General features: G+C 63.6%; 33 protein-coding genes (1 of these 33 only partly in view). 24 read left to right on the top strand and 9 right to left on the bottom strand.

Annotated features, from left to right (window positions below):
* Positions 1–97 precede the first annotated feature (97 nt).
* From I7S92_RS04715 to I7S92_RS04705, 3 genes are all read left to right on the top strand, one after another.
* Positions 98–2368 carry an adenosylcobalamin-dependent ribonucleoside-diphosphate reductase gene (locus tag I7S92_RS04715; protein WP_197642333.1) on the top strand — a complete coding sequence of 757 codons (2271 nt, stop codon included), beginning with the start codon at positions 98–100 and terminating at the stop codon, positions 2366–2368.
* 203 nt (positions 2369–2571) lie between these two features.
* The gene (locus I7S92_RS04710; RefSeq protein ID WP_197642332.1) at positions 2572–3543 is read left to right on the top strand and encodes a hypothetical protein; all 972 of its coding nucleotides are present in this window, start codon (positions 2572–2574) and stop codon (positions 3541–3543) included.
* An 84-nt stretch (positions 3544–3627) separates the two neighbouring features.
* Positions 3628–4143: a hypothetical protein gene (locus I7S92_RS04705; protein WP_197642331.1), complete on the top strand. Its 516-nt coding sequence runs from the start codon at positions 3628–3630 to the stop codon at positions 4141–4143.
* A gap of 48 nt (positions 4144–4191) precedes the next feature.
* On the opposite strand, the gene I7S92_RS04700 is transcribed toward I7S92_RS04705, so the two are convergent.
* Complete coding sequence (locus tag I7S92_RS04700) at positions 4192–6042, bottom strand: TniQ family protein (RefSeq protein ID WP_197642330.1); 1851 nt, start codon at positions 6040–6042, stop codon at positions 4192–4194.
* Positions 6043–6380: 338 nt separating this feature from the next.
* Here I7S92_RS04700 and I7S92_RS04695 point away from each other — a divergent pair, with 338 nt between their 5' ends.
* From I7S92_RS04695 to I7S92_RS04675, 5 genes are read left to right on the top strand one after another with little or no spacing between them, the layout of a single operon-like run.
* Positions 6381–9332: a DEAD/DEAH box helicase gene (locus I7S92_RS04695; protein WP_197642329.1), complete on the top strand. Its 2952-nt coding sequence runs from the start codon at positions 6381–6383 to the stop codon at positions 9330–9332.
* 4 nt (positions 9333–9336) lie between these two features.
* The gene (locus I7S92_RS04690) at positions 9337–14283 is read left to right on the top strand and encodes an Eco57I restriction-modification methylase domain-containing protein (protein ID WP_197642328.1); all 4947 of its coding nucleotides are present in this window, start codon (positions 9337–9339) and stop codon (positions 14281–14283) included.
* A gap of 1 nt (position 14284) precedes the next feature.
* Entirely contained in the window at positions 14285–20698 is a 6414-nt protein-coding gene (locus tag I7S92_RS04685) for a DEAD/DEAH box helicase (RefSeq protein WP_197642327.1), read from the top strand.
* Positions 20699–20706: 8 nt separating this feature from the next.
* Positions 20707–22884, top strand: coding sequence for a UvrD-helicase domain-containing protein (locus I7S92_RS04680; protein WP_197642326.1), 2178 nt, complete (start codon positions 20707–20709; stop codon positions 22882–22884).
* A gap of 6 nt (positions 22885–22890) precedes the next feature.
* Positions 22891–23445 (top strand): transposase, encoded by a 555-nt coding sequence (locus I7S92_RS04675; RefSeq protein ID WP_197642325.1) that lies wholly within the window; start codon positions 22891–22893, stop codon positions 23443–23445.
* Between the two features lie 68 nt (positions 23446–23513).
* Here the strand turns inward: I7S92_RS04675 and I7S92_RS04670 are convergent, their stop codons facing one another.
* From I7S92_RS04670 to I7S92_RS23120, 3 genes are all read right to left on the bottom strand, one after another.
* Positions 23514–24776 (bottom strand): hypothetical protein, encoded by a 1263-nt coding sequence (locus tag I7S92_RS04670; protein WP_197642324.1) that lies wholly within the window; start codon positions 24774–24776, stop codon positions 23514–23516.
* Between the two features lie 491 nt (positions 24777–25267).
* Positions 25268–25456, bottom strand: a complete 189-nt coding sequence (locus tag I7S92_RS04665) for a type II toxin-antitoxin system CcdA family antitoxin (protein ID WP_119134708.1) — start codon at positions 25454–25456, stop codon at positions 25268–25270.
* Between the two features lie 72 nt (positions 25457–25528).
* On the bottom strand, positions 25529–27556 hold the full coding sequence (locus tag I7S92_RS23120; protein WP_197642323.1) for an AAA family ATPase: 2028 nt from the start codon (positions 27554–27556) through the stop codon (positions 25529–25531).
* Between the two features lie 271 nt (positions 27557–27827).
* Between I7S92_RS23120 and I7S92_RS04655 the strand changes: the two genes are divergently transcribed.
* On the top strand, positions 27828–28034 hold the full coding sequence (locus tag I7S92_RS04655) for a hypothetical protein (RefSeq protein ID WP_197642322.1): 207 nt from the start codon (positions 27828–27830) through the stop codon (positions 28032–28034).
* 436 nt (positions 28035–28470) lie between these two features.
* On the opposite strand, the gene I7S92_RS04650 is transcribed toward I7S92_RS04655, so the two are convergent.
* The gene (locus I7S92_RS04650; RefSeq protein WP_197642321.1) at positions 28471–29145 is read right to left on the bottom strand and encodes a hypothetical protein; all 675 of its coding nucleotides are present in this window, start codon (positions 29143–29145) and stop codon (positions 28471–28473) included.
* A gap of 574 nt (positions 29146–29719) precedes the next feature.
* Between I7S92_RS04650 and I7S92_RS04645 the strand changes: the two genes are divergently transcribed.
* The 3 genes from I7S92_RS04645 to I7S92_RS04635 are packed head-to-tail and all read left to right on the top strand — an operon-like array spanning position 29720 to position 33575.
* The gene (locus I7S92_RS04645; RefSeq protein ID WP_242070073.1) at positions 29720–30457 is read left to right on the top strand and encodes a hypothetical protein; all 738 of its coding nucleotides are present in this window, start codon (positions 29720–29722) and stop codon (positions 30455–30457) included.
* Complete coding sequence (locus tag I7S92_RS04640; protein WP_197642320.1) at positions 30454–32616, top strand: TnsB C-terminal domain-containing protein; 2163 nt, start codon at positions 30454–30456, stop codon at positions 32614–32616. Before I7S92_RS04645 ends, I7S92_RS04640 begins: the two co-directional genes overlap by 4 nt.
* On the top strand, positions 32613–33575 hold the full coding sequence (locus tag I7S92_RS04635; protein WP_197642319.1) for an AAA family ATPase: 963 nt from the start codon (positions 32613–32615) through the stop codon (positions 33573–33575). The genes I7S92_RS04640 and I7S92_RS04635 overlap by 4 nt, the downstream gene beginning before the upstream one ends.
* Positions 33576–33924: 349 nt before the next feature.
* Here the strand turns inward: I7S92_RS04635 and I7S92_RS04630 are convergent, their stop codons facing one another.
* From I7S92_RS04630 to I7S92_RS04615, 4 genes are all read right to left on the bottom strand, one after another.
* Positions 33925–36708 carry a TniQ family protein gene (locus I7S92_RS04630; RefSeq protein ID WP_197642318.1) on the bottom strand — a complete coding sequence of 928 codons (2784 nt, stop codon included), beginning with the start codon at positions 36706–36708 and terminating at the stop codon, positions 33925–33927.
* 41 nt (positions 36709–36749) lie between these two features.
* Positions 36750–38081: an aspartate aminotransferase family protein gene (locus I7S92_RS04625; RefSeq protein ID WP_197642317.1), complete on the bottom strand. Its 1332-nt coding sequence runs from the start codon at positions 38079–38081 to the stop codon at positions 36750–36752.
* Entirely contained in the window at positions 38078–39598 is a 1521-nt protein-coding gene (locus I7S92_RS04620) for a trimethylamine methyltransferase family protein (protein WP_197642316.1), read from the bottom strand. Before I7S92_RS04620 ends, I7S92_RS04625 begins: the two co-directional genes overlap by 4 nt.
* 99 nt (positions 39599–39697) lie before the next feature.
* Complete coding sequence (locus I7S92_RS04615; RefSeq protein WP_197642315.1) at positions 39698–40696, bottom strand: LysR family transcriptional regulator; 999 nt, start codon at positions 40694–40696, stop codon at positions 39698–39700.
* A 367-nt stretch (positions 40697–41063) separates the two neighbouring features.
* Here I7S92_RS04615 and I7S92_RS04610 point away from each other — a divergent pair, with 367 nt between their 5' ends.
* The 12 genes from I7S92_RS04610 to I7S92_RS04555 all read left to right on the top strand — a co-directional run.
* The gene (locus I7S92_RS04610) at positions 41064–43457 is read left to right on the top strand and encodes a GcvT family protein (protein WP_197642314.1); all 2394 of its coding nucleotides are present in this window, start codon (positions 41064–41066) and stop codon (positions 43455–43457) included.
* Positions 43454–45856, top strand: a complete 2403-nt coding sequence (locus I7S92_RS04605; protein WP_197642313.1) for a GcvT family protein — start codon at positions 43454–43456, stop codon at positions 45854–45856. The genes I7S92_RS04610 and I7S92_RS04605 overlap by 4 nt, the downstream gene beginning before the upstream one ends.
* A complete protein-coding gene (locus I7S92_RS04600) occupies positions 45853–46644 on the top strand; it encodes an SDR family NAD(P)-dependent oxidoreductase (protein WP_197642312.1) in 792 nt (263 codons plus the stop codon). Before I7S92_RS04605 ends, I7S92_RS04600 begins: the two co-directional genes overlap by 4 nt.
* Before the next feature lie 42 nt (positions 46645–46686).
* Positions 46687–47622, top strand: coding sequence for an ABC transporter substrate-binding protein (locus I7S92_RS04595; RefSeq protein WP_197642311.1), 936 nt, complete (start codon positions 46687–46689; stop codon positions 47620–47622).
* 33 nt (positions 47623–47655) lie between these two features.
* Positions 47656–48723 (top strand): ATP-binding cassette domain-containing protein, encoded by a 1068-nt coding sequence (locus tag I7S92_RS04590; RefSeq protein ID WP_197642310.1) that lies wholly within the window; start codon positions 47656–47658, stop codon positions 48721–48723.
* The gene (locus tag I7S92_RS04585) at positions 48720–50750 is read left to right on the top strand and encodes an ABC transporter permease (protein ID WP_197642309.1); all 2031 of its coding nucleotides are present in this window, start codon (positions 48720–48722) and stop codon (positions 50748–50750) included. The genes I7S92_RS04590 and I7S92_RS04585 overlap by 4 nt, the downstream gene beginning before the upstream one ends.
* A complete protein-coding gene (locus tag I7S92_RS04580) occupies positions 50747–52453 on the top strand; it encodes a bifunctional sulfate adenylyltransferase/adenylylsulfate kinase (protein WP_197642308.1) in 1707 nt (568 codons plus the stop codon). The genes I7S92_RS04585 and I7S92_RS04580 overlap by 4 nt, the downstream gene beginning before the upstream one ends.
* 12 nt (positions 52454–52465) lie before the next feature.
* Complete coding sequence (locus tag I7S92_RS04575) at positions 52466–53218, top strand: sulfotransferase-like domain-containing protein (RefSeq protein WP_197642307.1); 753 nt, start codon at positions 52466–52468, stop codon at positions 53216–53218.
* 33 nt (positions 53219–53251) lie between these two features.
* Positions 53252–54019: a glucose 1-dehydrogenase gene (locus I7S92_RS04570; RefSeq protein ID WP_197642306.1), complete on the top strand. Its 768-nt coding sequence runs from the start codon at positions 53252–53254 to the stop codon at positions 54017–54019.
* A 159-nt stretch (positions 54020–54178) separates the two neighbouring features.
* Positions 54179–55138 carry an ABC transporter substrate-binding protein gene (locus I7S92_RS04565; protein ID WP_197642305.1) on the top strand — a complete coding sequence of 320 codons (960 nt, stop codon included), beginning with the start codon at positions 54179–54181 and terminating at the stop codon, positions 55136–55138.
* A gap of 58 nt (positions 55139–55196) precedes the next feature.
* Positions 55197–56255: a quaternary amine ABC transporter ATP-binding protein gene (locus I7S92_RS04560; RefSeq protein ID WP_197642304.1), complete on the top strand. Its 1059-nt coding sequence runs from the start codon at positions 55197–55199 to the stop codon at positions 56253–56255.
* A protein-coding gene (locus I7S92_RS04555; RefSeq protein WP_197642303.1) for an ABC transporter permease crosses the window boundary here: on the top strand, positions 56252–57671 show its 5' portion. Its footprint extends 86 nt past the window's final position; the window shows 1420 of its 1506 coding nt (coding positions 1–1420); its start codon is at positions 56252–56254; its stop codon lies off the right edge, out of view. The genes I7S92_RS04560 and I7S92_RS04555 overlap by 4 nt, the downstream gene beginning before the upstream one ends.

Genomic DNA, 57671 nt, shown 5'->3' with positions numbered 1-57671 from the left:
CCGCTGGCGGGCCGGGTGCAAGTTGACCCGCCGGGGGGAGAGGCGTATCTTGTGGGTTCGCCCCGACTTATCCACAAGTTCAAGGACCCGTCGCCGCATGTCGCGATTCCAAGCCCCCATCGCCGAAGCCATCTGGGACATGAAGTACCGCTTCAAGGAGGCGGACGGCACGCCCATCGACGGTTCGGTCGAGGATACCTGGCGGCGGATCGCGCGGGCGCTGGCAGAGGTGGAGACGGACCCGGCGAAGTGGGAGGAGGAATTCTACACGGCGCTGGAGGGGTTCCGCTTCCTGCCGGCCGGGCGGATCACGGCGGGGGCGGGGACGGGGCGGGCGGTCACGCTGTTCAACTGCTTCGTCATGGGCACGATCCCGGACACGATGGCGGGGATCTTCGACAGCCTGAAGGAAGCCGCGCTGACCATGCAGCAGGGCGGTGGGATCGGCTATGATTTCAGCACCATCCGCCCGCGCGGGGCGCCGGTGGCCGGGGTGGCGGCGGATGCCTCGGGGCCCCTGTCGTTCATGGACGTCTGGGATGCGATGTGCCGGACGATCATGTCGGCGGGTAGCCGTCGCGGCGCGATGATGGCGACGATGCGCTGCGATCACCCCGACATCGAGGCCTTCATCGAGGCGAAACAGGACCCGGCGCGGCTGCGCATGTTCAACCTGTCGGTGCTGGTCACGGATGCCTTCATGGCGGCGGTCAAGGCCGACGGTCCGTGGGAACTGGTCTTCGCGGGCCGGGTCTACAAGACCGTCGAGGCGCGAGACCTGTGGAACCGGATCATGCGCTCCACCTTCGATTTCGCCGAGCCGGGGGTGATCTTCATCGACCGCATCAACGCGATGAACAACCTCAACTATGTCGAGACGATCGCGGCCACCAACCCCTGCGGCGAGCAGCCCCTGCCGCCCTATGGCGCCTGCCTCCTGGGCTCGATCAACCTGCCGACGCTGGTGAAGGATGCTTTCGACGCCCATGCCGCGATGGACATGAAGGCGCTGGACCATCTGGTGCGGGTCGCGGTGCGGGCGATGGATAACGTGGTGGACGCCAGCCGCTTCCCGCTGCCGGAGCAGGCGGCCGAGGCGCAGGCCAAGCGGCGGATCGGGCTGGGGGTCACGGGGCTGGCCGATGCCCTCCTGATGGTCGGGCTGCGCTATGGGTCGGAAGAGGCCGCGAAGGCCACCGGGATCTGGATGCACGCCATCGCGCGGGCGGCCTACCTCGCAAGCGTTGATCTGGCGAGGGAGAAGGGGGCCTTCCCCTTGTTCGATGCCGAGGGATTCCTTGCTTCGGGCAATATGCAGCAGATGGACAAGGATGTCCGCGAGGCCGTCTCCAGGCATGGCATCCGCAACGCGCTTTTGACCTCGGTGGCACCTACCGGGACGATCTCGCTTTATGCGGGCAACGTCAGTTCCGGGATCGAGCCGGTCTTCGCCTATGCCTATACCCGCAAGGTGCTGCAGAAGGACGGCAGCCGGACCGAGGAGGAGGTCGTCGACTACGCCGTCCGCCTCTGGCGGGAGAAGCACGGCGATGCGCCGCTGCCGGAGCATTTCGTGAACGCCCAGACCCTGCCGCCGCTCGACCATGTGCGGATGCAGGCGGCGGCGCAGAAATGGGTGGATTCGTCGATCTCCAAGACGATCAACTGCCCGGCGGACATCAGCTTCGACGATTTCAAGGAGGTCTACATGGCCGCCTGGGACCAGGGCTGCAAAGGCTGTACGACCTATCGGCCCAATGACGTCACCGGCTCGGTGCTGACCGTGTCGGAGAAGGAGACCGCCCCGGTCGCCGCCCAGCCGGTGACGGGCGGCGAGGTGGTGTATCTCTCGGAACCCCTGGACCGCCCGGCGGCGCTGGAGGGGCAGACCTACAAGGTGAAATGGCCGGGCTCGGAACACGCGCTCTACATTACCATCAACGACATCGTGATCGCGGGCCACCGGCGGCCTTTCGAGGTGTTCATCAACTCGAAGAACATGGAGCATTTCGCCTGGACCGTGGCCCTGACCCGGATGATCAGCGCGGTGTTCCGGCGGGGCGGGGATATCTCTTTCGTCGTGGAGGAGCTGAAGGCCGTCTTCGACCCACGCGGCGGGGCCTGGATGGAGGGGCGCTACATCCCGTCCATCCTTGCCGCCATCGGCGGGGTGATCGAGCGCCACCTGATCGACATCGGCTTCATCGAGGGCGAGGGGCTGGGGCTGAAATCCGACCCCAAGGCCGAGGTGCTGCGGGTGGGCGAGGCCCCGCGCGGCAAGTCCTGCCCGGCCTGTGGCTCGCATGACCTGCGGATGGTGGAGGGCTGCCTCACCTGCGGGTCCTGTGGCCATTCGAAGTGCGGGTGAGGGTGAGCCGCGGTCACCGAGAAAAACCATAACCGTGCGCAGGCGAAACCATAAGCCTACGCAAAGCTTGTCAAGAGGTTTCGATCGTCACGCAGCGTGAAAATCGGCATAGTACAACCGAGACTGACCTGATCGCTTGTAGGTGGATAAACCTGCATTGTAGTACAATTCAAGACTTGGCGAATTGAATTGAGGAAGGGTTGATGAAGAATAACGAGCGTCATATCTATTTCTACGACCTTCGAATAAAGAAGGCCGCCAAGCATGCGCACATACCACATTTGAGAGATCTACTCTCGGTGTGGAATGGCGCTTTCGCAGTTGGGCAGGCGAAGCACACCCTCGAGAAAGGCAGCGTGGTTTATCGTATTGGCGACGTAAAGTACGATGCTGCCGATGAAACTGTAGAGTTGTTAATTCGTCGATCAGACCTGTCGGCAGCTGAAGCTGCGTATGGAAATATTGATACGGGAAACCTAAGGATCGCTAAAAAAACGCCTGATGAAGGTGGAGATGTCGCAGCTCATGTTGTGATGTCCCTTAAGCAGGAAAAAGGTAAACCTGATACCTACCTTACACTTGTTGAGGGCGTACCTCGAATAGGGCATCTTGTTATTCAGTCAACGTTAAATAGAGTTATTCGAGAAAAGTGTCGGACTGACAAAACTGTGTTCCAATACGCCGATCCTGGAGGCGCTCGGAAAGACGGAAGCCCGAAAATGAACTCATTTGTTCCAACTGTTGAACTGCAAGGACACCTGTCTGAAGATTTTGTTAGTGATTTGGAGAATGGTGTTGTGGGCGGGATCGAACTTTTAAAACACAAGACGAAGACTCCACTGGGGGGGTCGGCATACATACGTGAGGAAGCTCAAATACTCAAGCTGAGCGTTGATAAGTCCTTACCCGCAGGTGGCCGATGGTCAAATATCCTCAAACCTCTCCAGCGCATGAAGATCGACTATCCGACTGCAAAAATCCGCTTTATCGACCCTGATAAAAAGGCCCGAACAGTCGAGATCGACGTTGATACAGGTACACCTACACAACAGCTCTACGTGAAGTGTTATCGAGTGACGGGCATCAATCCGCCCTTGGCTCAGTCCTCTGCAAGCCTCGTTCGTCACTTAGCGGACATGATGAACACGAAACTAAAGTCAGTAAGGGATGTTTAAGTTGCGATGTTCTGGTATCAAATAACACGTGGGTTCGCGTTTGGGTCGATCACGCACCCCACGCTGAGCCTCATCAATAGGCGGATGCCAGCAGCGCTGGCAGCATTGGCGGTGATCGGTTACTTTTTATTGCCGGTTAGTCCGCCTTTGACAGGCGAAACCGGACTGTCTGATTATGTGTTCAGAATTACTAGCCTACTCCCGGGTTTCTTCATCGCAGCGCTTGCAGCGGTCGCCACATTTCAACGCGCTGAGCTTGATGAAACCATGCCTAGTCCCTCCCCGACGCTGAAGGTCAGAACGGGCGACGATACGTCTCTAGTTTCACTTTCTCATCGTGTATTCTTATGTCACTTATTCTCCTACCTGACGGTCACCTCTCTTCTTTTGATTCTTTTGAGCGTGAGTGGTGAAATTATCGCGCCCAACGTAAACTATATCATTAGAGCGATTGACCGACCTGCGTCGGGCTTTTTGATTACTCTATCCCTAAAGTCCCTATATACTTTTGTTCTGAGTTTTTTGTTTTTTCGGTTAATTTTGGTTACGCTTTTCGGCCTGTATTTCCTAGTGGAGAGAATTCACAGAGTGAACAGTTGATACAGAGCCGCGTGAGTTGATAGGCGAGCCGTGTACAATCGCGCCAGCTTATGTTCCCATTTCAGTTACGCTCTTAATATATCGTTCGACGTCGGTACGGAGAAATATTCGTCCATAGTCGCGTTCGCCGCTCCTGAACGGCATAATCCCGTGCCGCTCCAGTTCCACCCGCAGGCTCTGCCAGCTCCTGCGATAGGCGTTCGCCATGGTGCGGGGCGTGAGAAACTTCGCGTGAAACGCTTCTGCGTCAGCGGGCGTGATGTAGAACTGTTCGGATTTCGTCCGGGGGTTGATAGCCCGGGTCGCGGGCGTGTGCCCATCCAAGATCAGTCGACGCAGGCCGATCGGCGGACCGGAACCTACAGACTTCGCGAAGGTCTCGATGCTATGCCCCGGGGGCGCTTCACTTCCGAACAGCCGGGCGGCTTCGTCGTGATCGACGAAGACGGCTGCATAACCGGTCCGGCCCTCAAGGTTTCCGATCCGGTGCAGCCGCCCGTCCATGATCGCCTGGATGATGACGCCGGGGCCGATCTTGAGCCGCTGCGCGGATTTCGAGATGTGTTCCCAGCTGTGCTGGGGCTGACGGAGCTGAACAGCGCCCCGCAACAGTCCGGTCAGGAACGCGGTCCCGGTCCGGGGATCCCATACGGATTTCGTCTCCGACGTTTCAAGCGCCGGGACGAGGACCCCGTCTGCAACCAGTAGGTCGAATTGGGACCGGGACGCGCCGATGATGTCCCGGAACTCCTTGGCCGGAACCAGGACCGTCAGGTCGCGCAGCACGGGTTCAGCCTCCGCCGCGTCGAATACCGCCCAGGAGTCCGGTAGCGCGCAGTCCTCGGCCAGAAGGCCTGAGGCGACCAGAAGCTTCCGCAGCCGCCGGGGATCGACGCCGGTTTCTTGGGCCGCTGTCGTCACAGAGTGCAGGCGTCGCTCGTGAACCGGTTCCCCCAGCAGTTCGTCACCTGGCCCGAGGGGCCAGCTGGACGCCATGTGATCCCGAAGGATGCGCCGGAACGCCGCGTAGTCCGGGTTGTCCGCGTAATCATGCGACAGCCGGTCATAGAGGGCGGGGAAGATCTTTTTCGGGCCGTCCTGTGGGGTTTCGACCAGGTTTTGAAGGCGAACGAGTGCACGCCGGACAGCCTCCTCGCCCCCCTGGGCGACTTCAAACCCCTGAGCATACAGGGCGTGTCGGGACTCCACGGCGATATGGTCCAGCCTGAGACCGTCCAACCGCAGGAGGGCGATCCCCAGAAGCCGACAAAAGACCGATGCGGCGTGCAGCGGATGGCCCGATAGCCAGTCTGACCCCGGACCGTCTGACAGCCTGTCTTCCAGCCAGTCCTCGAAGGAGGTTGGATGTTCCCGAGGCCTATCCAGGTTCCCGTTCAAGATCGCGGTGCTCAGCGACGCCAAGTGCTGTGCGTTGTCGTATCGCGCGGTCGCATGGGGATCACGGTATAGGAAAACCAGGGGGTGGTCGTGCCGCACGCAGGTCGCGACATGCGGCACACTCCAGTGTCCACGCAGGCCCATCGACTGTTCCGGTGGAAGCCCAGAATTCTGGGCATCCTCACGCAAGCACACCGGGCAGCCTCGGGTCTCCGGGTTGCGGAGTGTTTTCCCGAGAAAGATATGCCCCCGGAGGTTCAGGCGCCGCTCACCGACAGATGCCGGGGACCAGGCGGCGAGTTCATCCTGATCAACACCGCCGAGGTCTGCGATCACGCGTAGCGTAAGAGGATCTCTATCAACGACCCCCCGAAAGGTAATACCGAAATCCTGACAAAAGTCCGGGGCCGACAACCCGTTCCGGGCCGCCAAGCGCGACGTAAAGGACGTCGCGGTCTCCCGCCAGAGAAGTGGAACGGTCAATGGAAGCGGGTTGATCATCAGGTTATCCGTTTCGGCGCGTAAATCTTGTATTTGCGCCAACCTTCCCTGTCTCGCCTGAAATCACGATGGGTTCAATTGACCGGGGCGATCACTTCCAAACGGAACCGGTCTGCGCCAACTTCGCGTCTCGACAAACATTAGCCGCGCTGGCGCCGGTTTCGGCCTTAACTGGGTTGAATAACTAAAAGAAATACCCTTGGATGGACCACGGACGCGCAGGGTGTCGGGGCTTGCGGTTCTGATCGTGCGTCGGCGGAAATTTTCGAAAACCGAGCTGCCCGACCCCGGCGCATGGTCGGGGTTCTTACCGGTGACGGTCGTAAGATGGATACAAGATGAGTTCAGCATACCCCACCCCCGGGTCCGTCATCAGCCTCCGCTCCGCCACCTGGAAGGTGCTGGGCACCTCGACGCTGAAGCGCGGATTCCGGGAGATCCACTGTCGGGGCTTGAACGGTCTGGTTCGCGACAAGGAGGCCCGGTTCGTCTGGGACCTCGAGAAGGGGGCGCGCGTCCTTGACCCCGCCGCGGTCCGGCTCGTCCCGGACACGTCCCCCGGTCTGATCGACACGAAGCTGCATCTCGCGGCCGCGTTCCGGGCGACACCGACGACGACGCGTCGCCCCCTGACGCTGGGCCGGGCCGCGATTGACGATCTGACCTTTCAGCACCTCCCGGTGGAGCGGGCGCTGGCGCAGGACCGGGTTCGGCTCCTGATCGCGGACGATGTCGGCCTCGGGAAGACCCTGGAGGCGGGCCTGATCACCTCGGAACTCGCCCTGCGCGGTCGCGCTGACCGGATCCTGGTCGTCACGACCCGGGCCATGCTGACCCAGTTCCAGAAGGAGTTCTGGACCCGGTTCTCGATCCCGCTCTCCAGACTCGACAGCGCCGCGATCCGGCGGATGCGCAACAAGATCCCGGCCCATTACAACGTGTTCGACCAGTTCGACCGGTCCATCGTCTCGATCGACACCCTGAAACGGGACAACCAGATCCGGGACGCGCTGAAACATTCCTACTGGGACCTGATCATCATCGATGAGGCGCATAACGCGGCCGAACGGAAGTCGGCCGCCGGGTCGAACTCGCAACGGGCCGAGTTGGCGCAGCTCCTGTCTCGCCGAACCGACTCCCTGCTGCTCCTGACCGCAACCCCGCATGACGGGTCTCAGGAAAGTTTCGCGAGTCTTATCAGGATGCTGGACCCGACGAGGGTTCCGGACCCGACCCGGCTGCATCGGTCTGACATCGAGGATCTGGTCGTCCGCCGGTTTCGCTCGTCGCCGGAGGTGGTCGCCGATATCGGTCGAGAGGTCCCGAAACGCCAGCTCCTCCCACGCCGCTTCCCGCTCAGCCCTCAGGAAGAGGTGGCCTATCAGGCGATTGCGGACCTGCACCTCGATCTTGATGAAGAGCAGGCCCGGGGGCGCGCGATCGACCTGTTCCGGACCACGATCGCCAAGGCGATTTTTTCCAGTCCGGCCGCCTGTCGCGAGACGCTCGAGCGGCGGATCCGGGGGATAGAAAACGGGACCGCTCGCGGCACCCCAGCTGACCGGGACCGGCTACGGGCGCTGGCGGAGCACGTGGCCGCGATCGATACGGATGCCTTCAGCAAGTATCAGGAGCTCCTGCGCCTGCTGCGCCAGTTGAACTGGACCGGTCGGGCGGCGCGGGACCGGCTGGTCATCTTTTCGGAACGGATCGCGACCGTGTCCTGGCTCGCGGACCGGCTGCGCGAGGACCTGGGCCTTTCGGCCGACCAGGTGGCACGGGTGGACGGGGGAAGCGTCGAGGCTGACGTCCGGACCCAGGAGCTGATTGAGGCGTTCGGTCAGGAGCGATCACCGATCCGGATCCTGATCGCCTCCGATATGGCGTCCGAGGGGCTCAACCTCCATTTCCAGTGCCACCGGCTGATCCATTTCGACCTCCCCTGGTCCCTCCTCCGGTTCCAGCAGCGCAACGGGCGGATCGACCGGTACGGGCAGGACCGGCCCCCGCAGATCAGCTATTTCGTGGGCGAGAGCACGCACCCGAAGGTGCGACAGATGTGGGTCCTCGAGAAGTTGGTCGCGAAGGACGAGGCGGCCCAAGCCGGGGTCGGCGACCCGGCCGTTTTCCTCGGCGCGGGGGACGCGGACGGGGAGGAGGCTGTCGTCGCTGAGGCGGTCGCTACCGGCATCGGCGCGGAGGCGTTCGAGCGCCAGATGGACGCCCGGGCCGCGGAGGCCGTAACCCACATGTCGGTCGACGATGAGTTCGCGGCCCTCTTCGGGGATTACGCGGCCCCGGCTCCGACCGACGCGGCTCCTCCGACGGATCAAGCTCCGCCTCGCCTATACCCGGATACCTTCACTTATGCCCGGGCGATGATCGAGCGGCTCTCCCGGTCGGAAGGGCGCATCTTCCCGGAGCCACCCGGGATCTTCCCGGAGGACCGGGTCATCCGGCTCCCGATCCCGGACGACATGCGCGCGCGCGACGGGTTCGGTTATGCGAGCGAAGGGGCGGTTGATAGCCGGTTCATGCCGGAGGAGGCGGTCGGCCCCGGGGGCCGGATCGAGTTGACCGACCAACCCGGGGTGATCAACCAGGCGATCAACGACGCGAAGGCGCAGGAGCGGGCTTGGCCGACCGTTCAGTTCCTGTGGGACGGGCACCCGATCCTGCACTGGTTCGCAGACCAGGCCAGCACCTTCTTCCCGGAGCACGCCGCCCCGGCAGTGTCCCTACACGGACGCCTGCCCTCGGGGGAGGTGGCCGTGGTCCTTCACGGGGCGATCCCGAACGCGAACGGGTCCCCGGTCGTGGACCGGTGGGCCGTGGTGATCCGGTCGCCGGACGGGACCGTGCGGATCGAAGAGGTGGGCGCATTCTTGGAACGGACCCGGCTCGCCGGGGACACCCCGAGCCGCCCACTGGAGGACCTCTCGGCGGCGCAGGCAGCGATCCCGGTTGCGGTGGACCGGTTCCAGACGCACCTGGTAGATCTCCGGAAGGCGCGAGAAGCGGACATCCAGCGCGACCTCGACGCGGTTCTTGACCGGCTGTCCACCCTGGAGACACGGTTCCGAGCCCAGCTTACGCTTGATCTCGGCGACTTGCCCGGTACCGATGAGGGGCTCAGCCCGTTTGAGAAGAGACGCCTGACGATCCGCCGCAAGCGGGAACAGGAGATCGAGAAGCTGTTCCATGACTGGACAGACTGGTTCGAGCGGACCCGGAAGATGATTCCGGACCCGAACCCGCATGTCGACGTCAAAGTTGTGTTTGTGGGGTGACCGAATGGACCTGATCGGGATCGAAAACGAAGCGGAGTTCTTCCCGTCCGGGACCCTTTCGGACGTGCTGAAGGAGGAGCTTCAGGACATCACCGCCCGCTGGGCCGGTCTGGACCGGTCCGCCCATCCGGTCGAGCGGCTAGCCCGCGTCGCCGGCCCGACCGTCGAGGCGCTTCGTCAGGTGCGCAACAGTTCGGACCGGTCCCGGCGGGCCGAACTGGTCCGGGACGCGCACCACGACGTGTTGACCGCCCTCGGCTACGTGTGGCGGCGCGAGGGGGCCTATACGGCTCTCGAAGGGGCGCCGGTAATCCCACTCGTGTCCCGTGCAACAGATACCAGCGGTCGTGATGCGCTCTGGGTGATCGAGGCGCAGATCCCGGCCCCGGAGGACGAGGCGTCGGACCCGCTGGGGACCTGCTTCACGGAGGAGCAGCTTCCGCCGGACCTGCGCGAGGCAGCCCTACTGGATCGTACCATCGAGTCCGTCCTCGCCGAGGGGGTGTTCGAGCTGTCCGACGGCCCTCGTCACGTTCTTGTCCTCGGCCTCTCGCAGATCGTGCTGATCGACAAGAGGAAATGGCCGGCCCGGTCCGTCCTCCGGTTCGACCTCCAGGAGATCTTCGCCCGGGCGGACCGGGACACGCTCACCGTGATGGCCTGCCTGATCTCCCGCGAGGCGCGCGTCCCGGATCAGGGGGCGCCGATCTCGGATCGGCTCGAGGAGGAGGCGCAGCGAAACGCCAACGCGGTCACCACCTCTCTGAAGCGAACCGTCCGGGACGCGATCGAGCTGCTCGGCCAGGAGGTGATCGCGGTCACCGGCGGGAAGTACCCGTCCACCTTCCCGGACCCGGCCCGGCGCGGAGTCTGGATCGACGGGCCGGAGCTGTCGCGCGAGTGCCTGCGCTACATGTACCGGCTCCTGTTCCTGTTCTACGCGGAGGCGAACCCGCGCCTGAACCTCTTGGACATGCGGAACCCGATCTACGCGACCGGATATTCGCTCGAGGCGCTGCGTGAGCTGGAATCCGTCCCGCTCCGGACCACGGCGGACCGGGAGGGCACCTTCCTCTGGGAAAGCCTCCAGCGGACGCTTGATCTTCTCTACACCGGCCTCGACCTCGCCGATGAGGAACGAGGGACCGGCCTTCGCCTGCCGGCCGTCAAGGTGTCCCTGCTCGACCCGGAGAGCACGCCGCTCCTGAACGGGCTGCGGCTGCGGAACGAGGCGGTTCAGCGGGTGATCCGGCTGCTGTCGCTCCGATCCACCGGAAAGAGCACGGGCCGGATATCCTACGCCAAGCTCGGGATCGGCCAGCTGGGCGCGGTCTACGAGACCCTGATTTCGTTCACCGGGGTGGTCGCCAAGACCGACCTCATCGAGCTGAAACCCCGCAAGGGCCGGTCAAATGACGCGGCCGAGGACGGGGAGGAGACGGAAGCGCCCGAACCGGATGAGGACGCCGCGGAGGACCTGTTCGGTGAGGAAGAGGCCGAACAAGAGGACGCGTTCCGCCGTGACAAGGTGGACAAGTTGGCGCCCAGCTGGTTCGTCCCCCGCTCCCGGATCAACGAGTTCGCCCCCGATGAGATCGTCTTCAACGGTTCCGAGGCGCTCGTCTACGAAAAGGGGACCTTCATCTACCGGCTAGCTGGCAGGGACCGGGAAAAATCCGCCTCCTACTACACGCCCGAACCACTCGCCCGGCTGCTGGTCAAGCACGCGCTGATGGAGCGGTGCCGGGATCTGACCGCCGACCAGCTGCTGGACCTGAAGATCCTCGAACCCGCAATGGGCTCCGCCGCCTTCCTCGTGGAAACCACGAACCAGCTCGCCGACCTCTACCTGGAGCGGAAGCAGAAGGAGATGGGCCGAACCATCCCGCAGGAGGATATCGTCCTCGAGAAGCAGCGGGTCCGGGCCTATATCGCGGACCGCAACTGCTTCGGGGTCGACCTCAACCCGATCGCTGTCGAACTGGGGGCGATCTCGCTCTGGCTGAACAGCCTGCACGGGAGCGAGTTCTCGCCCTGGTTCGGAGACCAGCTTCACGCCGGAAACTCCCTGATCGGCGCGCGCCGGGCCGCCTACGCCCCCGCGCTTCTCAGCGCCAAGGCGCAGGGCGACCTCTGGTTCAACGGGAAACCCGATGAGATCGGCTGGCGCAAACGCCTGCCGGACGGTCACGTCTGGCAGTGGCTCCTGCCCGCCAAGGACATGGCGAACTTCGACAAGGACAAGTCGATCGCCCCGTTCGCGAAATCCGCGCAGGACCAGATCAAGGCGTGGCGCAAGGACGGCTTCTTCAAGAAGCTCGAACCCCACGAGATCAAGCTGGTCCAGAAGCTCAGCCGCGTCGCCGAGGCGCTGTTCGATCAGGTCGCCGAGGACCTCGCCAAGACCCGCGCCGCCGCGAATGACGAGATCACGCTCTGGCCCGGCAAGGTCATGCCCGGGAACAAGCGGCTGAACTTCCACGAGAAGGCCCGCCTGAACGCCCACCTGACCGGGGCCGACCACGCGACGAACACGCTCCCCTACAAGCGGCTGAAGACCGCGATGGACGCGTGGTGCGCCCTCTGGCTCTGGCCGCTGGACAAGGCGGACCTGCTGCCCGGCCGGGCGGAGTTCCTTCAGGGGATGGCGATGATCCTTGAGGGCGGGTTCACCGCCGACGGATCGCTGGCCGCCCCCAGCGTGGCGGAGTTCGCCGATCCGGCCCCGGACTTCCTCGATCTGTTGGAACCCGACGCCCCCGCGCGGGACCTGTTCAAGGCCGCCACCAAGCGGCAGGACGGGCTGTTCCGGGAAACGAACGTCGAGGCGCTGATCGAGAATTTCGACTGGCTGAAGACGGCGGTCGAGGTGGCCGAGCGCGAGCGCTTCGTGCATTTCGACCTGATCTTCGCGGATGTGATGAAGACGCGCGGCGGGTTTGACGTGATCGTCGGGAACCCGCCCTGGGCCAAGCCCTCGTGGAACGAGGGGCTGGTGCTGGCGGATATCGACCCGCTTCATGCGGGGCTGTCGGCCTCGGACGCGAAGAAGGTCCTGCCCGAGGCGCTGCCGAAGGCGCCGCCCGTGCGGCGCGAGGGGCGGCTGGTTCCGGCGGTCGAAGCCTTCCTTCAGGATTTCGTGTCGACCCGGGGGGCGATGGAGGTGACCTCGTCCGAAGTGATGAACCCCTTCGCCGGGGGGGGCTCGAACAACCTCTACAGGTGCTTCATTGACCTGTCGTTCCGGCTGGTCGCGCCGCAAGGGTATGCGGCGTTGATCCATCAGGACGGGCATCTGGGAGACCCCAAGTCGGGGACGTTCCGGCGGCACTGGTATGCGCGGATCGTAAAGCATTTCGGATACATCAACACGATCAAGTCGAAGAACTTCGCGGACGCCGCCCACTATATGCGGTTCAGCCAGAACATCTACCGTGGGAGCGACGCGGTCCCGGCTTTCGAGCAATTCACAACCGCCTTCTTGGCCCAACAGGTCGATGAGTCGTACGCGCACGATGGTGTTGGAGAGATTCCGGACATCAAGGACGTGGACGGGAAATGGGATACACGGGGCCACCGTGATCGCGTCATTTACATCGATCAAGGTGCACTTTCAGTAATTCATGCTCTTTCAGAAGAGGAGACGGTTCCGGTAGAGGAGGCTCGTTTCATTCAGCCCTATTCCGCCCGGACCCTCGACGTATTCCGCCAGATGGCTCGGTTCCCGAAACTGGACGCGGCGATCCCGAAGATTGAGCGCGCAGTCAGCACGACGACAGGCGCGCGTACAGTGGAAGTGCCGCTGTGGCAGCAGTCGCCGCACTGGAACGAAACAGCATCTCAAAAAGATGGGACAATCCGGAGGGAAACGACCTTTCGACCAGCGGATCAAATGATCCTTCAGGGGCCGCTAATTCATGTTGGAAATCCGCTCTACAAAACGCCCAGATCAATAAACCGAACAAAGGCCGATTATGACGTGATCGACCTGGCAGCGGCACCGGCAGATTACCTTCCGCGCACCAATTATGGTCCTGCGGTCGGTCTTGCTGAGTACAAAAACCGCATGACGCGGTGCCGCTGGGACCCTACGAGGAGCCATGCGGATTTCTACCGCGTCGCCTTGCGGCGAATGATCGCCCTGAACGGTGAGCGCAGCTTGATTCCGGCGCTTATCCCACCAGGCGTGGCTCATGTTGATGGAATAGAAAGTGTCGCGACCGAACGGGATGAGGACCGCCTGAACTTATGCACATTTGCATGCTCCCTTCCTTATGACTTTCTAATCAAGGCGTCGGGAACTTCAGATGTTAGGGACTCCCATATGGCGCGTTTCCCCTGGGTAGAAGTTGGACAGACAGCGCAGCACCGATCTTTGCGACTTTCTTGTCTAACATCACAATACGCCGAACTATGGAACCGCTCCTCTGCGACGCTTGCCGTTCTTCCGTGGTCGTCTCCTGATCCTCGCTTGCGCCTCGAGGGCCCCGTAGAGGGCCCCGCCACTTGGGATCGGAGCGCAGGGCTCCGAACCGAATTCGCCCGCCGCCTGGCGCTGGTCGAGATTGACGTTCTGGTTGCGCAAGCGCTCGGCTTGACCCTTGAACAACTCCTTGAGGTCTACCGTATCTATTTCCCGATCCTACAACAGTATGAGAGCGGAACTTGGTTCGACCAGAACGGCCGGATCGTCTGGACCTGCTCCAAAGGCCTGCCCGGCGTCGGCTGGCTGGACGACCGCGGCAAAAGCCCCGGTCGCGCAGCTTGGGAGAAGATCCTCGCCGACAATCCGGCGGAACTGATATGCACCGCCATCGACGACACGATGCCCGGCGGCCCCCGCACCGTCACCCGCCACTTCGTCGGCCCGTTCACCCAATGCGACCGGATCGAGGACTACCGCCGCGCCTGGGCCCATTTCGAGCGGTTGAAATCCGAAGAGGCCGCCTGAGATGAACCCGATCCTCCTCGCCCGTCATGTGCAGGACAGCCTGCGCGAACTGGTCCACACGACGCTGAACAGCACCAGCCCCGCCTTTGAGGGGATGGTGGACCGGTTCATCGCCGAGCCCGGAAACTTCCTGAAGGGGCCGTGGATCTCGGTCGATATGCCGTTCCGGCAGATCGACGGGGCGAAGGAGGGGACATGGGCGCAGCCCTTCCCGGAGGTGCCGCTGAAATTCGCGCCCTACCAGCATCAGACGGACGCCTTCGCCCGGCTGAGCGGGACGGCGATGCGCTCGACGCTGGTCGCGACCGGGACCGGGTCGGGGAAGACGGAATCCTATCTGTGGCCGATTCTGGACCACTGTCGGAGGCACAAGGGGAAGCCCGGGATCAAGGCGATCCTGATCTACCCGATGAACGCGCTGGCGACCGACCAGGCGCGCCGGATCGCGGATGCGCTAACCCGGATCCCGTCGCTGGAGGGGGTGCGGGCCGGGATCTATGCGGACGCGGAACCGCAGAACCCGGCGCATGAGGTGACCGAGGACAGCGTGATCACGCATCGCGAGACGATGCGAAAAAACCCGCCTGACATCCTGCTCACGAACTACAAGATGTTGGATTACCTGCTGCTGCGCGGCCGGGACAAGCCGCTCTGGGCGCAGAACGACCCGGAGACGCTCCGGTTTCTGGTGGTCGACGAGATGCACACCTTCGACGGGGCGCAGGGGGCGGACCTCGCCCTGCTGCTGCGCCGCCTGAAGTACCGGCTTAACACCCCGGAAGGACACCTGATCTGCGTGGGGTCTTCGGCCACGCTCGGCTCCGGCGAAGATGCGGCGACGGACCTGCGCAAGTACGCCGAGACCATTTTCGGCGAACCGTTCGATGCGGGTGCGGTGGTCCGGGAGACCCGGAAATCCCCCAACGAGGTGTTCGGTGACGCGGAGTATCTGGACCGGCCGGACCCCTCCGAGATCCACGGGGCCTTAGGCGAGGCGGCTGAGATGGACCAGTCGGGAGCCGCGCGACGGCTCGCTGCGTGCCTTTTCCCGGATCGGACCGACCCAGACCTCGCATTTCTGGACACAGGGGACCCGGCGGACCCGGCTTGGCGGATCGCACTCGGGGACCGGCTCGTCCAGCATCACCTGTGTCAGCGGACCCTGAAGATCATCGCCGAGCACAAGGGGCCCGCTTCGCTTGAGGCGATCGCGGCCGGGCTGGGACAAGTCCGGGTCCTTCGTGACTGGCCCGAAGCAGACCTGACTGCGCTCGCCGAGCTGGTCGTAGGGCTGGTCGCCTGGGCCCGGTCCGGATCGGCCGAGAGCCCGCGCCCCCTTTTCAACGTCCGGCTCCAGCTCTGGATCCGGGAAATGGCCCGGATGGTGACAACCCTGCCACGGCTCGAAGCGGGCGGGGTTCGTTCACAGATTGACCTGTTCCACGAGATGGACCTGGAAAGGGACCAGCTTCGCCGGGCCCTTCCGGTCGTGAACTGCAACCGGTGCGGGGCGACCGCGCATCTCGGACGGCAGGACGCCCGGTCGAAGTCGCTTCATGCGGACCTGGAGCAGCTCTACCAGGAGTTCTTCGACGAGAACGGGGCGGATCGGATCCGGCTTATTTATCACGAGTCGATCGACCGGATGGTCCCGGCCAGCGGCGCCGGTGGTCAGATCGTGAAGGGGGTCCTGAACGCGGAAACGGTCGAGTTCACCCCGGCCGATCACAAGGATCTCGGCCCGGGACCGGCCTCGCCGGTCTGGTTGTACAACCCGACCGACGCGAACGGACGGATCGACCGGACCTGTCCCGCCTGCGGGCAGGCGCGCGGGCTTCTCCTCTTCGGGATGCGGGCGGCGCGCTTGACGACCGGCATCACAGGTACCCTTTACACATCCGAACAGAACGAAGAGCACCCCGAGGCGAAACCCCGCTTCCTGATGTTCTCGGACTCGGTTCAGGACGCAGCGCACCGGGCGGCGGTGGCCGAAACCCGGAACGCACTGTCGGTCTACCAGAAGGCACTCTACGGGGCACTTCGGTCCGCGGAAACGGGCGCGATGACCCTGAAAGAGGTGATCGAGGACGTCCCGCGCGCCCAGTTGAACGACCTCGGCCCGGACGGGTTCACAGCGCTGTTCATCCCGAAGGAGTTGACCTGGCGGCGGCGCTACCGGGAGCTGGTCGAAAGCGGGACCACCATCACCGACCCGGTGTTTCTCGACCATATCCGGATCAGGCTCGGCTGGGAGTACTTCGTCGACCTGAGCTACCGGGCGCATTTCAACCACACGCTTGAGCTGAACGGCATGGCGGCGGCGGACGTGCCCACGGATCTGCTGCGCCTGTCCGCGGAGCGGCTGGCACGGGAGCTGCGAAACGATCTGCCGGGCGCGCCGGAGTTCGACCCGGCCCTTCTGACCCGGCTCCTCGCCGGGGTGACGCAGCGGATGCGGCGGCAGGGGTCCGTGGCGCACCCCTATCTCGAGAGCGCGATCGCGAACGGGAAAGGGAACTACGGGCTGAACTGGTACGCGGCCGCCATCCAGGTGGGCGTGGGGAAGACCGGTTCCCTGCCAAGCCCGGACAGCCGGCGGGGCCTCGCGCCGATTCCGGTGACCCTCGGCGCCGCCCCGACCGGGTTTGAGAAGATCACCCGGACCGGCCCCGCGAGCTGGTACCGGGACTGGCTGTTCCGGCTGATCGGACCGTCCGACCTGCGCTACGGCGCGGACCCTGACGCGATCTTTCCGCTCCTCCTGCGCCGACTTGAGGCCGACGACATCGTCCGGCGCGTCAACGGCCCGGAGGGGCAGAACCGGCATGCCTGGCTTCTCGTGCCGGAACGGGTCACCGTATCCACCGCCACGATCGGGCTGTGCTGCGATTTGTGCGGTCGGCGCGAGACCGGGCTTTCGGAGAACGCGGCTGTCCTCATCGGCTCCCCCTGCACGCGGATCGGCTGTGACGGGCACCTGGCCGCGGTCGAGCAGGCTGACCGACCCGCCCTGCGCCGCGCCCTCCGGTCGGACCGAAACCACCGGGTGGTGGCGCGAGAACATACCGGCATCCTCGAAACGGATGAGCGGCTGCGGATCGAGACCGGGTTCATCAAGAGCGAAACCCGCTGGGCCCCGAACCTGATCTCGGCCACTCCGACCCTCGAGATGGGGATCGACATCGGCGACCTGTCCACCCTCCTTCTGAGCTCTGTCCCCCCGGAAGAGGCGAATTACGTTCAGCGAATGGGGCGGAGCGGGCGGCGCGACGGAAACGCGCTGAACATGGTGCTGGCGAATGCGCGTGCCCATGACCTCCAGTTCTGGGAAGACCCAACCCCGATGCTGGCAGGCCAGGTCCGACCGCCAGGCGTGTTCCTCGCAGCCGAAGAGGTGCTTCTGCGCCAGGTGACCGCCTACACCCTCGACGCCTATGTCGCGGCCTCAAAAGAAAGCGGGGATTACGGGAAGGTCCGGGACGTGCTGAAGCGCCGGGCCTCCGGCGCGACCGAAGGGTTCCCGGTCGAATGGCTTGAACTGGTTCGCGAAACCGGGCCGGAACTGGCAGACCGGTTCCTCTCTGGCCTGCCGCAAGAGGTGCAGGACCGGACAGATCTGGCCGACAGGATCCGATCTTACCTGACCGGAACGGACCCGAAATCGATCGGCTGGCGCGTCGGGGAGGCCTTTGACGGGGCTGCCACCGAACGGGCCCGGCTGGTGGAAAAGCGCGAGGAAGCGACCAAGGAACTTGGTCGGCTCAAGAAGCGCCGGGCCGAGCTGACCGATGAAGAATATGAGCGTCGTGAACAGGACCTGACCCGGGACCGGACCGAGATCAACCGTCTGATCCGAAGCGGGATCGACGATGTGCCGGTGATCAAGTTTCTGACCGACAAGGGAATCTTGCCGAACTACGCCTTCCCCGAAGAAGGGGTGAAACTGACCTCGATCCTGTCGCGGCGCAACGATGGCGCGACAGCACGGGACGAGGACGGGCTTCTGCACGTCGAATACTCCCGGCCCGCCAGCTCCGCCCTGTCGGAATTCGCGCCGGGCCAGTTCTTCTACGCCAACGGGCGCCAGGTGCAGATCGACCGGATCGAGATCGGCAAGGAAGATCTGGCCGGCTGGACCTTCTGCCCAGCCTGTTCGCATGTCGCGCACCGGATCGAGGGGGCCGAGACCCGCACCTGCCCGCAATGCGGGGACGAGATGTGGTCGGATAGCGGCTCCGCGCATGACGTGGTGCAGCTCAAGTCTGTCATCGCGATCGACAGCGAGGAAAAGGCGGCGATCCGGGACGGGGATCAGCGGGACCAGCGTCAGTTCGACCGGGTTCTCATGCCCTTCCATGGGCCGGAAGACATCGCCGCCTCCTGGTTCACCAGCCGGGAAAACGGCGCCCCGTTCGGTTTTGAATTCCTGCCCAGCTGCACGTTCCGGGACTTCAACTTCGGGACGAAGTCCACCCTCCCCGGGCCGCGGATCGCGGGAGAGCGTCGGCCCGCACAGCCGTTCCGGATCTGTCGTCACTGCGGGTCGCTTCAGGGTCCCCCACGCGGCGAGGACGATCGAGGAACCCACCCGCCGAACTGTCTTGTCATGCGGGATGAGGACCTGCTTCGCGAGCAGTGGGAAACCGGCGTGTTCCTGATGCGCAAGTTCAACACCGAGGCGATCCGGATCGTGATCCCGGTGGTCGGGGACGCGGATGATGATGATCTGAAGAGCTTCGTCGCGGCGATCAACCTCGGGATGCGGCGTCACTTCGCGGGGAAGGTGGACCATATCCGGTCCACCATCTTCCAGGCGCAGCTGAACGGAATGACCACGGTTCGCAGCCTTTACCTCTACGATTCCGTGCCGGGCGGATCAGGCTATCTGCGTCAGATCGCGGAACACCCGAGCACGATGCGTGAGGTTGTCAGCCGCGCGGCGGAGGCGCTGCGGGACTGCCCCTGCAACCAGGAGCCGGACCGGAACGGGTGCTTCCGCTGCGTGAAGCCCTACAGGTCACAGTTCGGTCCCGGCGAGCCGGATCGGGACCGGGCGCGACAGATGATGGAGGCTATCCTCCAGAAATGGGACAGCCTGACCCAGACCGAGACCGGGATCGACGCGTCAATTCGGGGCGCGCTGGTCGAGAGCGTGCTGGAGAAGCGGCTTCTGCGAGCCCTCTCCGGCTTTTACGGAGATGGGGCGCTGACCCCGCAGGTGCTGCCGGGCGGACGGCGTGGGTTCGTGCTACGCGCGGGGCGTCCGGACGCGCCGCGCCTCTGGACGATCGAGCCTCAGGTGCAGATTGACGCGCGGTTCCGGGGCCTGCCCCGCAAGCGTGTCGACTTCCTTCTGACCCCGGTTGGCCGCAGCGGCGGCCTGCCGATCGTCATCGAAATGGACGGGATCGAGTATCACGCGGGTACGGTCGCCCAGGACCTGTTGGACCGGATGTTGATGATCCGGTCCGGGCAGGTGCGGGTCTGGACCCTGTCCTGGCGCGACCTTGACCCGGAGGACAAGGGCTACCTGAACCCGCTCTCTGAAACCGCCCTCGGGGCGCAGATGACCGGGCCCCTTGGGCGTGCGCTGGCGCATCCGCTGCTCGCCCCACATGCAGAAGCGGTCCGGACGCTTCAGACCATCAGCACGCTCGATGCAATGAGGCGCCTTCTGGACGGGGATGCGGACGGGGATGCGGACGGGGATACGGTGATCCGCTCCGTCCTGATCCGGGGCCTCGTGAAGGGCGGTCGCCCCATCGACCAGCTTCCCCGGCAGGCGGCCCTTTCAGAGGCGGGGCGCCTGTTTCTCTCCGGTACGCAGGCGGTGGAACAGGTCGGGGTCGGGGCGCTCGATCTCTATTTGGCCTGTGAAAAGATCTCGCCCACCGAATGGACTCAATCGGATCGCGACCTTCGGCTTCTCCTGCGTTCGGTCCTGCCCGATCCGGGCGAGGTTCCGGCCGCGAAAACCCTCTACACGGAGGCCTGGCGCGGGCTCTGGCGGATCGTGAACCTGTTCCAGGGCGTGCGTGGTCTTCATGTCGAGTTCGACGGGCTGGACACGTTGGCCCCACCCGACATGGTGGAACCCGTTGACCAGGGGGATCAGGGCCCCGGGTTGGCCGCATGGGAAGAGGCGCGGGCGCTGTGCGACGACGCGTTCCACCCGTTGATTGACGCACTGATCGCGGCCGAGGCGCCCGGGCCGGACCACTTCGGGGACGATCTGGTTGCGGGCGGACGCGTGGTGGGCGCGATGGAATTCGGATGGTCGGATACCCGCGTCGCGGTTGCCGAGACATCCCATGAGGGGGTCGGCTGGGCGCTGATCCCGTTTGATCCGGAAACCGATCAGATCGGGGAGACGGTCTCGCGAATTATCACGGCCCTTCAGGAGGCACGGACATGACAGACACAATGAACAAGCGGGTCTCCTACGACATCGGCTGCATGAAGAGCCTGCGGAAACTGCCGGACCGGGTCGCGCTCCGGTTCATGGACCTGATGACGAAATATATGTCGGACCCTTCCGCGAATGGGCTGAACTTGGAAACGGTGGAAGGATCGAGGGACAGCTCGATCAAGTCCTTGCGGGTCGACCAAGGGTACCGGGCCATCGCCTTCGAGGTCGGCCGCGACATCATGTTCGTGCACGTCAACGAACATGACAAAGCCTACCGCTGGGCGGCAGGGCGCCGGGTCAAGCTCGACCCGGAAACGAACCGAATTCGGGTGATCGAGGAGGTGGACGCGGTTATCGAACCGGTGGCGACGCCGGACACGTCCGCTCCTCGCCTCTTCGATGAGGTTACAGATGCACGGCTGCGCGCCCTCGGAGTGCCGGAGGAGGAGCTGACGGCCGTCCGCCAGATTCCCACGATCGAGGCGCTGGAGGACGCGGAGGACCGGTTCGACCCGCTCACTTATCAGATCCTTTACGCGGTCGCGGCCGGTTATGCGGATGAGGAAATACAGTCCTTGACCGGGGTCGGCGCGGAGCCGGACGCGGAACCGCCGCAGCCCGCCGTAGAGTTGACCTTCGGGAAGTTGATCGAGACCGAGCAGAGCCGCCAGACCATCTTCATCCCGGAAAGCGAGGCGGAGCTGCGCCGCGTTTTCGAGGAGGGGCTTGAGGGCTGGCGCGTGTTTCTGCACCCCGAACAGCGCAAGATCGCCTACCGGGACTATAACGGGCCGGTCCTGGTCCGCGGCGGGGCCGGTACCGGCAAGACCGTCGTCGCGATGCACCGGGCCAAGCACCTCGCAGACCAGATCAAAAACGATCCGACCCGATCCGGCCAGCGGGTCCTTCTGACCACCTTCACGACCAGCCTCGCGCATGACATCGAGGCGAACCTCCGGACCCTGTGCCCTGACCATCTGGACGCCCGCCCGCCGCGGATCGAGGTGATCAACCTGGACCGCTGGGTGTCCCAGTTCCTCAAGCGCAAGAGCTTCGCGCGAGAGGTCGCCTTCTTCGGGGAAGCGAGGGACCGGCTGGATCAGGTCTGGAAGGAGGTCTTCGATGATCACGAGCTGCCCGAGGGCCTGTCCGAGCCGTTCGTTCGCGCCGAATGGGCGCAAATCGTCCAGGCGAAGGGTCTGACCGATCAGAAGGGGTACCTGAAGACGTCCCGGGCCGGCCGGGGCACACCGCTCGACCGCAAGAAACGGGCAGCGTTGTGGGACATCTTCGCCGATTACCGGGCCCGGCTGATCAGCGAAGGGCTGGCGGAGCCTGACGACGCTTACCGCGAGGCGACCGAGATCCTGACGGCGGAGGCGCCGAACCTGCCCTATGCGGCGGTGATCGTCGACGAGGCGCAGGATATGGGCGAACAGGCGTTCCGGCTGATCCGTGCGATCGTTCCGGAGACCCCGGCTGGCGACCGGAACTCCCTCTTCATCGTGGGCGATGCGCACCAGAGGATTTACGGGCGCCGCGCCAGCATGTCGGGCTGCGGGATCAACGTGCGCGGCCGCTCGAAACGGCTCCGCCTGAACTACCGGACGACGCAGGAGATCCGGGCCTGGGCTGTCTCGGTTCTCGAGGGGGTCAGCGTTGACGATCTTGATGAGGGGACCGATACCCTGCGCGGTTATGTCAGCCTCATGCGGGGGGCCACCCCGGAGCTGGTCGGGTGCCGGACAGAGGCGGAGGAGCTGGACGGGCTGGTGGCCTGGGTCCGGGCCCTGCCGCCCGACCAGATCCGCCTCTCCGACATCGGGGTCCTGTGCGCGCGTCGCGCCGACGCGGACCGGGTTCAGGCGACGCTCCGCGCGGCCGATATCGAGACGGTGATGCTCCAGTCCGGCGCTGATGACCGGTCCATCCCCGGGGTGCGGATCACGACCATGCATCGCGCGAAGGGGCTCGAGTTTTTCGCCGTGGCGATCCCGTTCCTGTCCGAGGCCGCCTTCCCGCCGCAAGGGGCGCTCCGCGCCGCCGTCGACCCGGCCGACAGGGAGGACATCGTCATGCAGTACCGGTCCCTCCTGCATGTCGCGGCGACCCGGGCGAAGAAGGCGCTGCGGGTGTCGTGGTCCGGTACGCCGACCAGGCTGATCAGCGATCAGACCCACAGCCTGGGATGAGGTCCGGTGAGCCGAAAGCGCCGGAAAGAACGCGTTTTTGACGTCGAGGCGCGCATAGACTGGATGGAAATTTATCGCACGCTCCCCATCGGTGGCGTCCGGCAGGCCTTCCCGGATACGGCGTCCTGTCAGCGGCGCTTGGCGGATGTGCGCTGGCCGTCAGGGGTGACATGTCCCTCCTGTGGCGACCGAAATATCGGGCTGATTGAATCACGGTCGCTGTACCAGTGCCGCCAATGCCGGACGCAGTTTTCGGTGACGGCGGGAACGACCATGCACCGGTCACGGCTCGATCTCAGGACATGGTTCATCGCCGCCAGCGATGTCATCACCGCCTACGCGAAGGGGCTGGAAGAGGAAAATCTGACCGGGCATGGGCTCGCCCACCGGTACGAGATTTCCTATGTCGCGGCCCATCGCCTAAAAACGGCCCTCGTGAAGGACTTGCGTCAACCCGGGAACCTGTTGCGGGCCTGTATCTGCACCGAAGAGCTCCCGGTGTCCCGAGAACCAAATTTGGCGCCCGAAGATTGGTACGCCGTTCTATGGGCGGCAAAGTAAGGCGATCGTATCCGCCCTGCTCTGGGCTCTATTCGATCAGCTGGCGCTAGAGAATCAGAGATCACACTTCACATTCTTTTTAGACGTTCGATGTTCTGCCAGAGCTGGTCACGCTTTTTTTTCACACTGTGGAATTGTTGCGTTATCGCTTGTCTCTTTTTCTCCGAAAACCACGCATATTCCCTCTCTTGCTGAAGCCGAAGCATCAGCGCGTCAAATTTATCAAGATCCTGTTGAAGCTTCGGAAGATCTGCAACTGGGACCGGGTCGACCGGGACAGGTAGTACCCTCTGCACATTCGGGGTGCTTCTCGCTTCCCGAGGTTTCTTAGTTTTTTTAGATTTTTGAGGACTTGTTGAAGGAGAGCGAGACGGCTGATTTTGTGATCTCTGCCGCCGTGGCCGGACGATTGGTGATTTTTCGGTGGGCGCCTCGGTCAGTGCGATCAAAAAAAATGCTAGTCGGGGTGTCCATGACGCTCCGCTGGCTGTTCTTCTGCTAGATGCATTCAAATAATGCGAGACGAGCTTTGGTCCGACAATGTTACGACTTGCGAGAGAGAATAGGATGTCCCTGTATTGAGCGACAAGCTCTTTCAGGGATAGTGTCGCACTTTGGAAGTGATGTCGTTCGGAATCTCGAAGCTCGTATTTGCTATTTGGGATTTCGTTAGGATCGGGTTCTACTTCGTCCTGTTCCGCGATCTTTTCTACGACCTGACCGTCGACGACTTCTATATGCTCTAAAGTGTCGCGTCGAACAAACGAAAAGACATCTCCACGCGCGCTGAGCAAATCACCTTCATCGAGAACCTTTTCTTTTGAATATATTGAAAAGTTCGATCTGGTTATTTCGAGCGAAGATACGCTTTCCGTAGCTATCCATAGCCTACCTTTTTCAAATACCGCCTCAACGACGATATGTAAGGTCCATTCTGAGTATTTATGATCTCGTGAGCTTACAAAGAATGTACCTGCGCCCCGATCTGCTTCTATAATCTCGTGTATCTGGCTGGTTGACCGCCGCGTTGGCCCTGTAAAACGACCTGAGCTGGAAGGTTGAGTGTTATCGGTACACTCATGTTTGGGCCACGGGGGGCCCAGTTCGTTGAAATAAACACGACTTCCATAACTGTTCGCGTAGAAGAAAACGGACTGCCCGCAAACCGGGCAGCGTGCGTTTGGGTTGACGAAACAGGACGTGAAACCGCTTACACTATGGGACTTGAGCCGGTTTCTAGCAGAATCGACCGCTGAGAACTGGAAGCGCCCACCGCCACCGCCGGTGCACCAGCCGCAAGAACACCACGGATAGTGATTGTACCCTGTCACTCCCCACCCTTTCCGCCATATGAAGTTAAAGCTTGTTTCAAAGATGATCGGAAAACAAGTAGGGGCCTTAATCGCGGGTACGCGCCAAAGCCTCCTGTTTTGACAGTGGGCTACTTTCTGGATGAGACCGTCGGCTATTCACGGCCGCGCATTCGACCAGCGCCTACGTCTCGTCCTTGTCCTCGGACCGCTTCTTGATCTTCTTCATGTATTTCGCCGGCAGGCCGATCTCGCCCTTTCGGAAGCCACGGAACACCAGATTCTCCTGCTGGAGCTGGGACGGGGTAACCTCGCCCCGACGCAGCCGCTCCTCGTCCCTTTCGCGGGAGCGGGCTTTCGCTGCGGCTCGGATTTTGAACAGGTCTGACAAGATGATCTCCTAGTTGAAGTGTAATGGAAAATCCCGGTCGCGTCACGTCGCGTGAGTGGTCGAACCGGGTCTGGTCGTCGGTATCCGGGAGGGTGCGCGGCGTGAACCGGCACCCGTTCTTTTACGTCTCGGTGGTGCTGGACCCGGTCCCGGCACCGCCTTCGCGGTCCTGGTCCACCTGATGCCGGCGGCGTTCCGCCTCGATTTCCCGGACCAGGGCTTCCTCCACGATCAGGGACAGATCGAGCCCCAAGCGGCGGGCGGCGTCGACCATTTCAGCGTTCAGCCTCGGGCGTATCTTGATCTTCATGGGGTCCTGCTCCGACACCGGTACGACACGCCAGCCGGACCGCAGGGGGCGCACCCCCGCGGCCCGGGATCATCACTCCACCCCCGCCGACGTGAGGCCTTCGGCACGGACCGGCTCCTGAACGATATCGGACAGGAGATCGGCGATCAGGCCCGCGTCCAGTTCCCTCCGCTCGGACAGGGCCCCGGCGACCCGCTCGACGGCGGTACGGTGCCGGTCCATCGCGGCCCGCGCCTCGGTCTGCGCCACCTGAAGAGAGGCTTCGATCCGCTGGCGCAGCGCCTCCGGGAGCAAGAAATAGGGCGTTTCGAGCGGCACCCAGGTCAGCGTCGGGCCGAAGCCCAACACGAATTCCGCCTCCATCGCGAGCCGGGTCGCTTGCGCCAGGTCGCTTGTAGCCCCGGTTCCGCCGCCGGAGGAGATGTCGCCCAGCAGAACCTCCTCGGCGGCCCGGCCGGCAAGGACGGCGCACTGGTATGCCCGTATGCTCTCGCGCGTGTGGCTCGGCTTACCTGGTCGCAAGACCTCTCCGCCGGTCGGGGTCACGCGCGCGGAGGTGGCGGCCGGGAGCCCAAAAACGGCGCCGGCGACAAGGTGCCCGGCCTCATGGAGGCAGACCCGCCACATCAGATCGGGGTCGAGCGGGGGCTGGACGGCATCGGCGGCCGCCTGGACGTGGTCAGCAGAGAAAGGCTTCCCCTCGGCACGCGCCCGGGTCCGCGCATCCCGGACAAGCGCGGTGAGTTCTGCCCCCGTCCGCCCCATCATCTGGTCCGCGAGGCGATCCAGATGATCCTCCGTCATCATCCCCACGAGGGCGGACGAGAGGAATGTCCGCACGCCGCCTCGGTCCGGCGGATTGACCCGGATATGCTTGTCGAAGCGCCCGGCCCGGATCACCGCGGGATCGATCCGGGCGACATCGTTTGTAGCGGCGACAAGGATGACACCTTCAGTGGCAGAGAGCCGGTCCAAGGTCGTCAGGAATCCGTTCACGACCCCCACCATGTACCCGGTTGTCGACTGACCACGATGATGAAAAGAGTCGATCTCATCCACGAACCACTCCGCCGGCGCGCCAGCTTGCGCGCGATCCGCGGAGGCGTTCAGCTCGCGCAAAAAATCACCTTGATGTCCCATTTTTTGGCAGTCAGAGTAACTCGTCTTGACAAAAGTGATCCCGGAACTTCCCGCAAGGGCTTGTGCGAGCATCGTTTTTCCGGTCCCGGGTGGTCCCACCAGCAGGAACGATTTTGTCACCTCGCTCCATTCAAGTCGGCCTGCGCGCCACTCCTGAAGATCGCGCACGACCTGGCGGAGCGCGGCGACGGCTTCCGGCTGGCCGTGCACGTCGTCCAGCGTCGGGCCGGCGGAAACCGCTGGGCGCTTGACCGCGATGCGGCGCAGGCGGTCCGCTGCTTGATCGGCGGTTTCCGCCGCGAAGACGGGCGCAAGGTGGATCGCCGGCACCAGCGCCAGATCCGCATCGTCCATGGGAATCAGAATCTGCTGGGTCGGGTGCAGCACCTCCAGCAAGGCCCCCAGCATCCGCCGGTCCACGGGCGGCAGAATGACCCGCACGGACTCGAGCGCGAGCAGCTCCGCCGGGAGGCGTTCTGGCCGAGACGTCCCGACGATCACCGGCTTACCCCGCTCGACCAGCCCCTCGACGCGGTGGGTGAGTTCCTTGATCGACCGGTCGACCGTGGAGCCGTCTTCGATGGCGACGACAGGCGCTTGTGCGCCCTTCGGGCGGACGATGGGCAGATCCGGCAGGATCTGGGCGAAGCGCCGGCGGTCCTCCGGACCGGAAATGATGACCGTCGACAGAAGCCCGGGCTCCGGCCTGAGCGGCTGATCGCAGGACGCCGCGGCCCCATAGATCCGGAGGATCATCAAGGCCATCAGCATCTCCGAGGGATCAGGCCGAAACTCCGAAACCGGATCATCCGCTTCATCCAGCGCACCCAGCTCGAGATCGTCGTCATCGTCGCCCTCGAGCCCCGGGTCCAGCTTCACGACGGGCGCAGGCGGGTTACCCTTGGCGATGTAGGCCAAGGCCTCGTGCAACCCCGGCAGGGGCGGCAGCCCCTCGATCACGTCGGCTCCGGGAGGTGGGTCTTGTGGGTTAGGCGGTGGTTTCGTCATGGTGGGCTCCTCGAGGGTAAAGGATATCGGTCGCGCAAATGCGCGTTCTCGTTTGTGCGGGGTGTGATGAGTTGATCGAGGCGTCAGGGCCCGGACCGAATGGCCGGGACCGGGCCGGTCAGACGACGGATCAGCGTCCGTCAGGGGTGAGGCGTGGTCTCATTTTGTTCTCCTGTACACTCTTGGGATACACGAGACAGACATCATCTTCCAGATGGATTCGATGGCGCTCAACGCATTGATGATAAACGAAAAAACACCATTTTTTTCGCAAGAGACGAACGGCCCAGTTTGTTCAGCGCCTACAGGTCATTCCGCGCCGGCCGAAGATGTTTTTCGCATCCCGTCTCTCGGTCCCAAGAGGGGTCTGATCGAGCCGCAGCAGCGCGTCGACGAAGTGGCAGCGAGACTGCCGATGGGCGGATCCTGATTCGATTCTATGGTGTGTGACGGTGAAACCGGTCCGCTTAGGAACCCGCGCGCCGATACCCCGTATCACCATCCTGACCCGTGATGAGCGGTTCATCCAGCATGCCGTTAAGGTCAAGCTCAGGCGAAACGGTCCCGCGCGCGGCTACGAAGGCCGCTGCAAAGCGATTATCGTCTGGCACGGCTGGGCGCGGATCAGACGCCGGGTTCCCATCATCCGGTCCGGTCAGAGGGTGTCCCTTGTTCGCTGCGGGGTCATCTGGACCGGACATGGGCGCGCTCCTCCTTCTTCACCTTGATGGAGCGGGTAGGATGCCTCTCCTCCCGACAGGCCTACAATCCTGATCTGAAATTCATCATCAGGATACCGGGCCTGATAACGTGGGGCGGTTGCACCGACCCAATAGACACAGCGAACCGGACTTCGCGCTGACTGTCTACCGTGAAGTGTGCAGTGAAACCTTCAGGATGGACCACCGGTCACAGAAACGACGGATATCGTCCTCCATGCGCTGATCCGGGTTCACGATGAAGAAGGTCCGACAATTGTAGGCTCGTGCCCGCACCGCGAGGCACGGGGCGCCAAGGACCGACATCCAGTGATCGACCTCAGCATCGTGTCCGCCGGCCCGGCGGGTGTTGTGGTGGTAGATCACGGCGGCCCGGCCTTCGCTGAGCCGCAGCGCCTCAGAGATCGGTAGCGACTTCCCGAAGGTCGCCCGCCCTTTCCGGCGATCATCGTCATCGGTCAGCCCGTTATCCGGGTCCGCGAAGACCAGATCGCATCCGTCCAGGTCGCCCATCACTCGGTCGAACCAAGATGCGCGCCATGACCGGCGCCTCTGGACCGGTACCTTCACGACGTCCAGCGCCTCGTCCGAGGACCGCGCGTCACCAAGGATCGGAAGCAGGGACCGGATCGAGCGCGCCGTCCGGACCACGCCGCTCAGATGTTCGAACAGTTCCGGGTCAAGCTGCGCGAGCTTCTGGTTCCGGTCCCGAAGATAGTCTGTGTGACGACCGTCGCCGTTGTGGCCCTCATCCGGGTACCGGTACCAGGCCACCCCGAGCGTGCGCCCGGGGGCGATGGCGCGCAGGAGCCCCAGTTTCACGAAGTCTCCAACGTCACCAGCGTACCGGTCCTGCATCCGTGGTCCTGTCCCAAGGTTGATCCGCCTCTCAGCATAGGCTCTCCCGCCACCCCGGGCCAGACGCAGAACGGTTGATGAGTTAACGATACACTCGCTCCCCAACTATCAACGGCGGGGCCGTTCCGCGAGGGCTGTTTCTGGAATAGTTTGATCTGGTCTGAACTGACTTTGAGGAGGATCGGAACGGCCCGGTTTCACAGAGGATGCGAAAAACTGAACAGGGTTTTTTCTCTTATATTTCCGTGTGTTGACTCCATCCATCAAGGCCAGTTAGGTCCGCCGAGTCCGTCGGCATGAGTCTTACGGTACCCAGTGAGTTGAACATCAGCGCCAGATAGGAGGCCGAAAGAACGGGACTACCACGACAGAAAAATGGGCGCGCCAATGGCGCGCCCGGGAAGTCGGGGGCCTGATCGCCCCAGTTCTCTTGTCAAAATAGAGACCACCAACGGTCCAGACAAGCGCGATCATCAGGCTCTCAAAACAAAAACGCAGAAGAATCCGGAAAGGGGAGCTTTCCGGACGGGAGAGAGTCATGTCCATCTTCCTTGAGGAAGAAGTACGCCGCAGTCCCACTGGGAAACAGCCGGCGCTGAAGATCCCCGAGATTCACGGGGTTCTGCCCTATTCCGGTCACCGGAACCCCCTGACGCGTAGCACCGTCGCGCGCCGGGTCGCCGCCACCTTCGCGACGCGGGCTACGAGGGGAATTCCCAAGGTCTACCTCTTCGAGGCACTGACCGAATGGGCGGCGACCCTCGACATCCTGCTCGATCCCACCGTCTACGGGATCGAGGTCCAGCTTCCGCCGATCCTTTATCCTTGGCCCGGCCGGAAGAAGCCGCGCGAGCATCACTTCGATTTGCGCGTCACCTTCGAGGACGGGTTCCGGCGGGCTGTTTTCGTCCGGAACGGCCACAGCCTGACGAAACCGAAAACCAAGGCCGAGATCGACGCCATCTTCAACGCGATCCCTACGGACTTCGCGGACGACGCGATCGTGGTCAACGGTGACCAATATACCAGACCGTACCGCGATAACCTGTTCCGGGCCTACGACGCCTGTCAGAGGACGGACCGGGAGGCAGACGAACTGGTTCAGGAGACCGCACGCACGACGAACTACTGGTTGCTGAAAGATCTGATCCTGAACTCGGGCCTTCCGTCGCCGCGCGCGTTCGACGCCGCCCTGCGCTTGATCGGTCGCGGCCACCTCGCCGCTGACTGGTATTCGGTCATCAGCATCCACTCCCGCGTGCGGCTGCCTGAATGAGTTATGTCCCCATCTACCGTGTCCTTAACGGATCGCGCCTCGTTCTTGATGGGTGCGACTGGCTGGTCACGGGCGTTGGGGAAAACGCCTATGCCGTCGAGGGGGTGGACGATGGCGAATGCCGGTCATTCTCCTTTCAGCACATTGATCAGGCGATCAAGGATCGGGACTGCGAGGTCGTCGCACCGAAAGACATTGAAAAGCGCGATGCGCTCCTTCGGTTCACCGGTGGCCTTGAGGTCTTCGAGCAGCTTTCCCACGAACAACAGCGCGACATTCGGTACCGCCTCGCCATCGTCCTTGCGATAGACGCACTGGAAGCTGAAGGGGAAAAGGTCACCCAGCGGAGCATAAATACGGGAGGCCCCCTTCGGGAAAAACTTCTGCTCAAGGCCTCGAAAATCCACGGATCACATAAATTTTCCGACCCTACCAGAAAAGGACGGGTCGAGCTTGTGTTCCTTGTTCCTGAGGGGAGGACCCTTAAAAAATATCATTCCACGTATCACGAGTTTGGCGACAAGCCGATCGTATTGATGGAACGGGAACATATGAAGGGGAACCGCAGCCGGCGTCTCAGTCCCCTCAAGGAGAACTTTATCGACCACGTCTTGGCTTCTAGGAAGGATCCGCGCCAGGTCAAACTGGCGCCCCTTCTGAAACTGGCCTACGCCACGTTTCATGTCCCTCCGAAAGAAATCGCGGCAGGTTTCAAGTTCCCATCGAAGACGACCATCCGGGCCCGGATGAAGGCCGTAAAAAAATTCGTCGAAGTGGGTGGTCGAAATGGATGGCAGTACGCTCGGAATAGAATAGGGGCCGGCACTTCCGATATTCGGGCCCAGTATTACGGCGAAAAAGGTCAGGTCGATCAAGTCTATCTGTCGCTGTTTACCGACACCGGCGGCACCGTGCGAGCAAAACGCATTGACCCTGAAAAGGTGCCGCACGAGTTGGAAGAGAATGAAATCTGCCGCCTGTGGCTCCACCTCATGATCGACGTCGCGACCCGCCTGCCGTTGGCCTGGATCATCGCGAAATCCGCTGATGCCGATCACACGGAGGCCCTCATGAGGATGGCTACGCGCGACAAAACTCGCGAGAAGATCCGCTATGGCTGTATCAAGGACCCGGCTCCGCCGGTCGGCATCATGAGTTTCGAGGCTGATAATGGCGGGGCAACCCGAAATGGTCCGGTTTATGGCGCTCAACTTGGAGTGGGCATGACGGTCATACCGGCGCGTTCTTATCATTCGATCGACAAGCCACACGTTGAAAGGATTTTCGGGACCTCTCAGTGGGCTGTTCTGAACTTCCTGCCCGGGTATACGGGCAGTCGGCCGGGTGAGCTGACAGACTATGACCCCAAGAAATCAGTGGCGATCACCCATAACGAATTCTACGGGCAGATAACCAGGTATTTTGTTGACGAGTATTCCCATGAACAGCACCTCGGGGTCGGGATGTACGGGGCAACGCCCTGGGAAAAGATGCTCGATATCACGAAAAACTACCGCAAGGTAGACCCGCCCACCCAACGGGAGCGTTGTCTGCACCTCGGGGTCAAAGTGAACGCCACGACGACGTCGAATGGCGTCAAGGCCTTTAATATTCCGTTCAACTCGACTGAGCTTATGAACTTCACGGGTGGCGCCTCGCGCAAGGTGACCGTCCATCTGGATCCAGACGACCTCAGGCACGCATATGTAACGGTGAAAGGGAGCACCGATATCATCAAGGTGAACCTGACCATGACTGTATTCGCAGACCTAACCCTCGAAGAGGCGATCGAGCTGATGGAAGAGGCATGCCGGCGCGACCCCAAGGCGCAGGAACTTCATGATGATCACTTGCAAGAAGTCCGCAGGCGCCGTGCTCAGGAGAGTCACTTCTTCCCGAATGCAGTTAGCCCGCCGAGTTATCAGAATATGCATGATCTTAATCGCCGCGGAAGCCGATTGGCCCAGGTTCCGACCCGCCCGAAAGGGGTGACCGGACCGACTGCGCGGGCCGGGAGCCTCACGGACCGGACCGGAGTCACCCCGGCATTCAAGGTCGGTGAGCGTTCTGTCGCGAGTAACGCGAAACCGCCGCCCAAGAGCCAGACGTCTCTGCCCACCGGAAAAACCTTCACGCCCATCAAGGACAGTAAACTATGACCCGCCTCTTCAACCCGCAGATCGCCGAAACCGCCGCTCTGAATACCGGCAGGTATTTCCCGCTTAGCCGCGGTGAAAAGCTCCGGGCCACGTTCAGCGAGGTCTTCAGCCGTCATATTGGGAACCTGAACAGCGGTCAGTGGTTCGAAGGGGAGGTTCTTCTGGTCACCGGGCTGAGCGAGTCTGGGAAGACCCGGGAAACGAACGAGGTTCTGAAGCTGCTCCATGCGGAACAGGTTCCGCTGCTGACCGGGACCCCCGCCCGCGTCGCCCAGTGCGACTTGAGCCGGGCCGGCGGGTGGAAGGACCTCGGGCGGCGGACCTTGAAGGCGATGGGATACCACCTGTCTGATAACGCCCGTCTGACCCAGACCGATATCTGGGCACGGGTCGCCCATCAGGCCGAAACCCAGGGCATCATCGGGATTCATTTCGATGAGACCCAGCACATCTTCGCCGGCAAGTCGGACAACGACCGGGAAATGATCCTCGACAACTTCAAGTCTCTCATTAAATCAAGGGGATGGCCCCTGATGCTGATCATGTCCGGCGTTCCTGAACTCGCCGATCATGTGCGCGTCCTCGACCAGACCCAAAACAAGGTGACCCACGTCCACTTTGACGGGATCGACCTCCCCGACGACCTTAACGTGATCCACGAGATCGTGGGGAGCTACGCCCTCGAGAACGGCCTGGAGGTCGATGAGGATCTCATGACGGAGGACTTCTACCGCCGCCTCGCGGTCGCCTCGGCCATGAGGTGGGGTACCCTCATCAAGATGACGATTTCCTCGATCGCAAAGGCGCGCGTTTCCGGCTCGCCCATTTTGACCCGGGATCACTATGTGGACTTCTGGGCAGAGAAGGCGAACGTGAACGCCCTCGCTACACCCTTCACACATCCCGGATATGAGACCATGTTCCGGCCTGACAAACCGTTCCAGGCGTTCATCTCCTAACGTCCCAAGTAGTCAGCCTCTCGAAAAACAACCGCGCTTCGGCGCGGTTTTTTTGTTTTTTCTTAGAGGGTTATGCTGGGGGCGTTCGGCCTGAAAAATGACTGCGTAACCTTATGGTGTCGTGCGTACGCTTATGCGGTTTCCCCTCTTCGGGTGGTCTGTAAGGTGTTGATGTTCGGTTATTTTATTTCGATTCGAATCGAGGGATGGACACGGTGCGCACAGTTATGGTTGGTTTCGGTCGGTCGAAGTTGAAATGAAGTTCGACACGTAAAGACCGACTTTCCGACATAAGTCGGTTTCTTAAAGGCTTCGGGGAACCGAAGCCTTTAAGTATTGCCTCTCGAAGTCACACGCGCGGCCACCGGCACCAAAGGTGTTCTTCGATCTCGGACCACTGGAAAACCGCCCCAAGATCGCGCCCATCCGGCGTGAACGGCCTGACACGCGCCGCAAGAATGTCTAGGCGGAGCTGCTGCCAAGATAGCCCCATCTTCATGGCGAGCGCTCGCAGCGGGATGAAACGGTGGTTGAACGCCTCAACGTCGGACGGAGAAAGGAAGCGTTGCGTCTCCTTGGTCTTTGGATTGATCCCAACAGTCGATGCGATATGGCCGCTTTTGACGAGAAAACTCGCCGCCGCGGGTTTCAACCCGTTCGCCTTGGCAAAGAGTTCGATGCTTATCCCCTTGGCCTCTGGCCGCTGCAGATGTCGCTCGACTTCTGCCAAATCGACAAGGATCGCAGCATATCCCTCCTTGCCGACGTAACGCCCCACGCGAGCAAGCTTCCGGTCAAGGATCAAGGCGACAATTGCGCCGGGGCCGATACGCAGACGCTGGGCCGCCTTGGGAATATCGCACCAATCATGCATAGGCAGGTAGATCGGCTCAGCGCCAGTCAGCATGTCCCCGATGAGCTTGTGACCGACCGCAAGATCCCAGAGCGGCTTGTGGTCACCACCATCCAAGTCTGGCGCGAGATAGCCATCCTTGCGCAGCAACTCGAATTGAGACCGGGACATGCCAAGCGCGGACTGGAGATCCATGGCGGAAACCTTCTGCGGCAAATCCTTCAGAAAGGGTTCAATCGCATTCGAGTCGACCAACGCCCAGGCATTCGGCTTGCCTTCGGCCGAGGAGGCAAGCCAGCCCGCTTCGACCAGAAGCTTCCTCAGCCGCCGCGCATCAATCCCGGTAGCTTTCTGGGCGGTGAGGATGGAATGCAGTCGGCGCTCGCGCACTGGCTCGCCCATCAATTCGTCTCCCGGACCCAGCGGCCAAGTGGAAGCGATATGGTCGCGCAGCAATTCCCGGAATGGGCGGTAGTTCTCTGAGGTCAGGTCGAAAGCCAGCCGGTCATAAAGATCGCCGAAAATCTTCTTCGGACCCGCGCTGGGGCTCTCAGCTTCTTCCTGCAACTCCGTCAAAACCCTACGAATGGCGTCCTCGCCTCGACTGGCGAAGCGGTAGCCGAGGTCGAACGCGATCCAAGCTTGTTCCGGCTTCAGCGCGCGCGTTTTGGGAACCTTCAGCGTAAAGATCGCGCGCCCGAGAAGTTGGCAAAAATGTGCGGCAGGATAGAGCGGGAACTGATCCAACCATCCATCACCACGGCGCCCATACAGCCGCGCTTCCAGCCATCGATCATAGGATCCAGGCTCACGAAGGGGCTGGTTCAATGCACCGGAAAGGATGGCGCCCGCAATCCCGCGAAACTGGGTGGCAACATCGTAGCGTTCGAATGGGTCAGCCGCTGTCCAGAGCGGAACCAAAGGATGGTGATGATCAAGACACAGCATGGCAGGCGTTGGCAACCAATGGCCCCTGATGGCCATTGCTTCCGCCGCTGGCCGATCGGACGCCAGCGCATCGGCCTGAAGGCATTTCGGACATCCACGGATCGTTGCCGGCTTGAGGGCCTTTGCGTGGAAACCCTCGCCACGAAACAAGTGGACGCGACCTTCTGTATGGACTGGGCTCCAATCCTGCAATGCTTCAGGATCGACCCCGCCCAAGGTCGCAAGATCAGCCAATGCCGAACTGTCTCCATCTATGATGGCGCGGAATGTAAGGCCGAAATCGAGTGCAAAAGCATGAGCCGCCAAGCCATGACGCGCAGCAAGCCGAGAAAGGTAGGAAAAGCCGGTCTCGCGGTCTTGCAGGGGTGCCGACAAAGCTAGACGGGTCAACATTTCGGCAATGCTTTCAAAGCTGAACTTAGATGCACCAGTGTTGCAGAACCGTCCGAGCGCTTTCAAGGGGGTGGCAAAGCCGCAGGCGATGGCGATTTCGATCACGCTCAGGCGCGACTGGACCAGAAGGCGATGCGCCCGCGAGAGCCGAAGCTCGGTATAGAACCGCTTGGGGCTCGTTTTGAGGTACTTGCGGAAGATGCGCTCGAGCTGGCGTACAGAGATTTCCAGGTCGCGCGCGATATCGCCGGGCGGGACGGGGTTTTCCAGGGCGTCCTCCATGATCCGGACCGCTTCATGCAGTTTCGGATGCTGGATTCGCCGACGCTGTGCGACACCAATGCCGCCACCTTCCTGCAACATGCGGATCGCACTGTAGTTTATTTCCTCGGCCGCCCGGGAGGCTAGCGCCTCGCCGTGGTCGCGCTCGGCCAGGGCAAGAAAAAGCTCCATCGCGGCAGTGCCGCCGGCGGTAGTGCAGATGCTGTCGTCGATCGTGTAGGTCGATTGCCGGACGTCGATGTCAGGAAAGCTCTCGATCAGACCGTCCTGATAGCGCCAGTGGATCGTGGCCCGTCGGCCCGAAAGCAGCCCCGCCCGCGCCAGGGTACGGGCGGCGCAATGCAGCCCGGCAATCCGCACCCCGCGCCGCGCGCTGCGCTGGAGCCAATGGACAAGGCGGACTGGCGCCTCGGCACACTCCTCGCCACCCACGACGACGATCGTCGCCCCTGACGGTGGAACGTCGAAGATTCCGTCCACGGGAAGGGACAGCCCCAGGGAAGAACGAACGGCTGCGCCATCGGCCGAACAAAGCTGCCAGCGGGCGACTGGGGCCGAGGCTGCCAGGTTGAGGGCGTGCAGCGTCTCGAGCGCGGTGAACAGCGACAGCGCGGAGAACCCAGGCTCCAGGGCGAAGACGAAGAGATCGCCCGCCATGCCGGGCGACCTTGGCAAATGGTCCGGGTGCCAGGGGACGTTCATTCGCCGGTCCGTGCCGCCTGCGTGAAGGCCTGGTCCAGCCCCTGCGCGACCTGCTCGACATCCGCAAGCGACAGGCACATCGGCGGAACCATGCGCAGGCAGGACTGGAACGGACCCGACTTCGACAGGATCAGCCCGGAATCTCGGCAGGCTTCGAAGACGGCGGCGGTCGTGGCCGGGTCGGGCTCCTTTGTCCGCTGGTCCTTCACCATCTCGATCGCCAGCATCAATCCCCGGCCACGCACGTCACCGATGGCGGCATGGCGCTGTTTCAGATCCTGAAGACGGCCCAGCAGTTCCGCCCCGACGACGCGCGCATTCTCCTGCACCTTGTCTTCGCGGATGATCTGCAGCACCGCCCGTCCGGCCGCGCAAGAGGTCGGGTTCGCGCCATAGGTGTGGAACATGAACTTCGCGGCCATCGGCGCTGCGATCTCCTTGCGCGCGACAACCGCGCCCAGCGGGAAGCCGTTGCTGATCCCCTTGGCCATGACCACGATGTCGGGGATCACGTCATCGGCCTCGAACCCCCACATGTGGTCGCCGGTGCGCCCGAAACCGGACTGCACCTCGTCGGCGATGTAAAGCCCGCCCGCGGCGCGGATGCGCTCGGCCGCCCCGGACATGTAGCCCGGCGGCATTTCGATGATGCCGCCATAGCCCTGGACGCTTTCGACCAGGATCCCGGCAACCCGGCCGGTGGTCGCGGTCTGGATCACCCGCTCGATCTCTTCAAGATAGGGGGCGGCGCCGGCATTCTGGCCGAAGATGCCGCGATACTGGTTCGGCTCGGCCACGAAGGCGACATTCCCCGGCATGCCCGGATGCCGCCAGCCGGCGATGCCGGTCACCGATTGCGCGGCCGAGGTCGGGCCATGATAGGCGGTGCGCAGGGCCAGCAGGTCCAGATTGCCGGTAAAGCCGCGCGCCATCGCCATCGCGAGGTCGATGGCCTCGGACCCCGAATTGGTGAAATGGACGACCCATTCGATGTCGCCCTTCGGCCCCTTCGGCATCGTGGCCGCCAGTTCCTCGGCGAAATGGGCCGGGACCGGATGGTAGAACATGGTCGTGCAATGGGTCAGTTCCTGCGCCTGCTCCATCGCGGCCTTCACCACGGCCGGGTGCGAGTGGCCGACCGAGATGCAGACGTTCATCCCCAGAAGGTCGGTGTATTTCCGGCCCTTCTCGTCCCAGAGATACTGCATCTGGCCACGCCGGAAGACCATCGGATCGCGGAAGGGAATGAACTTCTTCTGGCTTGCCGAATAATAGTGGTCCCGCCGTGCGGCGGTTTCTTCCAGATTCCAGCTCGTCTGCAGGGTCATGCTTTTTCTCCGGTGATTTCAAAGGTTCGCCGTGCAACGAAGTCGTCCAGCGACTCGCGGATGGCGATATCCATTTCGGGGGCTTCATAGTCGCGCAGGATCTGCTTCACGCGCGCCGAGGCGCGGTCGTGCTGCCAGAGCCCGCCCTCGGCGATCCATTGCTCATAGGTGCCGTTGTCCGACATCTCGCCCATCCAGAAAGCGGATTCGAAGTTTTCGCGGGTGTGGGCGGCGCCAAGGAAATGGCCGCCGGGCCCGATCTCGGCGAATGCATCCATCGCCTGCGCGGCCTCGGAAAAGTCGATGCCCTGCACGAAGCGCGCTGCGGCAGCGCAGCGGTCGGCATCCATGACGATCTTTTCGTAGCCGGTGGTCAGAAGCCCCTCCAGGCAGCCGGTGGCGTGGATGATGAAATTGACCCCGGCCATCACTGCCCCCATTAGCTGCGACTGGCTTTCATAGCCGGCTTGGGCATCGGGCACCTTCGACGAGGTCAGCGCGCCCACCGAATGGAACGGCAGGCCCAGCCGGTCGGCCAGGGTCTTGGCGCACATCTGGAACTGCGTGCCCTCAGGTGTGCCGAAGGTCGGTGCTCCGGTGCGCAGGCTGAGCGGCGAGAAGAAGGTGCCGAAGACCGAAGGCGCCCCCGGCCGGATCAGCTGGATCAGCGCGACACTGGCGAGGACCTCGGCCAGAACCTGCGCCAACGTCGCCGCCACGGTGACCGGCGACATGGCACCGCCAAGCACGAAAGGCGAGACGACGGTGCATTGCCCGGCTCTGGCATATTCCTTCAGCGCCCAAAGCATGGTTTCGTCCATCACCAGCGGCGCATTGGTATTCACGACCGAATAGAGGACGCAGTTCCGGTCGACGAACTCTTCGCCCATGGCCAGCTTCGCCATGGCGATGGTGTCGCGGGCGCGCTCGGGTGCAGTGACCGCGCCCATGAAGGGCTTGTCGGTCAGAGTCAGATGGCTGTGGGCCATGTGGAGGTGACGGACGGGAACGGCAAGGTCGACCGGTTCGACTACGACACCGCCGGAATGGTGCACGGCGTTGAGGCTGTAGTGGAGTTTCGTGATCTCGCGGAAGTCGTGGATCGTGGCATAGCGGCGGCCCTTCTCCATGTCGTGGACGAAAGGGGGGCCGAAGCTGGGGCAGAAAAGCTGCGCATCTCCGCCGATCTGGACCGAGCGCGCCGGATTGCGCGCATGTTGGGTGAAGACCTTCGGGGCAGTCCTGATCCGGTCGCGGCACCAGCCGGGATCGAAGCGCACCCGCTCTCCGTCCACACGGGCACCGGCGGCGCGGAAGATCTCCAGCGTCTCAGGATCGCCGCGGAAATCCATGCCGACCTCGTCGAGGATCCGGTCGGCGTTGCGCTCGATGATCGCCACCGACTCGTCGTCAATCAGGCTGACAATCCCGATGCGGCGGATCACATAGGGAGCCGAGACGCTGTTCTTCTCACGACGCTCTTGCATCCGGGCGCTGCGGCCCCGTCGCTCTTGCATGAATATCTCCGTCCGTTGCCCGCGCTTTCTATCGACTTTGGCGGACGATAGAGGCTGGTCGTGCTGTCGGGACAGAGCAATCTGCTAGTATAGGTTATCCTAATGAGACGGATAAGCGATCTCGTGGTAGATCACCTGATTTGCAATCTGCGGGAAGTAATTGTCGAAGGCCTTCTTCAGGATCTGCTGGCTTTCGACCGCGATGCGATGGGGAATGGTGCCAAGGTTGTCTCGCCGGTAGACAAGACGGATGGTCCGCTTGAAGGGTGCGAAAGGCAGGGGGTGAATCTGGAGACGCATCCCCTCGGCGACACCGTCGATAAGCAGTGTCGGCGACAGGATGGCGAAGCATTCTCCAGTGATTACCCCGGCCATAACCATCGCGGTCCGGTCGGCCTCGATGGCGCGCGGCAAGTCCAGCCGACAACGCTGCAGATGCTGATCGGTGCGGCGCCCGACCGGGGTTGACGTGCCGAAGCGCGCCAGGGAAAGACGACGGGAAATCTCTCCTATGTCGTCGACAGGGCCGCGATAACTATCTGGAAGAACAAGAAAGAATGGCTCTTCAAGAATCGAGGTGAAAGTGTAGCCGGGCCCTTCCTGCAATCTCTCGGAGGTGACTGCAATGTCAAGCCGCCGGTCGTTCAGCGCGGCGAAGTGATCGGTTGCCAGGCCTGCTGACAGCATCAGCTCTGGCACTTTCATTTCCTTGCTGATCAGGTCGTAAAGTCCCGGTGTCAGTGTGGTCGCGATCGAGGCCAGAAGGCCCACGCGCAAGACAGCCAGTGACGATGTGCCCAGATGCTGCATGTCCCGCTTCAGGTCGTCGATCTGGTTCAACAGGCGGTAACCGTGCCGCTTGAGCATCTCGCCCGCATAGGTCAGAGCGATCGGCCGGACCGATCTGTCGAAAAGCGTAAGGCCAAAAATCGTTTCCAGATTTTTGAGATGCTGCGAGGCGGCCGACTGGGTCATCTTCAGCGCCTGGGCGGCGGCCGTGACCTGCTGCATCTCGGCCACGGCCATGAAGACCTCGATCGCACGGAAGAGGTTGATGTCGGGTTCTTCTTTGCCGCTCTGGCGCGTCTGTGCTGCCATGGTGGTTTCAGGTCTCGCGGTTCATGGTTGTGCTGGCGGCCGGACGGTTGAAGTCTGAAGCATGCTAACTGGCTGCACAATAATACTTTTCAATGTCGGATTCGGCCTGAATTGACGTTCAGGTGATGCCGGGTCTGCTGGCCGTGCGGAGCCGCCAGGCAGGACGGGGCAGGCCAGGGACGTATGCAGGATGACACTGCGCAAGGCTTCCTTCCATTGCAACGGCACGATCCCGCCTGCGATATGCCGGGCAGTAAAGGTCCAACTCTCCGAGAGAGATTAGTCTATCTAATGATACGTGTCTATCCTTGCGCGAGGTCTGCTCTCTTTGTCTGAGTTGCGGTCCAGACAGGCAGCAGTGGACCAGATGCGGAAGATCGTGATCATTGGCGGCGGCGCGGTGGGGCTGAGCCTTGCCTACCACCTGACGCGGCTTGGGAACGTCGCGGTAACGCTCCTGGAGCGTAACCAGCTGACCTCGGGCACCAGTTGGCATGCGGCAGGAATTGTCGGGCCGCTGCGAGCGACACCCAACGCCACCCGGCTAGCAATGTATGCCGGCGAGCTGTTTCCCCGGCTTGAGGCCGAAAGCGGCATGTCCACCGGCTATCGCCGCACGGGGGGGTACTGGCTGGCCCGCGATCCCGCCCGCATGGACGAGTTGCATCGGATTGCCGCACTTGGCCGCGACTTCGGCCTGCATCCCACGATCACCGGGCCCGAAGGCGTGGCGGTGCCGGGTCTGGACCTGACCGGGATCGTCGGGGCGATGGCGGTCGAGGAAGACGCCAATGTCAATCCGGTGGACCTGTGCATGGCCTATGCCCGACAGGCGAAAGCCCAGGGCGCGACCATCCGCGAGAACGCCCGCGTCGCCCGCCTGCTGACCGAGGGCCAGCGGGTCCGCGGCGTCGAGATGGCGGATGGCGAGGTGATCCATGCCGACCAGGTCGCCCTCTGTGCCGGGGCCTGGTCGAAGCGGCTGGCCGATCAGGCCGGGGTGACGCTTCCCTTGCAGGCGGTCGAGCATATGTATGTTGTGACCGAACCCATGCCGGGGATGCCGCACCCCTTTCCGGTGCTGCGCGATCTGGATCGCGGCATCTACGTGAAGGGCGATGCGGGCAAGTTGGTGATCGGCGGGTTCGAGCCGCGCGCCAAGTGCTGGGATGCCTGGGGGACCGAAGGCGACCGCCCCTTCTTGGAAATGCCCGAGGACTGGGACCAGTTCACCCCCTTCATGGAGGCCGCGCTGGCACTGATACCGGGACTGACCCAGGTCGGAATCCAGCATTTCATGAACGGCCCCGAAAGCTTCACCGTCGATTCGAAGATGCTGCTGGGCGAGACGCCAGAGCAGGATGGGCTGTTCGTGGCGGCCGGGATGAACTCGGTCGGCGTGATGTCCTCGGCCGGGGTCGGGCGGGTGCTGGCGGACTGGATGGTGGACGGCCACGCGCCGATCGACCTTTGGGAGGTCGATGTGGCCCGCGCCGATCCGCTGGCCGCTGCCGCCGCGCATGTGGAAGCCCGCATGGAGGAGGCGGTGGCCGATGTCTTCGCGCTGCACTGGCCCTTCAGGCAGCCGACGGCGGGTCGCGGCCTGCGAAAGTCCGTGCTGCATGACGACTGGGCAAAGGCCGGTGCCGTCTTCGGCCTGACTGCCGGCTGGGAGCGCGGCCTGTGGTATGCGCAGGACAGCTCGGAACGCAGCCTGCCTTACTCGGTCGGCGCACAGCCCTGGTACCCCATCGCTGTGCGCGAGGCGGCACGGATGCAGGACGGAACCGTCCTGCTTGATCTGTCCCCATTCGGGAAATTCGACATTTCCGGCCCAGAGGCCCTGGCCTTCCTGCAGCATGTCGCCACGGCCGACCTGGACGTGCCGGTTGGCCGGGCCGTCTATACCGTGATGCTGAACGACAGGGGCGGCATCGAGGCCGACGTGACCATCCGGCGCGAGTCCGCGGACCGCTTCCGCTTTGTTTCGGGCGCTGCGACGCGCTGGCGTGATGGGGCATGGCTTCGCCGGCGCGCGACCGGGCGCGACGTAAAAATCACCGACGTAACCGAAACCGAAGCGGTCGTCGGCGTGATGGGGGCGGGGTCGCGCACCCTGCTGGCGCGGCTCTCGGCCGATGATTGGCAGGATTTTCCCTTCTCGACCGCGCGGCAGGTGACGGTTGCCGGTCAAAGCTGTACCGCCCAACGGGTCAGCTTCGTCGGGGAACTTGGCTGGGAGTTGTATATCCCCGTCGCCGGGGCGCCGGAGGTGTTCCGGGCGCTGCTCCGGGCAGGGGCCATGCCGATGGGGCATTACGCCCTTGATGCCTGCCGGATCGAGAAGGGATTTCGTCACATGGGGCACGATCTGGGGCAGGACATCTCGCCGCTGGAGGCGGGGCTGGGGTTCACCGTCGACTGGTCCAAGGATTTCCTCGGCAAGGCCGCGCTTACGGCGCAGCGCGCCGCTGGGCCGCGCCGGCGGCTGGTCCTGTTCGATCTGCCGGGCCATCCGCTGGTCCTGCATGATGAGCCGATCTGGGAGGCCGGGCGCGTGGTCGGGCTGACCACCTCGGGCGCGCGCGGGGCGCGGACCGGCCGGACACTGGCGCTTGGCCTTGTCGAGATCGCGCCGGGAGAGGGTGCGGAGGCGACCGCGGCCCGGACATTCACCATCGAGATTGCTGGCCGGCATCATGCGGCGGCGGCGCTGCTTCGCCCGCCCTTCGACCCCGCCGGCGAAAGGATGAAGGCATGACGACCGAAGCGCAGGTTCTGATCATCGGCGGTGGCGCGATGGGCGTCTCGCTGCTGTATCATCTGGTGAAGGCGGGCTGGAAGGACGTCGTTCTCACGGAAAAGAACGACCTGACCCACGGCTCGACCTGGCATGCGGCGGGGCTTTGCACCCATTTTGCCCATAACCCGACCATCCAGGAGTTGCGCGCCACCTCGGTGCGCCTTTACCGCGACATCCTGCCCGCGGAGACCGGCGAAAGCTGCGGCTTCCATCGCAGCGGTGCGATGCGGATCACCTCGAACCCGGACCGGATGGACGAATTCGCCCATGTCGCGGGCCTGTCCAGATTTACCGGCTATGAGCTGCGCCTGCTGAAATCGCCCGAGGAGGTTGCCGCGCTACATCCCCTGGCGCGGACCGAGGGCATCCTTGGCGGCATCTACGAGCCGGACGACGGCCATGTCGATCCCACGCTGGCGACCAATGCCATGGCGAAGGTGGCCCGGGCCGGTGGCGCCACGATCCTGCGCTGGAACCCGGTGCATTCGATCCGCCGCGAGCGTGACATGTGGGTTGTCGAAACCAGACAAGGGCCGATCCGCGCCAGGCATATCGTCAATGCCGCCGGGACATGGGGCTGGGAGATCGGGGCGATGATGGGGGCGAATGTGCCTTCGGTTCCGGTGCTGCACCAGTATCTGGTGACCGATACCGTCCCTGCGGTGGCCGCGCGGATCGCCGCCGGATTGCCGGAACTGCCGATGATCCGCGACCCCGAGGAAAGCTGGTATGTCCGGCAGGAGAGGGACGCGCTGATCCTGGGCCCCTATGAGAAGGATGCGCAGGTCTGGTCGGTCGACGGCGTGCCGCCGGAATTCGGTGCCGAGTTGATGGCCCCTGACCTCGACCGGGTCGAGCATATCCTGATGGCGGCGATGGCGCGGATCCCGGCGCTGGAGACCGGGGGGGTGAAATCGGTGGTCAACGGTCCGATCACCTTTACACCGGACGCCAATCCCCTGATCGGCCCGGCTTGGGGGCTGCCGAATGCCTGGCTGCTGACGGGGTCTTCGATGGGTGTGATGGAAGGCGGCGGCTCCGGCTGGTTCCTGGCGCACTGGATGACCCACGGCGCCCCGCCGATGGATGCGCTGGCGGTGGACAGCCGCCGCTTCGGCCCTTGGGCCGACCGCGACTACCGGGTGCAGAAGGCCATCGAGTGCTTCGGCCTGCAATTCGGCGTCCACTATCCCCATGAGGAACGTCCCGCCGCACGCGGCAAGCGCCTGACGCCGCTTTACGATCTGATGCGGGAACGCGGCGCGCAGATGGGCGCGGCCTATGGTTGGGAGCGGCCGAACTGGTTCGGCCCGCCCGCCTTGCCGACCTTCCGGCGGCCGGACTGGTTCGAGGCCGTGGCGCGCGAATGCCATATGGTGACCACCTCGGCGGGGCTGGCGGACATGTCGGTCTTCTCGAAGTTCGAGGTGACGGGCAAGGACGCCCGCGCCTTCACCGACCGGCTGGGCTGCAATCTTGCGCCGAAACCGGGCCGGATCGCGCTAACCTATGCCTTGTCCCCCGCTGGCGGCACGGAATCCGAATTCACCGTGGCCTGCCTTGCGGACGACCATTTCTACCTGACCTCGGCCGCAGCGGCCGAGATGCGCGACGATGACCTCTTGCGGGCGCGGGCTTCGGGTCTTGACGTGACCATCTCGCGCGTGACCGACGGGCTGGCGGTGATCGGGCTGATGGGCCCCCGGTCGCAGGCGATCCTGGAGCGGCTGACGCCCGATCCGGTCGGGCCGTGGATGTCGGTGCGGCAGATGACCGTCGCCGGGATTCCCGTCCGGGCGATGCGGCTGTCCTATGTCGGCGAACTTGGCTGGGAACTGCATGTCGCCGCCGACCGCGCGGCTGAGCTGTTCCTGGCGCTGAAACAGGCGGGCAAGCCCGACGGGATCGGCTGTTTCGGCGCCTATGCGATGAACGCGATGCGGTTGGAAAAGGGCTATGCGGCCTGGGGATCGGATTTCACCACCGAACGGACACCGGCCGAGACCGGCATGGGTTTCCTGGTGAAGGCCGACCACGACTTCATCGGCCGCGAGGCGCTGCTGCGGCGCATGGCCGAGGAGAACCGCTGGGACATGGTGCTGCTGGACTTCGATCCCGGCGAGGCCGATCCCTATTACTCCCACGGTCTGTGGCAGGGCGATCGCTGCGTGGGCGTGGTGACCTCGGCCGCCTATGGCCACCGCACCGGAAAGGTCCTCGCCCTGGCCTATCTGCGCGACCGCCATGCGCGCGAAGGGCTGGAGGTCGAGGTTCTGGGCAAGCGTCGCGGGGCGCGGATCCTGTCCGAGCCGCCGTTCGATCCGCAGGACCTCAGGATGCGCGAGGTAAAGCCATGACCGGCCGTCGGGTGATCGTCACCGGCGGGCTTTCCGGGATCGGCCATGCTATCGCGCTGGACCTGGTGCAGAAGGGTCATCGCGTCGTTGTCGGCGCGCGCGACCTGACCAGCCCGGCCCGGCGCGCGGCGCTGGAGGCGCTGGAGACGGCCGCAGTGGCAGGGGGCGGTGCGATCCGTGGCGGCGTGCTCGACCTGATCGACCCGCAGTCGGTCGGAGGCTTCTGCGCCCGCGCGGCCGACTGGCTCGGAGACGCCGATGTGCTGGTCAACGCGGCCGGGGTGACCGCCGAACAGCCGGTGCAGGGCCATTCCGATGCGCTCTGGCAGCGGATCATCGAGACCAATCTGACGGGCGCCTTCCGCATGACCCGCGCCTGCCTGCCGGCGATGATGGCGCAGGGATGGGGCCGGATCGTCAACATCGGCTCGACCGCCGCATCGGTCGGCTGGAAGGACAATCCGGCCTACTGCGCCTCGAAGGCCGGGCTGCTGGGCCTGACGCGTTGCGTGGCGCTTGAGGGTGCGGCGCATGGCGTGACCTGCGTCATGGTCAGCCCGACCTGGGTGGAGACGCCGATGATGCAGTCAGACCTCGCCGAGGTGGTCGCCCGCGAGGGCCGGGGCCGCAGCGTCGCCGAAGCGCGCGCCGAGATCGCCGCGCAAAATCCGCAGGGCCGCATCCTCCAGCCCGACGAGATCGCCGCCGTGGTCGGCTTCCTGCTCTGCGACGGTGCCCGGGGCATAACGATGGAGGAGATCAAGGTGACCGGCGGCGCGTTCTGGTAGGCGCGGGAATTCAAACAGAAAGGACTGACAGGGAGAAAGAGAATGCTGAAGAAGTATGTCACTGTGGCCGTATCGGCTTTAGCTCTGGCGGGGCTGACCTCGGCACCCGTCATGGCCGCCGAGATGGGCGCGGCAGGCGAACCGATCAAGCTTGCCATGCTGGAATGGACCGGGGCGCAGATTTCATCCCAGATCGCCGGCAAGATCCTGGAGAAGGCCGGATACAAGGCGGAATATGTGACCGCCGGGAACTATCCGCATTTCCAGGGCCTGGCGGATGGCGAGATCAGCGCCTCGGTCGAGATCTGGCTGAACAACGTCGGCGAGGTCTATCCCAAGGTCCTTGCCGCGGGAAAGGTCGAGGACCTGGGCACGCTGGGGCTGAAGACGAACGAGGGCTGGATCTATCCGAAGTTCATGGAAGAGATCTGCCCGGCCCTGCCCTCGTGGGAGGCGCTGAAGGACCCTGCCTGCGTGGGGCTGCTGGCGACGCCCGACACCCTGCCGAATGGGCGCTTCCTGGACTACCCGGCCGACTGGGGCTCGCGCGCGGCGACCATCATCGCCGACAACAACCTGCCGCTGACGGCGGTGCCCTCGGGATCGGAAGGCGCGATGCTGTCGGAACTGCGCGCGGCCGAGGCGGCCCGGACGCCGCTGGTGATGATGTTCTGGGCGCCGCATTTCATCCTGGCCGAGGTGGAGGTGGGCTGGATCGAGATGCCGGTCTGCGTCGATCAGTCGAATGAACACTGCATCATGCCGCCGGACGTTAACAAGGTCGTCTGGTCGGGCTTTGCGGGGAAATGGCCCGCGGCCTACCAGATCCTGAAGGACTTCCGGCTGTCGACCGAGGACCAGCAGAAGATGATGCTTGCCATCGACGAGAAGGGCCAGTCGCTGGATGCGGTGACCACGGCCTGGGTCGACGAAAACGAAGCGATCTGGCGCCCCTGGGTGGATGCCGCCCTGAACTGATCGTCTCAGGCAAATCCGACCGGAGGTCCGTCGATGGCGCAGGCATCGTCCCGCATCATGCTGAGCTGCAAGCACTTGTGGAAGGTCTTCGGACCCAGGCCCGCATATTACTTCGATACCGCCGGCTATCGGATCGACCCCGAGGCCCTTGCCGCGCGTCTGCGCGGTGAGGGCCACATCCCCGCCGTCGTCGATGCCAGTTTTGACGTGAAGCAAGGCGAGATCTTCGTCATCATGGGCCTGTCCGGGTCGGGCAAATCCACTCTGGTGCGCTGCCTGTCGCGTCTTCTGGACATCGAATACGGCACGATGGAGTTCGACGGGCAGGACCTTGCCAGGATCAGCGGGCGCGACCTGATCGAGATCCGGCGCCGGAAGATGGGGATGGTCTTCCAGAGCTTCGGCCTGATGCCGCATCTGACCGCCCTGGAGAATGTCGCCTTTCCGCTCAAGCTTCAGGGCGTCGCGCGGTCCGAACGCGAGGCGCGGGCCCGCGAGATGCTGGAGCTTGTCGAACTGGGCAGCCGCCTCGACGCGCTTCCTTCCCAGCTCTCGGGGGGGCAGCAGCAGCGCGTCGGGATCGCGCGCTCGCTGGCCCCCGATCCCGACCTCTGGTTCCTGGATGAGCCCTTCTCGGCGCTCGATCCGCTGATCCACCGGCAGATGCAGGACGAATTCCTGCGCCTGCAGAACCAGCTGAAGAAGACCATCGTCTTCATCACGCATGACATCATGGAGGCCTGCAGGCTGGCCGACCGGATCGCGCTGATGCGGGGCGGCAGGATCATCCAGCTTGGCACTCCGGCCGAAATCCTGCTGTCGCCCGTCGATGACTATGTGGCCGATTTCACCGCCGAAGTCGCCCTGAGCCGCGCGATCCGCGTGCGGGATCTGGCCAGGCCGGCGCAGGGCGAGCCGCCAGAGGGGCCGCCGGTTCCCGCCGCCGCGCCGATCGAGGTGGTCCTGCCGGCGCTCGCCGCCGGGCAAAGACGCTTTCGCGTCGAAGGGGATGGCGGGCTGGAGCTGGAGGCCGGTGCCGTGCTGGAGGTCCTGCAGCGCGACGCGCGTCACGGTTTCAGGGCGGATGGGGCAAGCGCATGACGGCCCCGCGCGTCAGGGCATGGCACCGGGTCTGGGGCGGGATGTTGGCGCTTTCCGTCCTGCTGGTGGCGCTCGCCCAGCAGTTTCCGCAGCTTGGCGGCTTTCCGACCGGGCTGGTCCTGAACCTGTCCGACTGGCTGAACGCCGCCGTCACCCCGGCGTTCGAGGCAGCCCGGCCGCTTGGCGTGCTTCTTTCCGCCCTGGCCGAAACGCCACTGGCCGCGATCCGCAGCGCCCTGGCCTGGGCACCCTGGCCGGCGGCGATCCTGGCCGTCGTGCTGATCGCGCTCTACTCCGGGGGCTGGCGGCTTGCGCTGTTCGCGGCGGCGGCGCTGGGGACGGTGGTGGCGATGGGCTACTGGCCCAAGGCGATGAACACGCTGGCGCTGGTGCTGGTCTCGGTCCCGGCGGCGGTCGGGATCGGCTTTGCCCTGGGCGCGCTGGCCTATCGCTTTCCCCGGACACAACCCGCCTTGATCGTGATGCTTGACGTGATGCAGACTTGGCCCGCCTTCGGCTACCTGATCCCGTTGCTGATCCTGTTCGGCTTCGGGCCGACGGCAGGCCTGGCGGCCAGCGTGATCTTCTCGGTCCCGCCCATGGTGCGCAACACGCTTGTCGGCCTGCGCGAGGTGCCGCCGGCCATCGTCGAAAGCGCGTTGATGGCGGGGGCAAGACCGGGGCAGCTTTTCTGGCAGGCGATGGTTCCCTCGGCCCTGCCGCAACTTCTGGTCGGGGTGAACCAGACCACCATGGCCTCGCTGTCCATGGTCATCATCATCGCCATCATCGGCGGTTTCAACGACATCGGCTGGGAAGTGCTGTCAGCCATGCGCGCCGCCGAACTGGGCCGTTCGCTGGGGGCGGGGCTGGTGATCGTGCTGATCGCGGTGCTGCTGGACCGGATCACCCGCGGCTTTGCCCGTCGCGGCCCGCGCGTGATGCAGGCGCGCTGGCTCCTAGCCGGGCTTGTCCTCGCCCTCGTGGTCGCTCTGGTCCTGTCAGGCCAGGATCTCTTGCCGGGAGAGCAGGGGCAACGCTGGCTGCGGCGGATCGACGGCTGGCTACTGGATTTCGTCGCCTGGAGCGCGCCCTTCTTCGCGGTGCTGCGCAATGCCATCACCTATGGCGTGATGCTGCCGATGCGGATCGGTTTCTCCGGCTCGGCCAGCCCGATGGTCTGGGGCTTCGCGCTGACCCCGGAGATCACGGCGGCCTATGTGCTGGTCTCTGCCGCGATCGCGCTTCTGCTGGGCTGGCGGAGTCCGCAGCGTGGGATCATCGCGGGCTTTGCCGCACTTCTGTTCTGGACCGGTCTACCCGGTTTTCCCTGGCCGGGTGTCTTCCTGGTGGTCGGGGTCGCCACCTGGCGGAAAGGCGGGACGGGCCTTTTCGCGCTGGCGATGGGCGGGCTCGCGCTGGCGGGGCTCTCGGGGCTCTGGGTGCCGATGATGCAATCGGTCTACCTTTGCGCGGTGGCCGTCCTGATCTGCTTTGCCATTGGCGGCGCGCTGGGGGTGATTGCCGCCGAAAGCGACCGCTTCTCCGCCTTCCTGCGCCCGATCAGCGACACGCTGCAGACCATGCCGCAATTCGTCTTTCTCATCCCGGCGCTGATGCTGTTCAAGGTGGGAGAGTTCACCGCCCTGATCGCCATCGTGCTGTATGCCGTGGTGCCTCCGATCCGCTATGTCGAACACGGCCTGCGCAATGCCCGCGCCGATCTGGTCGAGGCCGGCGTCCAGATGGGGGCCACAACCTGGCAGATGTTGTGGCAGGTGAAGCTTCCTCTCGCGCGGTCCTCGGTCCTGCTTGGCCTGAACCAGACCATCATGGCCGCCCTCTCCATGCTGGTGATCGCCGCGCTGGTCGGCACCCGCGAGCTTGGCCAGCAAGTCTACGTCGCGCTGTCCAGGGCCGATGCCGGGGCCGGGCTGATTTCCGGCGCCATCATCACCTGCGTCGCTTTGGTTTCCGACAGGCTGCTGCGCAGCCGTTCTTCCATTCACAGAAAGGTACCTGAATGAAATCCACCAACTTGGCTCCCATCCCGGAGCTTTATGTTTCTTCCGACTCGGCGCTAAAGTTGAAGCACGAGGCTGCGGCCCTGCCGTCCTGGGATCTGACCCCGCGCCAGTTGTGCGATGTCGAACTGCTGATGAACGGCGGCTTCCACCCGCTAAAGGGCTTCCTTGGCCAGGCGGATTATGACGGCGTGGTCGAAAACATGCGCCTCGAGGACGGCACGCTCTGGCCGATGCCGATCACGCTGGACGTGTCGGAAGCCTTCGCCGAGAAGGTCGAGCCGGGTCAGGACATCGCGCTGCGCGATGCCGAGGGCGTGATCATCGCCATCATGTCGATCTCGGACAAATGGGCGCCGGACAAGGCGAAAGAGGCCAAAGGCGTCTTCGGCGCCGACGACCTGGCGCATCCGTCGGTGAACTACCTGCACAACGTGGCCGGCAAGGTTTACCTGGGCGGGCCGATCACCGGCATCCAGCAGCCGGTGCATTACGACTTCAAGGCCCGCCGCGACACGCCGAACGAACTCCGCGCGCTGTTCCGCAAGCTTGGCTGGCACAAGGTGGTGGCCTTCCAGACCCGCAATCCCCTGCACCGCGCGCATCAGGAACTGACCTTCCGCGCCGCGCGCGAGGCGCAGGCCAATTTGCTGATCCATCCCGTCGTCGGCATGACCAAGCCGGGCGACGTAGACCACTTCACCCGCGTCCGCTGCTATGAGGCGGTGATCGACAAATATCCCTCCTCGACGACCACGATGTCGCTTCTCAACCTGGCGATGCGCATGGCCGGCCCGCGCGAGGCCGTCTGGCACGGGCTGATCCGCCGCAACCATGGCGTGACCCATTTCATCGTCGGCCGCGACCATGCCGGTCCCGGCAAGAACTCCCAGGGAAAGGATTTCTATGGCCCGTACGACGCGCAGGAACTGTTCAAGAAGCACGAAGCCGAAATCGGCGTGACTATGGTCGATTTCAAGCACATGGTCTATGTGCAGGAAAAAGCGCAGTATTTCCCCGCCAACGAGGTGCCGGAAGGTTGCACCGTCTTGGACATCTCCGGCACCGAACTGCGCCGCCGCCTGCGCGAAGGTCTGGAAATCCCAGAATGGTTCAGCTTCCCCGAAGTGGTAACGCAGTTGCGCAAGACCTCGCCGGCGCGGGACCGGCAGGGCTTTACCGTCTTTTTCACCGGCCTGTCCGGCAGCGGTAAATCCACCATCGCCAACGCGCTGATGGTCAAGCTGATGGAGATGGGCGGCCGTCCGGTCACGCTGCTGGACGGCGACGTGGTGCGCAAGCATCTGTCATCCGAACTTGGCTTCTCCAAGGAACACCGCGACATCAACATCCGCCGTATCGGTTATGTCGCCAGCGAGATCACCAAGAACGGCGGCATTGCGATCTGCGCCCCCATCGCCCCCTATACCGCAACCCGCCGGGCCGTGCGTGAGATGATCGAGCAATATGGCGCCTTCCTCGAGGTCCATGTGGCCACCAGCGTCGAGGAATGCGAACGTCGTGACCGCAAGGGTCTCTACAAGCTGGCGCGCGAGGGCAAGATTAAGGAGTTCACCGGGATCTCCGACCCCTACGAGATCCCCGAAAACCCCGAGCTTCGCATCGACACCGAAGGGCAGGACGCGGACGACTGCGCCCACGAAGTCCTCCTGAAACTCGAGTCTATGGGACTCATCAAGGCGTGAGGAAGGATCGAAATGAACAAGATTTTTGCCCTCTGGTCACATCCGCGCTCGATGTCGACGGCGATGGAGCGGGTTATGCGCGAGCGGGGCGACCTTGACTGCGCACACGAACCGTTCATGTACGATTACTATGTGCATCGCGGCGTCCGGGTCATGCCGCATTTCGACGTGCGCCCTGACCACCCGGTCAGCTACGGGGCGATCCGCGACCACCTGATCGCCCGGTCCGCAAAGGGGCCGGTCTTCTTCAAGGACATGTCGTATTACGTCATGCCGCATATCCTTGATGACGCGATCTTCGCGGAACGGCTGGTGAACACCTTCCTGATCCGCGACCCGGTCGCGTCGATCGCCTCGTATCACAAGCTGGACCCCGAGGTTACGCTGGACGAGATCGGCTTGGAGGCGCAGTGGAAACATTACTCGGCGCTGAAGGCGGCGGGCTCCAGTCCTGTCGTCCTGCGGGCCGAGGCAATCCGCGAGGACACGCGCGGCGCAATGGCACGATTCTGGGACGCCGTCGGCCTGCCCTTCTCGGAAGCCGCTTTCGACTGGCAGAACGAAAAGCCGAAGGACTGGGACCAGGTCAGCGGCTGGCACGGGGATGTCAGCACCTCAAGCGGCATCCGGCCGCTCAGCGCCGATGAAATCCGCGAGGCGCAAGTGAAGTTCGACCGGATGGCGGAGGATCATCCCCGGATGCGCGAGCACCTGGCGCATCACCAGCCCTTCTATGACCTGTTGGCAGCCGAAGCGCTGCTGTGACCCGGACCCGCAAAATCAGGAGGAGGCGATCGAATGGGACGCGTTGACGGTAAGACCGCATTGATAACCGGCGCCGGACTGGGCCTTGGGCTGGCTTCCGCGGGCCTTCTGGCCCGCGAGGGCGCGAAGCTGGTGCTGACCGATATCAGCCCCGACCATCTGGAAAAAGCCGTCGCCTCCCTGCGCGCGGCCGGTGCCCAGGTCCGCGGGATTGTTCAGGACACCTCCTCGCCCGAGGACTGGGCACGCGTCGAGGCTGATGTGCGGACTGTCGAGGGGCGCCTGGACATTCTGGTCAACAATGCCGGAATCGCGCCGATCGGGACGATCGAAAGCTGCGACATGGACCAGTGGCGCAGATGCATGGCTGTCAATGCCGACGGGGTCTTCTTGGGCTGCAAGACCGCTGTCGCCCTGATGAAGGCGCACGGCGGGTCGATCGTCAACCTCTCCTCGATCGACGGGATTATCGGCGAGGCGGATCTGGCCGCCTATTGTGCCTCGAAGGGTGCGGTCCGAACGCTGACCAAGGCCGTCGCGGTTCACTGCGCCGAACAGGCCTATGGCATCCGCTGCAACTCGATCCATCCCGGATACATCTGGACGCCGCAGACCGAGAACTACCTTGCCGGGCTTGGCACTCTGGAGACAGAGAAGGCGAAGGCCCTGGCGCGGCACCCGATCGGCCGGCTGGGGAAGCCGGACGACATCGCCTACATGGTTCTCTACCTTGCCAGCGACGAATCCGGCTTCGTGACCGGGGCAGAGATGGTGGTCGATGGCGGCTACCTGATGGTCTGATCCGGGAATCAAGACCCGGGGGCTGGGCCAAGGTTCGGATCAGCCCCGCCCGGAATGGTCTCAATTAGATTTCCTAATCCTTCGAACTGTCGCGTTACAACTTGGCCCGGTTGTTGAATGGTCATTTTCGTGAAGGGCCGAAAAACAGGGAGAACCAGATTGAACATCGGCATGAAATCCTTGGCCGTCCTTGCGATGGCCGTCGTACCACTTTCCGCCCGGGCCGCCGATGTCGTCATCCCGGATCCGAACTACATCTCGGGCCGGACGACGGCCTTTGCCGTCAAGGCGATCATCGAGGAGGCCCTCGGCCTCGAGGTGGAGATGTTGAACACCACCGCGGTCCCGGTGATCTTCGAGGCGATGGCCCGCGGCAAGGGCGAGATCGACATCTGGACCGAGACCTGGTTGCCAAACCAGTCGGGGATGACCTCGAAATATGTCGATCAGGACAAGACAGTGACGATGTCCGACAAGTCGTTCGCGGCGATCAACGGCTACTGCGTCACCAAGGTCACTGTGGACCAGTACGGTATCAAATCCGTGTTCGACCTGGCAAATCCCGAAAACGCGGCGCTCTTCGACAGTAACGGCGACGGCAAGGGTGAGATCTGGATCGGGCCGCAGGGTTGGCAGTCCACCAATACCGAGATGGTCCGTGCGCGGGATTATGGCTTTGCGGATTTCTTCGAATTGCAGTCCACCGACGAGGCGGTGGCAACGGCAGGTCTTGACCGGGCCACCAAGGCAGGCAAGCCTTGGGTTGGCTACTGCTATGGCCCGCACCAGAATTTTGCCATGTACGACATTGCGATGCTCGAGGAGCCACCCCACAATCCGGACGACTTCGTGATGGTTCAACCCAGCGTAGACCCCGACTGGATGGCAAAATCGCACGTGGCCTCGGCCTATGCCGACACCAGCGTGCATATCAGCTGGTCCAGCACCCTGTCCGAGCGTCAGCCGGCGCTTGTGCATCTGTTGCAGAATATCCAGCTTTCCGCCGACGACGTGAACGCATGGTCCCTGGCGGTGGTCAACGGCGAGGATCCCGCCGCGGTGACCCAGGCTTGGGTCAAGGCGCACCCGGATCTCATCGCAAGCTGGATGGCGCAATAGGCCTGAACGCACTGGAGGCAGCGAAAGCTGCTTCCGGCACCGGGAGACACGACGGGAAATGAGCCAGAACACCGAGACGGTCATCGAATTCAGAGGCGTCTGGAAGATCTTCGGCGGCAGCGCCGATGAGGCCCTGGCGGCTGCAAGACGCGGTCAGTCGAAGGCCGAGATCCTGCGGCAGTTCGGTTCTGTGGTCGGCGTGTCGAACGCCAGTTTCTTGGTGAACCGGGGGGAGATCTTCTGCGTCATGGGACTCTCAGGCTCGGGGAAATCGACGCTTGTCCGGCATGTGAACCGCCTGCTCGAACCCAGTGCCGGCCAGATCCTGATCGAAGGCGAGGACATCCTGAGGCAACCGGAAGCAGAGCTTCGCCGGATCAGGGGCACCCGTATTGGCATGGTATTCCAGAATTTTGGTCTTCTGCCCAACCGGACCGTGCGTGAGAATGTATCGCTGCCGCTGGAAATCCAGGGGGAAGCCCTGAAAAGCTGCTACGATCTTGCCGAGGCGGCATTGGCAAAGGTCGATCTCGCGGGCTGGGGCGACCGTTTCCCCTCCAGCCTGTCGGGCGGTATGCAGCAGCGCGTCGGGCTGGCGCGGGCGCTTGCGGCGGACCCACCCATCCTGCTCATGGACGAGCCCTTCTCGGCACTTGATCCGCTCATCCGCCGCCAGTTGCAGGATCAGTTCCTGTACCTGTCGCGCAGCATGGGGAAGACCACGATCTTCATCACCCATGATCTTGACGAGGCGATCCGCATCGGCTCCCGGATCGCAATCATGAAGGACGGGGAAATCATCCAGATCGGAACGCCCGCCGAAATCGTCGCCCGCCCCGCCGATTCCTATGTCGCCGCCTTCGTGGCAAACACCTCGCGGCTGAATGTGGTGCCGGCGCACAGCATCATGGAAGATCCGCAGGCCTATCGGGCACGGCGTCCCGATGCCGTTGACCTGTCCCTTCTGCCGGTCGCCCGGCCCGAAATGGCCCTCTCCGAGTTGCTCAGGCTTGCCGCCGCGGCCGACACGCCGCTTGCGATCCATGACAGCGGCCAGATCATCGGTGTCATCGACCAGGCACGGCTGCTTCGGGGGATTCAGGGGGATGCGGCATGACCGCGGCAGTCCTGAAAGATGACAGCCTTGCGGATCTGGTGTCGGAGTTCGCGGGACCGAACGGGCCATATTACCACCGCGTCTTTGCCCGCATCTCGGAGACCAGGGGCTTTGCCCTGGTCTTCAACCCCTGGGCCGCGATCCTGGGCCCGGTCTGGCTGGGCTGCCGCGCTTTGTGGGGAGCATTCTGGCTGGCCTTCGTGGTCGAGATGTTCGCGGTGGTCCTGCTTGGCATCGGGCTGTTCGGCGACCTCGGCGGCACCGCCATTGCCAGGGCCGACCGCCTTGCCCTGCAGGCCGCCGAGCGCCTGGCCGCCGCTGAGGTCGCCATCGCCGAAGGCAACAGCCTGGGCGAAAGCATGAAACGCTCGGCCGAGTCCATTGCCGCGGCCGCCGCGAAGGCGCGCGAGGATGCGGCGGGCGAGCGCGCCCGGGCGCCGTTGTTCATCCTAGCCGGAACCCTGATTTTCGCCTGCGTGCATGGGGCCTGCGGCACCATCGGAAACGCGCTGCTCGCCCGTCGTTTCCGGGCGTGGCGCGGCAACAGGAGCCTTGCGCATGGACTGCCTGCGCCCCGGGTAGCCCTTGCGGCGCTTCTGCCGGCAGTCTGCTTTCCGCTGGCTGTCTATCGTTTCGCCACCCCCGCGCCACCCGCCTGGCTGCAGGAGTTTCCAGCCGCGATCGACCTGCGCAACCAGCTTTCGCGCAGCATCGACACGGGCGTCTCGGCCCTTGCCGACAGCTTCGGCGCGATGTTCGCCGGCATCACCGCTGCAATCAATGCGCTCCTCAACCTGATGGAAATCTGCCTTGTGGTCACGCCCTGGCCCATCGTGATGATCGCGATCCTGGCCATCGCCTGGCAGGTTGCGGGGCCGAGGGTCGCGATCCTTTCCGGCGCGGCGCTGGCCTATCTTGCGATCCTCGGCTTCTGGGAGAAGAGCATGGCCACCGTCGCGCTCTTGGGAACCGCCGCCGCGCTGTGCATCGCAATCGGAATTCCGGTCGGGGTCTGGTGCGGCCGCAGCCCGCGAGCCTATGCGATGATCCGGCCGGTTCTCGACTTCATGCAGACGATGCCCGCCTTCGTCTACCTGATCCCGGTGATAGCCTTCTTCGGCATCGGCAAGCCGCCCGGCATCATCGCCACACTGATCTTTGGGGCGCCGCCGGTGATCCGCCTGACCGCCCTTGGCATCGCCGGTGTCCCCCAGCCCATCCGCGAGGCCGCCATCGCCTTTGGTGGCTCCCGAAGCTTCCTGATCTTCAATGTCGATATCCCGCTGGCGATGCCCTCCATCATGGCGGGGGTGAACCAGACCCTTCTCATGTGTCTGTCGATGGTCGTCATAGCCTCGCTGATCGGCGCAAAGGGCCTGGGCGAGGATGTCCTGTCGGCGCTGCAATACGCAGCGG

This window comes from Tabrizicola soli (assembly GCF_015999335.1).
Lineage (GTDB): Bacteria > Pseudomonadota > Alphaproteobacteria > Rhodobacterales > Rhodobacteraceae > Tabrizicola > Tabrizicola soli.
Note: the sequence above shows the minus strand (reverse complement) of the source record. Positions and strands in the feature narration are given on the sequence as shown.

Coding starts and splice junctions, on each gene's coding strand:
- I7S92_RS04605 (WP_197642313.1), top strand. CDS start 43,454: ATGACGACCGAAGCGCAGGTTCTGATCATCGGCGGTGGCGCGATGGGC.
- I7S92_RS04625 (WP_197642317.1), bottom strand. CDS start 38,081: ATGACCCTGCAGACGAGCTGGAATCTGGAAGAAACCGCCGCACGGCGG.
- I7S92_RS04590 (WP_197642310.1), top strand. CDS start 47,656: ATGGCGCAGGCATCGTCCCGCATCATGCTGAGCTGCAAGCACTTGTGG.
- I7S92_RS04645 (WP_242070073.1), top strand. CDS start 29,720: ATGTCCATCTTCCTTGAGGAAGAAGTACGCCGCAGTCCCACTGGGAAA.
- I7S92_RS04580 (WP_197642308.1), top strand. CDS start 50,747: ATGAAATCCACCAACTTGGCTCCCATCCCGGAGCTTTATGTTTCTTCC.
- I7S92_RS04585 (WP_197642309.1), top strand. CDS start 48,720: ATGACGGCCCCGCGCGTCAGGGCATGGCACCGGGTCTGGGGCGGGATG.
- I7S92_RS04665 (WP_119134708.1), bottom strand. CDS start 25,456: ATGAAGATCAAGATACGCCCGAGGCTGAACGCTGAAATGGTCGACGCC.
- I7S92_RS04700 (WP_197642330.1), bottom strand. CDS start 6,042: ATGATCAACCCGCTTCCATTGACCGTTCCACTTCTCTGGCGGGAGACC.
- I7S92_RS04715 (WP_197642333.1), top strand. CDS start 98: ATGTCGCGATTCCAAGCCCCCATCGCCGAAGCCATCTGGGACATGAAG.
- I7S92_RS04685 (WP_197642327.1), top strand. CDS start 14,285: ATGAACCCGATCCTCCTCGCCCGTCATGTGCAGGACAGCCTGCGCGAA.
- I7S92_RS04635 (WP_197642319.1), top strand. CDS start 32,613: ATGACCCGCCTCTTCAACCCGCAGATCGCCGAAACCGCCGCTCTGAAT.
- I7S92_RS04595 (WP_197642311.1), top strand. CDS start 46,687: ATGCTGAAGAAGTATGTCACTGTGGCCGTATCGGCTTTAGCTCTGGCG.
- I7S92_RS04630 (WP_197642318.1), bottom strand. CDS start 36,708: ATGGCGGGCGATCTCTTCGTCTTCGCCCTGGAGCCTGGGTTCTCCGCG.
- I7S92_RS04560 (WP_197642304.1), top strand. CDS start 55,197: ATGAGCCAGAACACCGAGACGGTCATCGAATTCAGAGGCGTCTGGAAG.
- I7S92_RS04655 (WP_197642322.1), top strand. CDS start 27,828: ATGGCGCTCAACGCATTGATGATAAACGAAAAAACACCATTTTTTTCG.
- I7S92_RS04705 (WP_197642331.1), top strand. CDS start 3,628: ATGCCAGCAGCGCTGGCAGCATTGGCGGTGATCGGTTACTTTTTATTG.
- I7S92_RS04575 (WP_197642307.1), top strand. CDS start 52,466: ATGAACAAGATTTTTGCCCTCTGGTCACATCCGCGCTCGATGTCGACG.
- I7S92_RS04680 (WP_197642326.1), top strand. CDS start 20,707: ATGAACAAGCGGGTCTCCTACGACATCGGCTGCATGAAGAGCCTGCGG.
- I7S92_RS04640 (WP_197642320.1), top strand. CDS start 30,454: ATGAGTTATGTCCCCATCTACCGTGTCCTTAACGGATCGCGCCTCGTT.
- I7S92_RS04615 (WP_197642315.1), bottom strand. CDS start 40,696: ATGGCAGCACAGACGCGCCAGAGCGGCAAAGAAGAACCCGACATCAAC.
- I7S92_RS04710 (WP_197642332.1), top strand. CDS start 2,572: ATGAAGAATAACGAGCGTCATATCTATTTCTACGACCTTCGAATAAAG.
- I7S92_RS04690 (WP_197642328.1), top strand. CDS start 9,337: ATGGACCTGATCGGGATCGAAAACGAAGCGGAGTTCTTCCCGTCCGGG.
- I7S92_RS04620 (WP_197642316.1), bottom strand. CDS start 39,598: ATGCAAGAGCGACGGGGCCGCAGCGCCCGGATGCAAGAGCGTCGTGAG.
- I7S92_RS04610 (WP_197642314.1), top strand. CDS start 41,064: ATGCGGAAGATCGTGATCATTGGCGGCGGCGCGGTGGGGCTGAGCCTT.
- I7S92_RS04600 (WP_197642312.1), top strand. CDS start 45,853: ATGACCGGCCGTCGGGTGATCGTCACCGGCGGGCTTTCCGGGATCGGC.
- I7S92_RS04570 (WP_197642306.1), top strand. CDS start 53,252: ATGGGACGCGTTGACGGTAAGACCGCATTGATAACCGGCGCCGGACTG.
- I7S92_RS04695 (WP_197642329.1), top strand. CDS start 6,381: ATGAGTTCAGCATACCCCACCCCCGGGTCCGTCATCAGCCTCCGCTCC.